Origin of the sequence: Caballeronia temeraria, from assembly GCF_001544795.2 — a bacterium.
Lineage (GTDB): Bacteria > Pseudomonadota > Gammaproteobacteria > Burkholderiales > Burkholderiaceae > Caballeronia > Caballeronia temeraria.
Map to the genome: position 1 here is coordinate 1 of NZ_FCOI02000048.1, position 43,557 is coordinate 43,557.

The 43,557-nt window shown below is 61.7% G+C and carries 40 protein-coding genes and 3 pseudogenes; 31 read left to right on the forward strand and 12 right to left on the reverse strand.

Translation table 11 applies throughout. The features are described 5' to 3' along the window. Positions 1–227 precede the first annotated feature (227 nt). Genes AWB76_RS35710 through AWB76_RS35720 form a run of 3 tightly spaced genes read right to left on the reverse strand, consistent with a single transcriptional unit; the run spans position 228 to position 3,128 of the window. Entirely contained in the window at positions 228–1,499 is a 1,272-nt protein-coding gene (locus tag AWB76_RS35710; protein ID WP_061164805.1) for a TRAP transporter large permease, read from the reverse strand. A 10-nt stretch (positions 1,500–1,509) separates the two neighbouring features. After that, positions 1,510–2,043, reverse strand: coding sequence for a TRAP transporter small permease (locus AWB76_RS35715; RefSeq protein ID WP_061164838.1), 534 nt, complete (start codon positions 2,041–2,043; stop codon positions 1,510–1,512). A 50-nt stretch (positions 2,044–2,093) separates the two neighbouring features. After that, on the reverse strand, positions 2,094–3,128 hold the full coding sequence (locus AWB76_RS35720) for a TRAP transporter substrate-binding protein (protein ID WP_082864607.1): 1,035 nt from the start codon (positions 3,126–3,128) through the stop codon (positions 2,094–2,096). 289 nt (positions 3,129–3,417) lie between these two features. On the opposite strand from AWB76_RS35720, the gene AWB76_RS35725 reads away from it, so the two are divergent. The 7 genes from AWB76_RS35725 (at position 3,418) to AWB76_RS35755 (ending at position 9,887) form a co-directional block, all read left to right on the forward strand. Further along, complete coding sequence (locus AWB76_RS35725) at positions 3,418–3,843, forward strand: MaoC family dehydratase (RefSeq protein WP_063936430.1); 426 nt, start codon at positions 3,418–3,420, stop codon at positions 3,841–3,843. A 4-nt stretch (positions 3,844–3,847) separates the two neighbouring features. Further along, entirely contained in the window at positions 3,848–4,660 is an 813-nt protein-coding gene (locus tag AWB76_RS35730; RefSeq protein WP_061164807.1) for an enoyl-CoA hydratase/isomerase family protein, read from the forward strand. Next, positions 4,657–5,820, forward strand: a complete 1,164-nt coding sequence (locus tag AWB76_RS35735; protein WP_061164808.1) for an acyl-CoA dehydrogenase family protein — start codon at positions 4,657–4,659, stop codon at positions 5,818–5,820. The genes AWB76_RS35730 and AWB76_RS35735 overlap by 4 nt, the downstream gene beginning before the upstream one ends. Before the next feature lie 24 nt (positions 5,821–5,844). Beyond that, positions 5,845–7,044 carry a CaiB/BaiF CoA transferase family protein gene (locus AWB76_RS35740; protein WP_244173620.1) on the forward strand — a complete coding sequence of 400 codons (1,200 nt, stop codon included), beginning with the start codon at positions 5,845–5,847 and terminating at the stop codon, positions 7,042–7,044. Then, the gene (locus AWB76_RS35745; RefSeq protein WP_061164809.1) at positions 7,041–7,514 is read left to right on the forward strand and encodes a MaoC family dehydratase; all 474 of its coding nucleotides are present in this window, start codon (positions 7,041–7,043) and stop codon (positions 7,512–7,514) included. Before AWB76_RS35740 ends, AWB76_RS35745 begins: the two co-directional genes overlap by 4 nt. A gap of 137 nt (positions 7,515–7,651) precedes the next feature. Next, positions 7,652–8,548, forward strand: a complete 897-nt coding sequence (locus tag AWB76_RS35750) for a helix-turn-helix domain-containing protein (protein ID WP_061164810.1) — start codon at positions 7,652–7,654, stop codon at positions 8,546–8,548. A 118-nt stretch (positions 8,549–8,666) separates the two neighbouring features. After that, positions 8,667–9,887, forward strand: a complete 1,221-nt coding sequence (locus tag AWB76_RS35755; protein ID WP_061164811.1) for a glycoside hydrolase family protein — start codon at positions 8,667–8,669, stop codon at positions 9,885–9,887. A 494-nt stretch (positions 9,888–10,381) separates the two neighbouring features. Here the strand turns inward: AWB76_RS35755 and AWB76_RS35765 are convergent. Continuing rightward, positions 10,382–10,705 (reverse strand): annotated as a pseudogene (locus AWB76_RS35765) (integrase core domain-containing protein); the annotation flags it as partial. 418 nt (positions 10,706–11,123) lie between these two features. On the opposite strand from AWB76_RS35765, the gene AWB76_RS42485 reads away from it, so the two are divergent. Next, the gene (locus tag AWB76_RS42485) at positions 11,124–11,318 is read left to right on the forward strand and encodes a hypothetical protein (protein WP_074171477.1); all 195 of its coding nucleotides are present in this window, start codon (positions 11,124–11,126) and stop codon (positions 11,316–11,318) included. A 4-nt stretch (positions 11,319–11,322) separates the two neighbouring features. Here AWB76_RS42485 and flhC read toward each other — a convergent pair whose 3' ends face one another. The 3 genes from flhC to AWB76_RS35790 all read right to left on the reverse strand — a co-directional run bounded on the left by flhC (position 11,323) and on the right by AWB76_RS35790 (position 13,968). Then, entirely contained in the window at positions 11,323–11,907 is a 585-nt protein-coding gene (gene flhC / locus AWB76_RS35780) for a flagellar transcriptional regulator FlhC (protein ID WP_061164813.1), read from the reverse strand. A gap of 2 nt (positions 11,908–11,909) precedes the next feature. Beyond that, positions 11,910–12,206 (reverse strand): flagellar transcriptional regulator FlhD, encoded by a 297-nt coding sequence (locus AWB76_RS35785; RefSeq protein WP_061164814.1) that lies wholly within the window; start codon positions 12,204–12,206, stop codon positions 11,910–11,912. Between the two features lie 592 nt (positions 12,207–12,798). Continuing rightward, positions 12,799–13,968: a zinc-dependent alcohol dehydrogenase gene (locus AWB76_RS35790; RefSeq protein ID WP_061164815.1), complete on the reverse strand. Its 1,170-nt coding sequence runs from the start codon at positions 13,966–13,968 to the stop codon at positions 12,799–12,801. A gap of 771 nt (positions 13,969–14,739) precedes the next feature. Here AWB76_RS35790 and AWB76_RS35795 point away from each other — a divergent pair. The 10 genes from AWB76_RS35795 (at position 14,740) to oxlT (ending at position 24,345) form a co-directional block, all read left to right on the forward strand. Beyond that, positions 14,740–15,888: a glutathione-independent formaldehyde dehydrogenase gene (locus tag AWB76_RS35795; protein WP_061164816.1), complete on the forward strand. Its 1,149-nt coding sequence runs from the start codon at positions 14,740–14,742 to the stop codon at positions 15,886–15,888. Between the two features lie 207 nt (positions 15,889–16,095). Further along, positions 16,096–16,848 carry an SRPBCC family protein gene (locus tag AWB76_RS35800; RefSeq protein WP_157696295.1) on the forward strand — a complete coding sequence of 251 codons (753 nt, stop codon included), beginning with the start codon at positions 16,096–16,098 and terminating at the stop codon, positions 16,846–16,848. Positions 16,849–16,859: 11 nt separating this feature from the next. Then, positions 16,860–18,032, forward strand: coding sequence for a zinc-dependent alcohol dehydrogenase (locus AWB76_RS35805; protein WP_061164818.1), 1,173 nt, complete (start codon positions 16,860–16,862; stop codon positions 18,030–18,032). A gap of 43 nt (positions 18,033–18,075) precedes the next feature. Beyond that, the gene (locus tag AWB76_RS35810; RefSeq protein ID WP_061164841.1) at positions 18,076–19,194 is read left to right on the forward strand and encodes an SMP-30/gluconolactonase/LRE family protein; all 1,119 of its coding nucleotides are present in this window, start codon (positions 18,076–18,078) and stop codon (positions 19,192–19,194) included. A gap of 57 nt (positions 19,195–19,251) precedes the next feature. Then, a complete protein-coding gene (locus tag AWB76_RS35815; protein WP_061164819.1) occupies positions 19,252–19,521 on the forward strand; it encodes a hypothetical protein in 270 nt (89 codons plus the stop codon). A gap of 72 nt (positions 19,522–19,593) precedes the next feature. Next, positions 19,594–19,731, forward strand: a complete 138-nt coding sequence (locus AWB76_RS41315; protein ID WP_157696296.1) for a hypothetical protein — start codon at positions 19,594–19,596, stop codon at positions 19,729–19,731. Positions 19,732–19,857: 126 nt separating this feature from the next. Then, positions 19,858–20,310: a RidA family protein gene (locus AWB76_RS35820; RefSeq protein WP_061164820.1), complete on the forward strand. Its 453-nt coding sequence runs from the start codon at positions 19,858–19,860 to the stop codon at positions 20,308–20,310. Between the two features lie 130 nt (positions 20,311–20,440). Continuing rightward, positions 20,441–21,199: a GntR family transcriptional regulator gene (locus AWB76_RS35825; RefSeq protein WP_096031396.1), complete on the forward strand. Its 759-nt coding sequence runs from the start codon at positions 20,441–20,443 to the stop codon at positions 21,197–21,199. 134 nt (positions 21,200–21,333) lie between these two features. Beyond that, positions 21,334–22,953 (forward strand): gamma-glutamyltransferase family protein, encoded by a 1,620-nt coding sequence (locus AWB76_RS35830; protein WP_061164822.1) that lies wholly within the window; start codon positions 21,334–21,336, stop codon positions 22,951–22,953. A gap of 99 nt (positions 22,954–23,052) precedes the next feature. After that, the gene (gene oxlT, locus AWB76_RS35835; RefSeq protein WP_208606654.1) at positions 23,053–24,345 is read left to right on the forward strand and encodes an oxalate/formate MFS antiporter; all 1,293 of its coding nucleotides are present in this window, start codon (positions 23,053–23,055) and stop codon (positions 24,343–24,345) included. A gap of 21 nt (positions 24,346–24,366) precedes the next feature. Here the strand turns inward: oxlT and AWB76_RS35840 are convergent, their stop codons facing one another. Next, complete coding sequence (locus AWB76_RS35840) at positions 24,367–25,218, reverse strand: LysR family transcriptional regulator (RefSeq protein ID WP_061164823.1); 852 nt, start codon at positions 25,216–25,218, stop codon at positions 24,367–24,369. Between the two features lie 134 nt (positions 25,219–25,352). On the opposite strand from AWB76_RS35840, the gene AWB76_RS35845 reads away from it, so the two are divergent. The 5 genes and pseudogenes from AWB76_RS35845 to AWB76_RS39810 all read left to right on the forward strand — a co-directional run. Then, a complete protein-coding gene (locus AWB76_RS35845) occupies positions 25,353–26,225 on the forward strand; it encodes a DMT family transporter (protein WP_082864604.1) in 873 nt (290 codons plus the stop codon). Positions 26,226–26,567: 342 nt separating this feature from the next. After that, positions 26,568–27,137 carry a PAS domain-containing protein gene (locus AWB76_RS35850; protein WP_061164825.1) on the forward strand — a complete coding sequence of 190 codons (570 nt, stop codon included), beginning with the start codon at positions 26,568–26,570 and terminating at the stop codon, positions 27,135–27,137. Between the two features lie 70 nt (positions 27,138–27,207). Then, the gene (locus AWB76_RS35855) at positions 27,208–27,438 is read left to right on the forward strand and encodes a PAS domain S-box protein (protein ID WP_279616473.1); all 231 of its coding nucleotides are present in this window, start codon (positions 27,208–27,210) and stop codon (positions 27,436–27,438) included. A 54-nt stretch (positions 27,439–27,492) separates the two neighbouring features. After that, a complete protein-coding gene (locus AWB76_RS35860; protein WP_061164827.1) occupies positions 27,493–28,494 on the forward strand; it encodes a hybrid sensor histidine kinase/response regulator in 1,002 nt (333 codons plus the stop codon). A 438-nt stretch (positions 28,495–28,932) separates the two neighbouring features. Next, positions 28,933–29,103 (forward strand): annotated as a pseudogene (locus tag AWB76_RS39810) (arginase family protein); the annotation flags it as partial. Positions 29,104–29,141: 38 nt separating this feature from the next. Here the strand turns inward: AWB76_RS39810 and AWB76_RS35865 are convergent. The 3 genes from AWB76_RS35865 to AWB76_RS35875 are packed head-to-tail and all read right to left on the reverse strand — an operon-like array spanning position 29,142 to position 31,349. Further along, positions 29,142–29,729, reverse strand: coding sequence for a flavin reductase family protein (locus AWB76_RS35865; protein WP_061164828.1), 588 nt, complete (start codon positions 29,727–29,729; stop codon positions 29,142–29,144). A 1-nt stretch (position 29,730) separates the two neighbouring features. Beyond that, complete coding sequence (locus AWB76_RS35870) at positions 29,731–30,435, reverse strand: GntR family transcriptional regulator (protein WP_061164829.1); 705 nt, start codon at positions 30,433–30,435, stop codon at positions 29,731–29,733. Next, entirely contained in the window at positions 30,432–31,349 is a 918-nt protein-coding gene (locus tag AWB76_RS35875) for a polysaccharide deacetylase family protein (protein WP_061164830.1), read from the reverse strand. The genes AWB76_RS35870 and AWB76_RS35875 overlap by 4 nt, the downstream gene beginning before the upstream one ends. A 270-nt stretch (positions 31,350–31,619) precedes the next feature. Here AWB76_RS35875 and AWB76_RS35880 point away from each other — a divergent pair, with 270 nt between their 5' ends. The 5 genes and pseudogenes from AWB76_RS35880 to AWB76_RS35900 all read left to right on the forward strand — a co-directional run bounded on the left by AWB76_RS35880 (position 31,620) and on the right by AWB76_RS35900 (position 37,123). After that, on the forward strand, positions 31,620–32,675 hold the full coding sequence (locus AWB76_RS35880; RefSeq protein WP_061164831.1) for an ABC transporter ATP-binding protein: 1,056 nt from the start codon (positions 31,620–31,622) through the stop codon (positions 32,673–32,675). A 37-nt stretch (positions 32,676–32,712) separates the two neighbouring features. Beyond that, complete coding sequence (locus AWB76_RS35885; protein ID WP_061164832.1) at positions 32,713–34,002, forward strand: ABC transporter substrate-binding protein; 1,290 nt, start codon at positions 32,713–32,715, stop codon at positions 34,000–34,002. Positions 34,003–34,017: 15 nt separating this feature from the next. After that, the gene (locus tag AWB76_RS35890) at positions 34,018–34,932 is read left to right on the forward strand and encodes an ABC transporter permease (protein ID WP_061164833.1); all 915 of its coding nucleotides are present in this window, start codon (positions 34,018–34,020) and stop codon (positions 34,930–34,932) included. A 1-nt stretch (position 34,933) separates the two neighbouring features. Next, positions 34,934–35,829, forward strand: a pseudogene (locus tag AWB76_RS35895) (ABC transporter permease). 979 nt (positions 35,830–36,808) lie between these two features. After that, positions 36,809–37,123, forward strand: coding sequence for a hypothetical protein (locus tag AWB76_RS35900; protein WP_061164834.1), 315 nt, complete (start codon positions 36,809–36,811; stop codon positions 37,121–37,123). Positions 37,124–37,396: 273 nt separating this feature from the next. On the opposite strand, the gene AWB76_RS42800 is transcribed toward AWB76_RS35900, so the two are convergent. Continuing rightward, entirely contained in the window at positions 37,397–39,100 is a 1,704-nt protein-coding gene (locus AWB76_RS42800) for a methyl-accepting chemotaxis protein (RefSeq protein WP_063936431.1), read from the reverse strand. 487 nt (positions 39,101–39,587) lie between these two features. Here AWB76_RS42800 and AWB76_RS35910 point away from each other — a divergent pair, with 487 nt between their 5' ends. The 3 genes from AWB76_RS35910 to AWB76_RS35925 all read left to right on the forward strand — a co-directional run bounded on the left by AWB76_RS35910 (position 39,588) and on the right by AWB76_RS35925 (position 43,182). After that, a complete protein-coding gene (locus AWB76_RS35910; protein WP_244173623.1) occupies positions 39,588–40,076 on the forward strand; it encodes a chemotaxis protein CheW in 489 nt (162 codons plus the stop codon). 29 nt (positions 40,077–40,105) lie between these two features. Continuing rightward, complete coding sequence (locus AWB76_RS35915; RefSeq protein WP_061164836.1) at positions 40,106–41,647, forward strand: methyl-accepting chemotaxis protein; 1,542 nt, start codon at positions 40,106–40,108, stop codon at positions 41,645–41,647. Between the two features lie 833 nt (positions 41,648–42,480). Further along, positions 42,481–43,182 carry a TMEM175 family protein gene (locus tag AWB76_RS35925; RefSeq protein ID WP_061164837.1) on the forward strand — a complete coding sequence of 234 codons (702 nt, stop codon included), beginning with the start codon at positions 42,481–42,483 and terminating at the stop codon, positions 43,180–43,182. The last annotated feature ends 375 nt before the right edge of the window (positions 43,183–43,557 follow it).

Consider the following 43,557-nt stretch of genomic DNA (forward strand, 5'->3'; position numbering starts at 1 on the left):
ACAATGCGAAAACCTCGCGGCGAAAGCCTTGTGATTGGAGCGAGGCCGCTTCAGCTCGAGTGTATTTCAGCGGCCTGTTAGGCGTGCTTGGATGAGATCGGCCCCGCACTTCCCCATCGCGGGATCAGAGCAGGCGACCCCGATGGCCTCGAGGCTCCCGAACTGCGGGACACCGACATGCCGTCGATGACCGGTGCTTACCCGCTTATTGCTAACAGGTCAACCCATCACTTCGCTCCGAGCAGATGCGGCAGAAACTGCGGAATATGCGGGAAAAAGATGATCAGCAGCAGATCGATCACCAGCGCCAGAATGAACGGAAGGATCGCGCGAGTGGCCTTCTCCACCGATACCCCGCCGATCGACGCCGCCGTGAAGAGACAGAAGCCGATAGGCGGCAGATTGATGCCGATAGCCGAGTTGATCAGCACGATGACGCCGAACACGATCGGGTCGATATGCATCTGCACGACGAGCGGCAGGAACACCGGAATCACCACCGCGATGCTCGAAATGGTTTCGAGCACGGTATGCGCCGCGATCAGGAACAGGTTGATCAAGATGAGCAGCACAATCGCGCTGGTGGTCACGGCGAGGAAGCTGTTCGCCACGTGCAGCGGAATCTGCGCCTCAATCAGATAACGGCCGAGCACGAACGCCAGCCCGAGCAGGAAGGACACGCGCGTGGTGTTGACCGAAGTCTTCACCAGAATGTCCTTGAAGTGCGAGAGCTTGAGCGTGCGGAACACGAAGGCGCTCACCAGCGTCACGTAGACCGCGGCCACCACGCCCGCCTCGACCGGCGTAAAGATGCCGCCGAGAATGCCTCCCAGAATGATGACCGGCGTGAGCAGTGCCCAGAACGCTTCGCGGAAAGTGGTCCAGAGCTTGCGCGCATCGAACGGCTCGACCGCGCTGTAATCGTTCCTCACGGCAGTCACATAGTTCACGATCATGAACGAAGCGACCACCAGCAGCATCGGAATGATGCCGGCGATGAACATCGTGCCGACCGAAACGTTGGCCGTGTACGCATAGACGAGCATGCTCATCGACACGGGAGAAAGCAACCCGAGCGAGCCCGCAGCGGATTGCAGCGCCACCGCGAACGCACGGTTATAGCCCTTCTTCACCATGCCGGGAATCATCACCGAACCGATCGCGGCAGTATCCGCCGTGGCCGAGCCGGAAAGATCCGCGAAGAACATGCTCGCGACGATCGTCACCTGACCGATGCCGCCGCGCATGAAGCCCACCAGCGCCTGCGAGAATTCGATGATGCGCTTCGACACGCCGCCCGAATCCATGATCGCGCCGGTCAACATGAAGAACGGAATGGCGAGCAGGCCGACGTTGTTGAGGTTCGAGAACAGTTGCTGCGGAATCACGAGCAGCGACGTGCCGTTGATCGACAGCGCGAGCGTCGCCGCGATGCCGATGCAGATGGCCACCGGCACGCCCAGCCCGAGCAGCCCCGCTCCAAAAGCGATTGCCCACATGATGTTTATCCTAGAGATGTTCCGACACGCCCTCGATCAGCGCGACGCCGGTCTGCGCCTGCGGCGCGAGATGCGAGACGACGATGCGCACCAGCGAATGAAACGCGAGCAGCGCGCCACACACCGGAATCGAGAGATACGGATAGACCATCGAGATCGGAATCGACGCGGCGGTTTCGGTGCCCATGAGTGCGAGCATATCGGTGCCGTACAGCACGAACACCGCGCCGAGCGCGAGGATCGCGCAGTCCGTGAAGTCCTTGAGCAGCGGCGCGAACGCCGCCGGCACGCGATCGGCCAGCACGCGCACTTCCGGATGCGCGCGCAGCTTCACGCCGGCCGCCGCGCCGAGGCACGTGAGCCACACGAAGAGATACGCCGAGACCTCGTCGGACCACGATAGCGAATCGTGCAGCACGAAGCGGAAAATCACTCCGAGACCCGCCACGATCACCGCCCCGAGCAGCAGGCAGCTACAGACGAACAGATTGATCTTCAGCACGATGCCGTCGACGAACATCAAGCCGCGCGCGAGCTTTTCCATCCGTGTCACCTCCGCTGCCTGGATTGTGCCGTGGCCGTCGTTCGCGTCCGTCATTTCGATGCGACCGCCGGCGCCTGCTTGGCCGAGTTGATTTCCTGATACAGCGTCGGGCCGTCCGGGATCTTGCCGATCAGTTCGTCGCGCGCGCTCTTGGTGGCCTGCGCCCACGGCGCGGTGTCGACCACTGTGACCTGAATGCCCTTCGCCTTCATCGAGGTGATCGCGGCGTCGTATTCGCGCTTGTATTCCTGGAGATCGAAGTCCGCGGCAGTCTTTGCCGAGTCCTGGAACGCCTTCTGATCGGCAGGCGAGAGCTTGTCCCACGAGTTCTTGCTCATTGCCAGCACGACCGGCAGATAGTTCACGTGCGTCACGTAGAAATGCTTGGCGACGTCGGAGAACTTGTCCTGCACGAACTGCTCGGGCGATGTATCGGCGCCATCAACGAGACCTTGCGAAAGCGCGAGGAACAATTGGTTGTAGGCGAGCGGAGTCGGATTCGCGCCGAGCGCCTTGTAGCCCGCGATATAACCCGGACTCTGCATCACGCGCACCTTGAGGTCCTTCATGTCCGCGAGCGACGTAACCGGGCGTTTGGTCGTGAACAGATTGCGTTCGCCGACCGCGAGCCACGTGAGGCCGATCATGTTCACCGGCTTCATCATGTCGAGATACTTGCGGCCGACCGGTCCTTGCAGCACGCCATTCGCTTCGTCCATGCTGGAGAAGAGATAGGGCAAGTCGAAGATTTGCCATTGCTTGATGGTGTTGTCGATCGGCGCCTGCGCGGAAATCATCAGATCCTGCGTGCCGGTGCGCAGCGCCTGCGTCATCTGCACTTCGCCGCCGAGCTGCGATTGCGGGAACAGTTGAATCTCGACGTGACCGTGCGTGCGCGCGGCGACTTCCTTCGCGAACACCTGCGCGGTGAGCTGATAGTGATTGTCGGGCGCCAGCGTGTGACCTAGCTTCATCACGACCTTGTCCTGCGCAATCGCACTGGATGACGCCGCCACGCACATCGCGGCGAGCGCCGCGCTCATCGCTACGCGCAGCATGCTCTGCGCTTTGAAAAGCCAACTCATGTTGTCTCCTTGCTCGATATGAATGCCGCCAGGCGAACGCGAGCCGGCGGGTTGACGCAAGTATTTGTGATCGCAGCGATGGTGCGTTAGGACCAGTCTTCGAATTTCTTGGACTTTTTTACGCTGCTCCTTTGCATCGCCGGGCCGGCTGCAAAAAAGTCCAAAAGATTGCGCGAACCGTCCTACCGGTTAAATGTGGCGCGTCTTTAAAGTGACTTCCACGCCGGCGATAAGACGCTCAAGCGCGCCGTTCAGCGTTAACCCCAACTCATTACGAAGACTCATCGACATGGCCAAACGCCCTCATATGGATTGCTATGCAATCGGCGACACCGCCGATTTCGCCAAGACCGTCTCCGAATACGATATCTACGGCTTCGCCGGCATCGTCGGCGATTTCTATGCCGTGCATCTCAACGAGGAATATGCGAAGGGCACGCGCTTCGAGAAGCGCATCGCACAAGGTTGTCTGTCGGTCGGTTTCCTCTCCACAGTGATGGGCCATATGGCTGCGAAAGCGCCGAGCCCCGGTGCCGTGTCGTATCGCTATGACATCACCTTCAACGCGCCTGTGTTCATCGGCGACACGGTGACCGCGCGCCTCACGCTCGAAGACAAGGACGAAGAGCGCAACGTGTGCGTATTCGCGGCCGACGTGACGCGCCAGGACGGCGTGGTCGTGGCATCGGGCAAGACCTATCTGAAAGTGCTGTAACGCCATGACGAACGACAGGCTTCCCGTTCTCGCCTCGCAGCATGGCGCCCTGCGTCTCCTGACGCTCAATCGCGCCGACAAGCTCAACGCCTTCACGCCCGAGATGCTGGCCGCGCTCGATGCAGAAATCACCGATGCCCTCGCCCACGACGCGACACGCGTAATCGCACTCACCGGCAGCGGCGCGAAAGCATTCGCCGCAGGCAACGACATCGCGCGGCTCGTGTCGCTCGACGGCGTCGCGGCGTATCGCGACATGATGGCCGGACAGCGCGTGCTTCTGCGTCTGCATGAATGCGCGAAGCCGACCATCGCGATGGTCAACGGCTACGCGCTCGGCGGCGGCTTCGAACTGGCGCTGGCGTGCGACTTCATCGTCGCGTCGAGCGATGCGAGCTTCGCGTTTCCCGAGATCACCCTGAATACCATGCCCGGCTGGGGCGGCACGCAACTGGCCGTCGCCAAGATGGGGCTCGCGTGCGCGAAACGCTTCGTGATGAGCGGCAAGCGCTTTGCCGCGCGCGAATGCGAGGCTTTCGGCTTCATCCACGAAATCGCCGCGCCGGAGAAGCTGTTCGACAGCGTGAGCGCGCTTGCGGACAGCCTCGCCTCCTACGATCCGTTCGCCGTCGAGATGGCCAAGCGCGCGCTGAATCGCGCGGGCGAACTGCCCTTGTCCGCCGGACTCGACTTCGAAGCCGCGCAATACGCCGTGAATTTTTCGAGCGATGGCGCGCGCACGGGCCTGCGGCAATTCGTGGAACGCACGCGCGCACGCAGCACCGCTCAAGCCAACACCGCACCGGTCACACCATGACGACAACCTTCAATCAACCTCATTGGCTCGGCGAACAGCACGCGATGATGCGCGAAGCGGTGCGCCGCTTCGCCGAAAAGGAAATCGCGCCGCGATCGGAAACGCTCTGGGAACAGGAAGCCTTTCCCTACGCGATCTGGCGACAGGCCGGCGAACTCGGCTTCACGGGCTTGCCGTATCCCGAGCAATCCGGCGGCGGCGGAGGCGACTGGCTGTCGTTCGTCATCGTGCTGGAAGAACTCGCCCGCGTGGATTGCGCCGTCGCCAATGCGCTGATGGCCAACTCCACCGTCGCGAGCCTGCTGAACAACTACGGCACGGCGGAACAGAAAGCGCGCTTCCTGCGCCCCATTCTCGACGGTACGCAGATCGGCTCCATCGGTCTGTCCGAGCCCGACGCCGGGTCCGATGCCGCGAACATCGCCACGCGTGCGACCTTCGACGGCGAACGCTGGATCATCGACGGCGCGAAGACGTTCATCAGCAACTCGGGCACCGAAATAGGCGGGCCGACCGTGATCGCGGCGGTGACGGGCACGCGTCCCGATGGCCGCAAGGAAATCTCGAACTTCATCGTGCCGCAGGGGACGCCGGGCTACAGCAAGGGCAGGAAGCTGCGCAAGATCGGCTGGCGTGCATCGATCACGCACGAGCTGTTCTTCGAGCGATGCGCAATTCCCCTGGATCAGTTGTTGGGCGAACGCGGCGCGGGCTTGCGCCAGACGCTCGCGCAGATCAACACCGGGCGCATCCTGATCGGCGCGCTTGCGCTCGGCATCCTGCAAGGCTCGCTGGATCGCTCGATCGGATATATGAAGGAGCGCCGCGCGTTCGGGCGCGCGATCTCCGAGTTCCAGGCGCTGCAGTTCAAGATCGCCGATATGGCGACCGACGCGCACGCCGCGCGCCTGATGCTCTACGACGCCGCCGCGCTCAAGGATGCCGGCGCGCCCTTCGATGCACAGGCATCGCAAGCGAAGCTCTTCGCCACCGAACACGCGATGAAAGCCGCGCACCAGGCGCTGCAGATTCACGGCGGCTACGGCGTGATGGCCGAGTTTCCGGTCGCGCGCGCATTCGGCGACGCGAAGGTGCTCGAGATCGTCGAAGGCACATCGGAAATACAACGCATGATCATCGCGCGCACGCTGCTCGCGTGAACGCGAGCTGAAACCGAGAGGAGAATGTTTATGCTGGAAGGCATCAAGGTGCTGAGTTTCACGCATTTTCTGCAAGGCCCCGCCGCCGTGCAAATGCTTGCCGATGTCGGCGCGGACGTCATCAAGATCGAGCCGCCCGGCGGCGCCTTCGAACGGAGCTGGACTGGCGCGGATGCGTTCATCGAAGGCGTGAGCGTGTTCTTTCTGCTCGGCAACCGCAATCAGCGCAGCATCTCGCTCGATCTGCGCGACGAAGGCGCGCGCGAAATCGTATGGCGTCTGATTCGCGAAGCCGACGTGCTGATCGAGAACTATCGCCCCGGCGTGCTCGACAAAATGGGCTTCGGCTATGCGCAGGTGCATAAAGTCAATCCGCGTCTCGTGTATTGCTCGTGCACTGGTTACGGTTCGTCCGGCCCTTATCTGAAGCGTCCCGGCCAGGATCTGCTGCTGCAGGCGATGAGCGGCATGACCATGCTTTCCGGCGACGCCGAATCGCCGCCCACGCCGGTCGGCTCCGCGATCGTCGATCAGCACGCGGCCGTGCTGGCCGCGTTCGGCGTGGTCGCCGCGTTGCAGGCGCGCGAGCGCACCGGTGCAGGTACGCGCATCGAGAGCAATCTGCTCAACGCCGCGCTCGATCTGCAGATCGAGCCGTTCACGTACTACATGAACAAGGGGCCGCTCTGGGCGCGCACGCATCCGCCGACCGGCAGCCGCTTCCATCCGGCGCCGTATGGCGTGTACCGGACCCTTGACGGCTATATCGCGATGTCGCTCACGCCGACGCAAAAGCTCGTGAATGCGCTCTCATCTCCCGCGCTCGCCGAGTTCACGCATCCGAAGGACAACGTGCTGCGGCGCGAGGAAATCAATCGCCTCGTCTACGACACGCTGAAAACGCGCACGACCGAAGACTGGATGCGCACCTTCGAAGAACACGACATCTGGTTCGCGCCCGTCAACGACTACGAGCAAGTCGAGCACGATCCGCAAGTCGCGCACAACGAGATGATCATGTCGTTCGATCACGAAGAAGCCGGGCCGGTGCGTGTGCTGGCGCACCCGGTGCGCTACGACGGCGCCGCGCCGCCCTTGCGCCGGCATCCGCCCAAACAGGGACAGCATACCCGCGAAGTGCTCGCGGAACTGGGATATAAGTCGGAAGAGATCGACGCCTTCGTCGAGAGCGGCGTCGCATTGACTGCGAGGAGAGATGCATGAGCGCACAACCGCATAACTGGCCGGCGCTGTTGCGCTTCGATGAAGTCGAAATCGGCCGTACCCAGGTGATTGTGCATACGATCACCGAAGCCGAAGTGGACGCGTTCGGGAAGTTGTCCGGCGACCTGAATCCGCTGCACATGGAGGACGCTTTCGCCGAATTCTCGCCTTTCGGACGGCGCGTCGTGCATGGCCTGTTGACGGCGGCGCTGGTGTCGGCGGCGCACACCGAACTAACGGGCCCGGGCTTCGCTTATGTCGGGCAGGAGCTACGCTTTCTGGGGCCGGTGTATATCAGCGACACGGTGACGATCAACGTTTGCGTCGTCGAAAAAAAGCCGGCGAAGCACATCCTCGTGATGGACACGACCGTCCGCAATCAGCAGGGGCGCGTCGTGTTGAGCGGGCTTTCCGCGCTGAAGGAGCTGCGCTTCGATCAGGCGCTGATGGCGCGCAGCGCGGCGGCGTAACGCCGTTCCCCGTGCGGCGCATGGTGTAAATGCCAGTCACCCGGCGAGCCCATGCGCGGCTACACTCATGCAGTCGCCCGCGCCGTGCGGGCATGCAGGCGGGCGCGACGACGCTTCGCCGCCGACGGAGGAGACAGTTGGATACCGCATGTTGCTGTCACGTTCCGGTGATCCGGATCGAGGACTACGAATACGGCGCACACGTCAAGACGCCGGACTTCCATCTTGCGCCGATCGAGGCGCTCAAATCGACGCTGGTCTATCCGCATCGGCACGATTTCTATCACATGATGTGGGTGATCGCGGGCAGCGGCTCGCACGTGATCGATTCGGTGCGTCACGACGTGCGCCCCAACACGCTCTATTTCATGGCGCCGGGACAGGTGCACGATCTCGATCTGTCAAGCGATACGCTCGGTTATTCGATCAGCTTCTCATCGGAGTTCTTCGCGTTTCGCGTGCAGAACCGCCATACCGAAACCGAGGTGCCCGTCTACAACTTCGAGCAGCTCGATCCGTGCGTCAATCTGAGCGATGCGCAGGTGCGCGAACTGGCGCGCGTGATGGACGGCATCCGGCACGAGTATCAGGAGGAACGGGTCGGCTACACCGATGCGATCTGGGCCTATCTGCACGTCTTTGTGATCAAGGTCGCGCGCATGTGCGACGCCGCCGCCATGCGCGATGCCGCCGCGTCGCGCAGCGTGCTGCTTTCGCGGCGCTTCAAGAGCCTGCTGGAAAAACATTTCCGCTCGGTCAACGAAGCATCAGATTACGCACGCCTGCTCAATGTCACCGAACGCGCGCTCAATGAAGCGACGCGTCAGGCGCTCGGCAGCACCGCACCCAAGCTGATTCGCGAGCGCGTGATGTTGGAGGCGAAACGTCTGCTGCTGCACTCCGAAGTGAATGTCGCGGAGATCGCCGCGATGCTTTCCTTCGACGATCCGGCCTACTTCAGCCGCTGCTTTCGCAAACACACCGGCCGCTCGCCGATCGACTATCGGCGCAGCCTCGACAAGCTGCATATATGAGTGTCGTCATGCAGCGCTTCGATGCGGAAATGTCCAACAGTTCATGCGTTTCATCCTAACGCGCTCGCACGCGTGCTTCTTAGAATCGTCCTGCAAATGACGAACTCAAGGAGACGCCGTGTCGAATGCAACGAACTCGCTGTCACTCAGCGTGGCCCAGGCGAAGCTGTTTCGCGAAGTCCTCGATAAAACCGCACAGAAGGTCGCGTCCGACGAGCTGACCCTCGGCGTCGAATTCCCTCAAGTGACCGGCCCCGATGGTCAATGGGTGCGACTGCCGGCCTCGCTTTCGGCGGGCTATGACGGCGATGCCTGGAGTCACGGCAACTGGTTCTGCGGCTTCTGGGTCGGCCTGCTGCTGACTTCGTATCTGCATACCGGCGAGGCCCGCTTTCTAGAATGGGCGCGCGCACGCATGCTGCTGGTCGAACAGCGCGCGAAGGACCCGAACACGCATGACATCGGCTTCATCTTCGATAGCAGCGCGGTGCCGGGACATCACATCACCGGCGATTCATGGTTCGCCGACATCGCGCTCGAAGCCGCCGACAAGCTGCGCGCGCGACTCGTGACGACGCGCGACGGCGCCTATCTTGCGTCGTGGGGACCGATCTCCGATCCGCGCGGCCGCAGCGCTTCCGCGATCGACACGATGGCCAATCTGTCGCTGCTCTACTGGGCCGCTCGCTACGCCGACGACGGCAGCTATCGCCAGGCCGCCGACGCGCATGCCGAGATGACCGCACGCGCCTTCGTACGCGCCGACGACTCGACTTATCACGCCGTCGAATACGACGTGGAGAGCGGCGCGCGCAAGCGCGGCTACACGTTCCAGGGCGCATCCGACGAATCGGCGTGGAGCCGCGGTCAGGCATGGGCGATCTACGGCTACGTCAACTCCGCGCGCGAGACCGGCAAGCGCAGGTATCTCGACCTTGCCGAGCGCCTTGCCGACTACTACCTGCACCGGCTCGACGGCCGACAGGTGCCGCCTTGGGACTTCGACGCCACCGGCCACGACGCCGAGATCAAGGACACCGCCGCTGCTGCTGTGGTTGCATCGGCGCTGCTGGAGATGGCGCGTCTGCATCCCGATGCTCAAGCTGCCGAGAAGTGGCATCGTCACGGGGTCGCAATGCTCGAGGCGCTGTGTCGCGACGAATTCACTAAGGACGGCCAGCACGGTCTGCTGCACAACTCGTGCTATTCGAAGCCGCATAACATCGGCGTGTACGGCGCGACGATGTTCGGCGACTTCTTCTTCGTCGAGGCGCTGTGCCGCGCGGTGCATCCTGGCAAGCTCCGCCCGCTCTACGATGCGCGCATTCCTCTCGGCTGACGCCTGACGCACTCGCTGCATCAAACGCAGCCGGCATCGCACGAGGCCGGCTTTTTTGCGCTCAAGCCGCTTCGATAGCCTCGGGATTCAAGACCCACTTCGTGACGTGCTTTCCTCCGCCACGCGTCTGGCCGCTGCCCACCGCACTCCCCGGCGGCAAGTCGGCGGTGCGCGCGTTTGCCTTCACTACCACGCTTGGCAATCTCGGCGGCTTTTTTCGCCTTACCTGGTCGGCCGGCCGAAGGGCACCACGCACAGCAATCACGCGGGCATGTATGCGTTGACCGGCTTCCTGCTGCTCGGCGCGCTCATCATGCGGCGCACGCTGGCGAAATTGGTCGATAGATGACCGCTTTTGGGCCGTCCGGGAACTCGGATGCGGGCTGTGACGCCGTTCAGTACGCGAGTCACTTCAGGCAAGACGTCTCATCTGCTTCGAGCAAGTCCGCCGCATTGAACCGCCCCGACTTTGTCGGAGACCGCCGAGTTTGGCGCTACGCCGCGCGAGCGGAGGGCACCAGATTCCGATTGTAGACTTCCTCTGCTTGCGCAGGCGATACGTACCCGAGCGAGCCGAGCAACCGATGGTGGTTATACCAGTGAACCCATTCGGGCGTGGCGAGCTCGACGTCTTGGAGCGTACGCCATGAACGCCGATGCACGACTTCGGCCTTATACAAGCCGTTGATCGTTTCGGCCAGTGCGTTGCCGTACGAGTCGCCGACGGTTCCGACTGATGGCTCAACGCCCACGTCCACCAAACGTTCGGTGTACCGAATGCTGAGATATTGCGACCCGTGATCGCTATGATGGATGAGTACAACACGTCGATGCCAGCCGGATCCTTGCGACAGATCAAGTGACCGATACTTGTCTGCTCGCGCTCGCTCGCGCTCATCGCGGCACGCTCGCGACGTTTGATCGCCGGCTGGTCGTCGATGCGGCCCCGACGGTGCGCGGCACCTCGAATTGATCACATAACGGCCGACGACACCCCGAGGGGCGGAAGCACTTCTTCGCTGCGAGGCCTAACCTCGACAAGCTCCCAGCCCTTCCCGCTTGACCGCCTGGAAGGATTCAGCGACGCGGTTTTCGCAATCGACCTGACACGCGCCATGGCGCAGCAGTGGCGTGAATATCTCGCGCTCATTCTCTGCTATGTCGTGATCGGGGCCTACTGGCTGCAACACCATTGTTCGGGTCGCATTTACGCTAAAGAGTGATCACTGGTTCCGCGTGATCAAGCTCCTGTTCCTGCTGGCGATCGTCGTCATTCCTTATCCAATCCCGTCTGAGGCTTCCATCTGGGCACGGAATTCGAGCCCGTCGCAGTACGTGGCGCTCACCCGTGCGCAACACGTGCTCGACATCTCGGATGTTCGCGACGAGATGCTTCGGCTTTTCAACGTGCCGAAGGCCGCTCGTGGATAAACGGTCAAGCCGCCTGTGCTTGCGGAGCGGCGTCGCGCTCGAGCGCCGCTTTCGCGGCCGCTTTGGTCTTCCCTGCTCGCGACGGCGGCTGGCAGATGCCGCACACCATCGAATGCGACGGCTCATGGGCGTGCGCGACGAACTTGCCGCGGCAACGCGTGCATCCCGCAAGACGGAGGATCCCGGCGTCCTTGAAACGGATGAATGTCCAGGCGCGCGTCAGGTCCATCTGCAACGGCTCGCCGATCATGTCGAAGTGCTCGGCATAGAGCGAGTACGCGCGAGTCAGCAGATCCACGCGGTCCAAGCCTTTGCTGTTCGCTTCCAGAAAGGCGTAGACGTTCGCGAACATCGACGTGTGAATGTTCGGCCCCCACGTCAGATACCAGTCTTCCGAGAACGGCAGCATGCCCTTGGGCGGCGATGCGCCCTTCACTTCTCGATACAGGCGAATGAGTCGTTCACGCGAGAGCGTCGAGATTTCCGATTCCAGCACTTGCATGCGAGCGCCGAGCTTGATCAGCGTGATGGCGCGCATGACCTGAGCAGCTTCGTCAGCGAGGCTCTTCAAAGGCGTAGTGGTTGTCATGATTAGGCCGCCAGAAGAGCGTCATTCGCGACGGCCGACATCGTAGCGTCGTTGCTGCGAGTGGCAAGGCCCGCCAGCATCGCATCCGTGCTCATGCGGAAGAAGCACAGCACTTGCGACGACGACGCGAGCTTCTGCGCCTGCTCCGGCGAAAGCTTCAGGAGCAGGTCTGCCATTTCTACCGAGAGACCCAGATGCGACTGTGCCGCTTCGCGGTCCGATGCCAGCACCCGTCGCGCGAGCATCAAGTACGACATGTTCAATTCGCGGATAGCATTGAGATCGGAGGTGGCGTTCATAGTGGCAGACCAGTAAGTAAATTTGACTTGCTTATCGCGCCGTCATTGAAGGCGTGAACGAATTGTCTGACTAAGAGCCGGGCGCTGCAACAAATAGTTACATCGGGTAAACGTCTTTTAGGGTTGATACGACCATTCGCAATCGTTAGCGCGAGAATAAAGTCTTCCCGCGCAAGAGCCGTTTTTCTTCGGGTATTCGCCTATCTTCGGCCGGTTCTCGCGCATTCTCACTAGTTGACGTACTGCCACGAGACAGTCAATCCTAAACCGGAAGCCGATAACGGCGCACGAAAATAAGGTAATTAATACCTATTCAGCATTTTTGACTGACGTATTAAAACGACAGCGTTACCGCCGGTTGCACGACGTCACGCTCATCGCCGTCACGCAGGGTCGGATTCCACTTCACGAAAACGGTCGCTATGGCGCAGTAGACTCAAGCCGTCGAGAGTGCGGCCGGTCGCGCCGTAGAACGAAGCGGCCTGCGCTAGCGTCATTCGCGGTGCGCCCGTCTACGACCGTGCGTCCGAATCCACGTCGCAGCGGCACGTCGCACACGGGCGGGGCCGGGTACAAGCCGGCGTCTTCGCGGCTATGGCTTCAGCACCACCTTGATGCAGCCATCTTCCTTGTCGCGGAAGGTCTTGTACATCTCGGGACCCTGATCGAGCGGCACCGTGTGCGTGATCACGAACGACGGATCAATCTGCCCGTCCTGAATGCGTCGCAGCAGGTCGTCCGTCCAGCGGTTAACGTGAGTCTGGCCCATGCGCCATGTGAGCCCCTTGTTCATGGAAGCGCCGAACGGAATCTTGTCGATGAGTCCGCCGTACACGCCCGGCACGGAGAGCGTGCCCGCCGGACGGCAGACGTAGATCATTTCGCGCAATACGTGCGGCCGGTCGGTTTCCAACATCACGGCCTGCTTGGCCCGGTCGTACAGGGAATCGAATGAGCGCGTCGCATGCGACTCCATGCCCACCGCGTCGATGCACTTCTCGGGGCCCTTGCCTTGCGTGAGATCGGCCAGGCGCTCGAGCACGCTCTCTTCTTCGAAGTTGATGACGGTGGCCCCGCCCGCACGCGCCATGGCGAGACGCTCGGGCACCCGGTCGATTGCAATCACCTGCTTCGCGCCGAGCAGAACGGCGCTGCGAATCGTCATCTGGCCGACGGGTCCCGCGCCCCAGATCGCCACGGTGTCGGTCGGCTCGATTTCGCACTGAACCGCTGCCTGCCAACCGGTCGGGAAGATGTCGCCGAGAAAGAGCACCTGCTCGTCGGTGAGGCCTTCGGGAATCTTCACATGCGTTCTGTCCGCGTAAGGTACCCGCACGTACTCGGCCTGACCGCCCGGATAGCCGCCTGTCAGATGCGTATAACCGAACAAGCCGGCAGTCGTGTGGCCGAAAACCTTGTTCGCGACGTCCTGGTTCCGGTTGCTCCGTTCACAGACCGAGAAGTTGCCGCGCCTGCACTGTTCACACTCGCCGCAGATGATCGTGAAGGGAACGACGACGCGATCCCCGATCTTCAGCGTGCTATTCGCATTGCCGACTTCCACCACCTCGCCCATGAATTCGTGCCCCATGATGTCGCCGGATTCCATGCCGGGCATGAATCCATCGAACAGATGCAGGTCCGAGCCGCAAATGGCACAAGTCGTTACCTTTATGATCGCATCGCGGGGATGTTCTATGACCGGATCCGGAACCGACTCGCACCGGATGTCCTTCTTGCCTTCCCAGATGAGCGCTCTCATCGCTTAACCTCCATTGTGATTGAACGGTTGTTTCGCGCGCGGCCCTCCTCGCTTCTCGGTCACGCGGCAACCGCACTGCGAACAGCATTCGACGTTCCGTTCAACGCGTGTTTTCTTGTCTCCATGCTGGTCCGCGATCCGGTTATCGGCGTGGGCAGTGAGCCGGAAGGCCGTCTGTCCTGCATCGTTGTCAACGTCAAAGCCATCTTCATGCGTCGCGCGATGCAAGACGCTGCCCGCAAACGCCTTCTGTACGGGCGTCTGCGCGGCCGGCCATCGCTTGTTTTCTCCCGGACAAATTCTCCGGAACATACTCACCGATGCAGACACGCCAGCGAGCTGGCCGACCGAATAGCGGCCCTTCCGGCTCCCGAACCGAGCCGCTCCTGCAAAATCTGCAGCCCGACGCAAGTTTTCCACGACTACGCGATGCCCGTCGACCTGACGCATCGATTAGACAGCCGTATCAATTGCCTTGATCCTTAGACCGCATAGCTCACATCCGCGAGCCGTCTCCGTCGACACATCGGGCACGCCGATAGCTGCCCATCTACTCGCACACCGTCACGAATAATCCGGTGCGCGTGGCACTCACTATTTAGTATCGCTATAGACCCCGCGATGCGATACCCATAGCAGACGCTGTCTGCAAACGTGCCGGCATGAACAAGAGAGGGACGTCCCGCAGATGCGTCTGCGGATTAGTCGAGCCCGTCAGCCGCTCACGCGGGATGTGCTCAGGCTCTTTGCAGTTGACTCTCGGAGAACGATATGAAAGCGGTTGTCTATCGTGGTCCTCGCCAGGTCACCGTCGAGAACGTTCCAGATCCAAAAATCGAACGTCCGACCGACGCCATCGTCAGGATCACCAGTACCAACATCTGCGGTTCCGACCTGCATATGTACGAGGGCCGAACGGACTTCGAGCAAGGCCGCATCTTCGGTCATGAAAATCTGGGCGTGGTGCAAGAGGTCGGCCCGGCCGTGGAGCGGCTCAAGCCCGGCGACTGGGTGTGTCTCCCATTCAATGTCAGTTGCGGCCACTGCGTGAACTGCGAGCGCGGACTCACGGCGTTTTGCCTGAGCGCGAACCAGCCGGGAATCGCCGGCGGCGCTTTCGGCTTCGCCGACATGGGTCCGTGGCCCGGCGGACAGGCCGAATACCTTCGGGTGCCTTGGGCCGACTTCATGGCCTTGAAACTGCCACAAGACGCCGAGCACAAGCAGACCGACTACGTGATGTGCGCCGACATCTTCCCGACCGGCTGGCACGCGACCGAGCTCGCCGGCTTGAGGCCCGGCGACGCCGTGGTGATCTACGGCTCCGGACCGGTCGGTCTGATGGCCGCGCACTCGGCAATGATCAAGGGCGCGCGCAGCGTCATGGTGGTCGATTGCCATCCGGACCGGCTCAAGCTCGCAGAGTCGATCGGCGCGATTGCGATCGATTATTCGAAGCAAGATCCAGTGGAACGGGTGATGGACTTGACGCAAGGCATGGGCGCGGACGTCGGATGCGAATGCGTCGGCTACCAGTGCCACGATCCGGCTCCGCAACGCCACGAGCACCCCAATCTGACGATGAACAACCTCGTGTCGTCGGTCAAGTTCACTGGCGGGATCGGCGTGGTCGGCGTGTTCATTCCGGAGGACCCGGGCGCGCAGGACGAGCTGGCGAAGAAAGGCCAGATCGCGTTCGATTGGGGCAAGTGCTGGTTTAAAGGCCAGCACATCGCGACGGGCCAGTGCAACGTCAAGGCCTACAACCGGCAGTTGCGCGACCTGATTCACGCGGGCCGCGCGAGGCCATCGTTCATCGTGTCGCACGAGTTGAAACTCGAGGAAGCACCCGACGCCTATCAGCACTTCGACGTGCGCGATCACGGCTGGACCAAGGTGGTCTTGCACCCCGGAGGCTAGCGAAGCGACGCGGCGATCGCAGTCGCATGAGCGCTCGAGTCCATCGATCAAGCTGAGAATGGCGATGCATCCCACGGTCCGGTTCCACGACGCATGGCCACGCGTGCGATGGGCTCGAGCGTCGCCAATATTTCTCGTCGATCCCGCTGCACGGTACGAACTGCGCAGCGGGCACTACGGCGGTCAGTAACCTTGGGAGCATTCGTTATGGCAAGCAACATTCCTGCTACCCGGCCGCGCGAATTATCGGGACGCGGCGGCCATTCTTCGGGCATTTCGTCCAGGGAAACAATGCAAGGCATGGGCTGGATCCTCGTCGCGCTCAGCGCGGCCTTGATCGTGTCCGGACTCGCCGGACGAAAGAAAGGTGCCGTGGCTCTTGCGCTCACAGCTTGCGCGGGCATGGCCGCGGCGAGTGGTGTCCCGCTCCATCGCGGACGGGCAGACAACCAGGGGCGCAGCAGGATGGCCAGCGCGACACCGGAGGTGGAGCGCGCAATCACCATCGGCAAGACTGCGGACGAGCTTCGTCGACTCTGGCTTGCGCCCGGGACGCTCCCGCAACTCATCGCAGGTTTCGCGACGTTGCACCCGATCGGCGACGGCCGCATGCGCTGGGAAATAAGGACGCCGCTCGGTCGCGCCTACAAGTGGGAATCGGAGATTGTCGACGGCCCCGGCGGAGGCGTCGGCTGGCGCTCGCTGCCTGACGCCGCCATTTCCAACGAAGGATCCGTCCGCTTCGACTCCGCCCCGCACGACCGCGGCACGGTGGCAACGCTGCACGTCCGGTTCGACCCGCCCGGCGGCGCTCTCGGTGAAGGCCTGCTCCAACTCCTCGGGGCCGCGCCGCTGAATCTGGTCGCGGACAACGCGCTGCGGCGCTTCAAGAGCCTCGTCGAAACCGGCGAGATTCCTACCACTGAGCGGCAGCCCGCTGCTCGCACAACCGCACGTTAAGGAGAGTGAGCATGCGAGCACTGTACTGGAACGGGGTGAACGACCTGCGCGTCGGGACTGTGAAAGACCCTGAGATCATCAATCCCCGCGACGCCATTCTGCGCGTCAGTCTGTCGACGACCTGCGGCTCGGATCTTCACTTCATCGACGGCTACATTCCGACGATGAAGTCCGGCGATGTCATCGGTCACGAGTTCATGGGCGTGATCGAGGAGATCGGCCCCGAGGTGAAGCGCCTCGCGAAAGGCGACCGCGTCGTGGTTCCTTCATTCATCGTTTGCGGGCAATGCTGGTATTGCCAGCATTCCCTCTACTCGTTGTGCGACAACACGCACCCGAAGCCCGAACTACAGGCACCGCTTCTGGGCGGGCATACGACGGCAGGCATCTACGGCTACACCCACGCGTTCGGCGGCTATGCGGGCGCACATGCGCAATACGTGCGCGTACCGTTTGCCGACAACGACTGCTTCAAGGTCCCTGACGGCGTGGCGGACGATACGGCGCTGTTCCTTTCAGACGCGGCGCCGACCGGCTACATGGGCGCCGACTTCTGCAACATCCAGCCGGGCGATACGGTCGCGGTCTGGGGCTGCGGCGGCGTCGGTCTGATGGCGCAGCAAAGCGCGCGGCTGATGGGCGCGGAGCGAGTCATCGCGATCGACCGCTTCCCCGAGCGCTTGCAGATGGCGCGCGAGCACGCCGGCTCGGAGACGATCGACTATACGGCGGTCGACAGCGTCCTCGAAACGCTCAGGGAGATGACCGGCGGGCGGGGCCCGGACGCATGCATCGACGCGGTAGGGATGGAAGCGCACGGCACCGGGCCGCAATATGCGTATGACCGCGTCAAGCAGGCGCTGCGTCTGGAGACGGACCGCGGCCAGGCGCTGCGCGAAGCCGTGATGGCCTGCCGCAAAGGCGGCACGCTGTCGGTGCTCGGCGTCTACGGTTTGATCGACAAGTTCCCGATGGGCGCCATCATGAACAAGGGCATGACGGTGCGCAGCGCGCAGCAGCACGGGCAAGCCTATATGGATCGGCTGCTCTCGCACGCCCAGAAAGGCGAGCTGAACCCTGCTTACCTCGCCACTCACCGCTTCTCGCTGGAGGACGGGCCGCGCGGCTACGACATGTTCAAGCACAAGACCGGCGGCTGCGTGCGTGCCGTGTTCGCGCCGTAAATTCGCCGTGCATCCCGAGTGCCGCCATGCAAAGGAAACGACCATGATCCGAATCACAGCCGCGTCCGCCATCGTGGCGATAACGCTTCTCGCCAATGCGTCCATCGCACAGCAGCACGCGGGGCCTTCATCCGATACGCCACAATTGCAGCAGGTCGCGCAATTCGAGCACCAGGTTACAGGCGTGACCGTTTCGAAGGATGGGCGCATCTTCGTCAATTTCCCGCGCTGGACGGAAGATGCGCCGATCTCGGTCGCCGAAGTGACTCGCGACGGCCAGATCAAACCTTACCCGGACGAGGGGTGGAATTCATGGCGCAACGAGATATCCGCTGAAGATCATTTCGTGTGCGTCCAGAGCGTCGTGACCGATGCACACGGCAACCTCTGGGTCGTCGATCCGGCCGCGCCAGCCACAGCATCGCTGGTGTCGCGTGGGCCCAAGCTGGTGAAAATCGACCTTAAGGCGAACAAGGTAGCGCAGGTTATCCGTTTCGACGAGACAGTCGCACCTCAGGGAAGCTATCTCAACGATGTGCGGTTTTCGCCGGATGGACGGTATGCCTATCTGACCGATGCCGGGGCCGAGGGAGCGCTCGTCGTCGTGGACCTGCAGACGGACAAATCCAGACGCGTGCTCAGCGGCCATCCGAGCACGCAGCCGGAAAAGGACGTGGTGGTCAAGATCGATGGGCGCCCGCTGCGCCGACCGGACGGCCGCGGCGTCGAATTTGCCGCCGACAGCCTCGCGCTCTCGCCCGATGGCCGCACGCTCTACTGGAAAGCGCTGACCGGTCGCACGCTCTATCGCATTGCAACGAGCGCATTGCAGGACCCGCGTCTGCCGGAGAAGGACCTCCAAGCGCGCGTGGAGCGCGTCGCCAAGACGGAGCCGACGGACGGTCTCTGGATCGACGAGCGCGGGCGGCTCTATCTGAGCGCGATCGAGCAGGATGCAGTCAAAGTCCGCGACGGCGATCGCGTCACGACCCTCGTACAGGACAAGCGGCTGCGCTGGCCCGATACGTTCTCGGAAGGACCCGACGGCACCCTCTACGTCACGAGTTCCCACATCCAGGACATGAGCTGGTTCAAGCCCGAGAACGGCCCGCGGCTCGAGACGCAGTTGTGGCGCATCGAGGGAACCGGGGCGCGGCAGTGACGCGCGGGACGGAAATGCCGACGACAGGAGGCCGTGTTGATCATCGGAGGCGTCTGATTGCTGATCGTCGGTGTATTGCTCGTTTTGATGGCGGTCGGACGCAAGAACGTCGAGCGATTGCCCATAACCGGTGCGATGCTCTACCTCGTCGTCGGCTTTGTGCTCGGCCCCGCGAGCATCGGCCTGCTGATGATCGACCTGGAAAGCCACATCCGTCTGCTGCGCACGCTGACCGAAGTGGGCCTCGCGACGGGCCCTGCGCTCCTTCTCGCCTCGACGCTCGGGCCGACCGACCCGGTGCTCGCGAACGAACTGCGCGTGAAGTAAGCAGGCGACGAGGAGCCGCTGCGGTTCGCGCTGTCATCGGAAGGCGGAATCGATGACGGCGCCGCCGTTCCGATGATCTACATCGCGCTCGCCCTGTGCGGCGTTCCGAGTATCGGCATCGGGTGGACGTTGAGGACGCCGATCGTCGTGTCCGTCACGAAGCTGCGCACACGCAACTATCACGCAAGGCCGCCGAACGAGGTGCTCTAGTCGGTCGAGCATGGAGAACAAAAGGAAGCGCCACCGACCCCGAACTCGCCCATGCCTATTTTCCAAATAACCAGGGATATTGACCGGGTTACGCTCGTGTTTTCGTCACATCACGGTGAGCCGGACATGAACGTAGCCGAACGCCTTGCACGAGCGGGAATCGAACTGCCGGCGCCCATCTCCCCGCTCGGCTCCTATCGAACGGTGTCCATTTCGGGTAGTCATGTCTATGTTTCCGGTCTTGGGCCCTTCGAAAACGGCAAGCCACTCGTCGGCATCGTCGGCGGCGACATGTCTCTCGAAACGGCCCGGCATGCGGCGCATCTGACGATGCTCATGATCCTCGCGTGCGTCGATCAGGCATGCGGCCTGGACAACATCGACCGATGCAGCCGGCTGACGGTCTACGTGCGCGCCGAACAGTCGTTCACCCAACACCCGCAAGTGGCGAACGGCGCCAGCGACCTGTTGCTGACATTGTTCGGGCAAGACAGGCTTCCGGCGCGAAGCGCGCTGGGCGTGCATACGTTGCCGATGGGCATTCCGGTTGAAATCGACAGCATTTTCGAATTGAAGTGAAAAATCGCGCGGCGGCTTCGTTGGCGAACGCGCCACGAATCCACCGAGCGATTTTTGCCGTCCGGTAATTCTGGCGACGCGCAACCCTTTGATAAGCTTCCCGTCCATGCACGCTACCAAGCTCAACGTTATGGCCGACGCAAGCCTTGTCGAAGCGCAAGACGCTGCGCTGTCGCGCGCGGATCACGTGTATTACACCCTGCGCGAGGAAATATTCGACATGCGTCTTCTGTCGGGTGACCGCCTGACCGAAGGCGCCATTGCGAAGCGCTTCGGCGTATCGCGTACGCCCGCGCGCGAAGCGCTGCAACGCCTGCAAAGCGATGGCCTGATGCAAGGCTACGTGCGCGGCGGCTGGGAAGTGGTGTCCATCGACAACAAGCGTTTCGACGACCTCTACGAGATGCGTCAGATGATCGAAGTCTTCGCCGTGCGCAAGCTCTGCAATGGCGAAGTGCCGCAAGGCGATCTTCACTTGCTGCTCGATGCGCTCGATCGCGTCTGGCTGGTCGGCCGTGCGCGCCGGGTCGTCGATGGCCGGAAGCTCGTCGAACTGGACGAATCGCTGCATCATGCGCTGGTCGCAGCCGCTGGCAACGATGAGCTCACGGCGACCATGCAACGCGTCACCGACCGTATCCGCGTGGTGCGGCGGCTCGACCTCGTGAAGGGCGACGGCATAGCGGAAACGTACGAAGAGCATGTCGCCATTCTCGATGCCATTCGTCGCGGCGACGGCGCATCCGGCGTCGAACTGGTGTCGCGTCATATCAGCGGCAGCCAGGCGAGCGTACGCGGCCTCACGATGCAACGCGTGCTCGCCGCCCGCACCGAAGCGGGGCGTTCGGCGGTCGCCCACGCACCGGCACGACCGCGCCGCACCATCTGACGGCATCGACCCGCGTCGTTCCAACACACCGTAAGCGCCGCGCTAAGGCTTAGCCAGCAAGCCCCTATAGGGTTTTCACCAACGCCTGGCACGGAACTCGCATTGACGCTTTCGTTGTATACAAGGAAACGTCGATGTCTCTGGAAGTCTTCGCAGCACTCAATCCCACACGCGGCTCGCGCGGCATGGCCGTCGCGCCACATGCGCTTGCATCGCAAAGTGCGCTCGCGGTTCTTCGCGAAGGCGGCAATGCCGTCGAAGCGATGATCGCGGCTGCCGCAACCATCGCGGTGGTTTATCCGCACATGAACAGCATCGGCGGAGACGGCTTCTGGCTGATCTCGCGTCCGGGCCATGCGCCCATCGGCATCGAGGCGTGCGGCGCGGCCGCGATGCGCGCCGACATCGGCACCTATCGCGCGCTCGGTTTCGACGCCATTCCCGCACGCGGCCCGCTCGCGGCCAATACCGTCGCAGGCACCGTCTCCGGCTGGGACTTCGCGCATCGCGTGTCGAAGAACACACTCGGCGGCCGCTTACCCCTTGCGCGTCTGCTGGAAGACGCTATCCACTACGCGAAGGCAGGCATTCCCGTCACGCGCAGTCAGTCCAACTGCATCTCGGGTAAGCGCGGCGAACTCGAAAACGCGCCGGGCTTCGCGCAAACCTTCTTGCCCGATGGCCGCGTGCCGCGCACCGGCGAGCGCTTCGTCAACGCGCGTCTCGCCGCCACGCTTCAACAACTCGCCGATGCAGGACTAGACGACTTCTATCGCGGCGATCTTGCGCGAAGCATCGCGCACGACCTGTCGTCGCTCGAAACGCTCATCACCCTCGCCGACCTCGAACGGCACACGGCTCGCGAACGTACGCCGCTCGCGCTCACGCATACGCTGGGCACCGTCTACAACATGCCGCCGCCGACGCAAGGTCTCGTGTCCCTGCTGATCCTCGGCGTGCTCGACCGCGTGCTGACCGACGACATGGACCCGCTCGGCCCCGAGTTCGTGCATGCATGCGTCGAAGCCACGAAGCTAGCCTTCAAGGTGCGCGACGAACATGTGACCGATCCGGACCACATGCGCATCGATCCCGTCACGCAACTCGATCCCGCCGCGCTCGACGCGATGGCGCAGCACGTTTCGACGTCGCGCGCCGCCCCCTGGGGCCGTGGCCGCGGTCCCGGCGATACAGTCTGGATGGGTGTCATCGATGGCGATGGCGTCGCCGTCAGTTTCATCCAGAGCATCTATCACGAGTTCGGCAGCGGCATCGTCTTGCCGCAGTCGGGCATCAACTGGCAGAACCGGGGTTGCAGCTTTTCGCTCGATCCGTCGTCGCTCAATCCGCTGATGCCGGGCCGCCGTCCGTTTCACACGCTCAATCCCGCGCTCGCCCATTTCGCCGACGGCCGCACGATGGTCTACGGCAACATGGGCGGCGACGGCCAGCCGCAATCGCAGAGCGCGGTGTTCTCACGCATCGCACGATTCGGCTGGAATCCCCAGGCCGCGATCGATGCGCCGCGCTGGCTGCTCGGCCGTACCTGGGGCCAGTCGACCGACTCGCTCAAGCTGGAAGCGCGCTTTCCCGCCGAAACCATCGACGCATTGCGCGCGCTCGGTCACGACGTCGAAGTGCTCGCCGCCTACGACGAAGCGATGGGGCACGCTGGCGCAATAGTTCGGTATCCAGACGGGTTATTCGAAGCCGGTCACGATCCGCGCAGCGACGGTTCAGCCGCCGGCTGGTAACACCTGAAACGCTATAGCTTCAAAGCCATCCGGTTCCGCGCTCGTCGGACCGGAGGGCACTATTGATCTTTTTTATCCGCAACACAACGGGGAACGCCTATGAACTCACGCATCCAGACACTGCACGACGATGCAGCCGCGCCCGCGATCGCCGCTCACAACCGCTGGCTGCAACTCGGTCTCGGCCTGCTCTGTATGATGTCGATTTCGAGCCCGCAATACGTGTGGACGCTGCTGACGAAACCGCTGTCGGCAAAGCTCGGCGTGCCGCTGCCCGAGTTGCAGATCACGTTCTCGCTGCTCATCATCCTGCAGACGTTCTTCTCGCCGTTTCAGGGCAAGCTGATCGACCGCTTCGGTCCGCGCCTGCTGATTTCACTCGGCACGGTCATGTCGGGCCTGAGTTGGGTGCTCTCGTCGATGGCCGCCAGCACATCGATGCTGTATCTCACCTACGGTCTCGTGGGCGGGCTCGGCACGGGCATCGTGTATGTCGGCGTGGTCGGCCTGATGGTGCGCTGGTTCCCCGACCGGCGCGGCTTCGCAGCGGGCGCCGTCGCCGCGGGCTACGGCATGGGCGCAATCGTGACGACGTTCCCGATCTCGGCCTCGCTGGCGGCGCGCGGTCTCGATGCGACGTTGTGGATCTACGGCATCGCGTTCGCGGTCGTGGGCTTCGTCGCATCGCAAGGTTTGCGTGTGCCGCGTGATGAAGCAGCGGCGAAGGCATCGGCGCAGGCGGCGGCGATGGCGGCATCGAACGTGCCGAATCTGCGTCCTTCGCAAATGATGAAGTCGCCTCTGTTCTGGCTCATGTTCGCCATGATGACGATGATGTCCACCTCGGGCCTCATGGTCACATCGCAGATGGCGACCTTTGCGGCGGACTTCGGCATCACGAAGGTCGTTGTGTTCGGCATGGCCGCGCTTCCGCTCGCGCTGACCATCGACCGCTTCACCAACGGACTCACGCGTCCGCTCTTCGGCTGGGTATCGGACACATTCGGGCGTGAAAACACGATGTTCTTCGCCTTCGCGCTCGAAGGCGCGGCGATGGCGCTGTGGCTCCTGACGCGCGACAACGCCGTCTTGTTTGTGCTGCTCTCGGGCGTCGTCTTCTTCGGCTGGGGCGAAATCTTCTCGCTCTTCCCGTCCACTTTGACAGATACCTTCGGCACGCGCCACGCCACCGAAAACTACGGCTGGCTGTATATCTCGCAGGGCATCGGTTCGATCTTCGGCGGTCCGCTCGCGGCGCTTTTGCATCAGCACGCGGGAAGCTGGGTGCCGGTGTTCAGCGTCGGGATCACGCTGGACATCGTGACGGCCGTGCTCGCGATGTTCGTGCTGAAGCCGATGCGCGCGAAGTTTCTGGAAAGAGCGGGCGCTTGAATGCTCGAATCGTGTGCGGCGCTAAAGCCGGAACTGCTGCCGCAGCGCCGTTGCGAGCAGGTCGATCGCCTCGGTTGCGCGTCCGGTGTCATCGCGCAACAGCACCACCTCGTGATCGGCTACATGCGGAAGACCGTCGATCACCCGCATGTCCGCGGTGACTCTTGCCCGGTCGAGGAGCGTCACCGCGAGCCCTGATTCGACGCACGCCTTGATGACTTGCGTCGATCCGCTGTCGAGCACGACTCGCCACTTGCGTTCCGCGGCTTCCAGCGCATCCGTCATCGCCAATCGATAGGGACACGGCTCGGCATACAGCGCCAACGGAACCGGACGCGACGCGTCGAGCGCGAACGTCGTACTGCCGACCCAGACGGGCGTGGTCAGCGTCAGAACGTTCGCCGATCTGCTTCGGTGCGCAGGCTGAACGAAGATCGCCACGTCTAGCTTGCCGCGCGCAATCTGATCCCGTAGCTTGAGGCTCGGCGCGGTTTTCACTTCGAGTACCACGTCGGGCCACCTCGTCGAGAAGTCAGGCAGGATGTCATGAATGACGTGAGCGGCGTATTCATCGGGGATGCCGAGCACGACGCGGCCCGCCAGTCGTTTGCCCTTGATCTCGTCGATTATCCGGTCGTGAGCCGCCAGCAGTTCACCCGTGCTCGCCAGTAGCCGTTTGCCCAGCACGGTCAACGTGACCGACTGATTGTCCCGCTCCAGCAATCTGCCGCCCGCAGCGGCTTCCAGACGCTGAATGTGAAGGCTTACCGCCGCCGGACTTCGGTTGACGTACTCGGCCGCCGCCCGGAAGCGCCCCAGCCGCGCAATCGCGTGAAAGGTCCGCAGCAGTTCGATGTCTAACACAGTGCTCATCGTGTGATCCCGAGTGGTTTAGCCAGGCTGAACGATCGAATCAGTATATTTTGATTTTCGAATCAACGGCGGCGCGCTAACGTGGAAACATGGCGAGAACATACACAAACGAACGCGTACCTGGACGGAGCCCCGTGCCGCTACCCGTGCTCGAAGCGGCAATGGTGCTCACCTGGAGTTCCGGCTCCATCGGGATGCGATTCTCGGCGGACTATGCACCGGTCTATCTGGTCACGTTATGGCGATTCGTCGCGCTTTCCATCGGCTTGTTTCCGTTCGTGGCGCGAGAGATCCGGCATACGCCCCAGCCTGTTCTGATCCGGCAAACATGCATCGGGGCGTTGGCGATGGCCGGCTATCTCGCGGGCGTCGCGGGTGGCGTTCAGCGTGGCGTGCCCGCCGGTCTCGCGGCCCTCATCGCCGACTTGTTGCCTATCGGCGTGGTGCTAATTTCCAGTTGTCTCTTTCGCCAGCGCAACCCGGCTATCGTGTGGGCCGGATTAGGACTCGGTCTTGTCGGGACGCTGATCGTCTGTCGAGATGCCCTTTCTCTCGGCGGCGCGCCCGTGTGGACCTATGGACTGCCGGTCGCGGGAATGCTATCGCTCGCGGCGGGCACCGTCTGGCAGCAACGCTCTTCGCACTGCGGCACCTTGAGTCCGCTGAGCATGCTGTGGCTGCAGAGCCTCGTATCGTGCCCGATCTTCTTCGCATTGCAAGCGTCTCAAGGCTGCATCGCACCGATCCTGTCCGCCGGATTCGCGGCGAGCATCGCGTGGAGCGTCATTTTCGCGACGCTCGGCGGATGCGGTCTGTACTGGGCGTGTCTGCGGCGGTCCTCGTCAGCTCGCGTGACGAGCGTGCTGTTCCTCAGTCCGCCCGTCACGCTGGTCTGGGCATGGGCAATGTTCCGCGAGCCGCTATCGTGGCTGATGGCCCTCGGCACGGCGATATCCGGCGCGGGAATACTTCTCGTCATCAATCGCATCGGCGGAGAAGGCGGTTAGCGCGGAATCCCAGGAAGATTGGGCCGAACGGCGAGCCCGACGCGTAGTTGTCGAAGCTGCGGTCCGATCTGCCACTCGCAAACAAACCGAACGTACGTAAAGCACGGATGATTTCGACCAGCGGAGCTCGCGGGTTTGCTTGCTTATCTCGAACTGCCAATAACTGTTAGGCGGCACTTCTCCGACTGCCGGTGTGGCAATCCAGAACCGCGTCCATTCGATGGCGGTCAATACTACCAAGCGAGATACCATGGATCTGCCTGCATGGCTGTGCAGCGAAACTAGCGCGCAACATATCGGCGACGTCGATTGGGCCCAGACGCAACTGGGTGAAATTCAAAAATGGGACCGCTGCCTGCAAGCGTCCTTAATGGCCTGTTTCGGTTGTTCATTTCCGGCCTGCGTGCTTTGGGACCAGACTCGCTATTTCTGCCCAACAAAGCGCTTTACGACCGCCTTGAGCGAAACGGGCCGGCGTGCATCGGCCAGCCGTGTCCCGATCTCCGGGGCGCCGCACGGGATTCCGTTCATTCTGCGCTGGCCGAGGTCATCACACAGTGCCGACAGGTGCGCTGCACCGATGTTCAGCTTGCGGTGGAGCACGGCGTTGAGACACGCGACGAACATGTCGCGCTATTGCTTAGCCCGGTTTGCAGCGGTGATGGCGGGGCGGGCGGAGTGCTTTGCATGCTGATTGAAACCACTGATATCACCTTGGCGCGACAGCATGCAACGCGTGAGCTCAATGCTATCGAGTTAGCGCGACGCATCGACGAGGAGCGCCTGCAGACTATTATCGATCGATTGCCAGCCGGTGTTGGCCTGACCGACGCGGCCGGTCCATGGACGCTAGCCAACGCATCAATGCGCCAATATACCGACAGCGGTTCCTTCAACGCTCCCGGAGCGTAGTCGCCTTTGGCATGAATGGGATGCCCATGGAAGTCCAATTCCGATTCATGATTGGCCGGGCGCACGTGCCCTGCGTGGCGAAACAGTGATGCCAGGCCAAGAAATGCTTTACACCGGCGTGCTTGGGCGTCGGATTTGGATGCGCGTTAGCGTAGCGCCTCTGTACGACGCTTCCGGAAGCCTTCTCGGCACCTGTTCGATAGTACAGGACATAACCGACCTCAAAGATGCCGAGCAAGCGCTGAAGGAAGAAGGTCATCGCAAGAACGAGTTCCTTGCCGTGCTCGCCCACGAGCTTTGAGACCCGTTGTCCCCCATACGAAACGGTCTAAACATACTCAGCCATGCTTGTGACGTGGAAACGCTTGCGCGCGTCCGCCAGATGCTCGACCCCCAGGTCTCGCATGTAGTGCGGCTCGTCGACGATCTACTTGAAGTATCACGCATCACGAGCGGCAAGATTGAACTACGCAGAGAAAGTCTTGATCTATCCAATATCCTAACCAATGCCATCGAAACGAGCCGCCCGGTCATTGATGGGGGACAGCACCAGCTCACCGCTAACTTTCCTTCGGAAAAGCTAACAATTTTCGGCGACCCCGTCCGACTTACACAGTCATTCGCAAATTTACTCAATAACGCTGCCAAGTACACGAATCGGGGCGACCACATAGAGCTTACTGCTACCCGTGAGGAAACGCATGCTGTCGATACGGTGCACGATAACGGCATCGGAATTTCCCCGGAAATGCTGCCAAGCATCTTCGAGATGTTCCGTCAGGTCGAGGATGTTCGTCATCGCGCACAAGGTGGATTGGGCATCGGATTGACGCTTGTCCAAAGCCTTATCCGAATGCATGGCGGCAGTGTTGCAGCATTCAGCGATGGAGCAGGTCGCGGTAGCGAATTTACGGTCCGGCTACCGCTTAGCAATGCGAACGCGGACCCGGGGACAACCGCCACGGACGACGCCCCGTCTCGGCATCCTCTCCTCGCCGGCAGGAAGATCCTCGTCGTCGACGATAACGTCGATGCGGCAGAAAGCCTTGCCATTCTCCTTGCTATGATGGGTGCTGAAACCAGGACGGCGCAAGATGGACCAGAAGCGCTGCAAGGGTTGGAAACCTTGCAAGCAGACGCGATATTGATGGATATCAGCATGCCGACAATGAATGGCTACGAACTCGCGCGGCATATTCGCGCCGCGAATACCTTCTTCCCGACGATAATTGCTATCACCGGCTGGGGGCAGGAAGATGACCTTCGCAGATCCCGAGAAGCAGAGATTGATGCCCACCTTGTAAAGCCAGTTGATATCGACCTGCTGCTTAAAGCCCTGGAACGGCGCGGGACTTAACTGGACCTAAGCCGACGAGCGCAGACGTAGGCAGCATGTTCCGCCGCGGACGCCGCCGAAAATAGCACGGGAACCGAATACTGGACGCTTGTCTGCGATCGCTTCGAGGATGGAAAGACCCGGAACAGCCGCACAGTGCTCCTCCAACCATCTCGATACTCGTCCGTTCGACACTCAACAACCCTTTTAGTCAATTTCCACACCTAATTAATTGTCTCATAAAAAAGAATCGAACATCGACAGAGGCGAGACAGGATGCCTGGGAGAAAGCGTTCAAACCATGCAAAAAAAACGCCGCCACGTACGCCAGCAAAGAGAGCAGATATTAAAGTAGTAATGCATACCGCGGGAACAAGCGTCGATTCGTACCCCGAGTTGATGAATGCTTCCGCGTCCCCAAGCCAGGTGTTCTGTTTGTAGGCTGAGATGACACCGGCCGAGGAAAGCGGGCCGGCGGCGATCGTTGCAGAAGCGCGATGTGTGGCGGGCGATGCACCCGTCTATCTTTCGCTTGATGTCGATGCTCTCGATCCCGTCTTCACGCCCGGCACCGGAGCGCCGGAATTCGGCGGATTGACGACGCGCGAGACGCTTGCGTTGCTGCGCGGATCGTCGCCCCCCCGGCTCCAGCGCATAGCCACGCCCGCTCACATCCGAAAGCGGTCTCGCGTTGTCACGTAATCGCTCGCGCCGAAGCGGCCTACCGGAAAGTAATGCTCGAGACGGACGCGCCACGTACCGATATCGATGAGGTCATCACGCGCGTGCAGCATCAGCACGCGGCCGATAAAGATGTGGCGGCTCGCCGTCTCGAGCGTCTCCCACAGCGCGCACTCGAACGCGACGGGCGCCTCGGCAATGCGCGGCGGCATCACACGCGTCGAAGCAAGCGTCCTCAAACCCACCTGGTCGAGTTCCGACACGTCCGCCGCGAAACGTTCGCCACAGCGATGCATCTGCCGCGCGATAGCTTCATCGGCGATATGCACGACGAACTCCTTCTCACGCGGGATGTTCACTGCGGTGTCCTTCAACGTGCCGTCTGCCAGCCGGTTGATGCTGATCATGACGATGGGCGGCTCTTCGCCCAGCATGTTGAACATCGAGAACGGCGCAGCGTTCACGGTGCCGTCCACGCCAAGCGTGGTGACGAGCGCAATGGGCCGCGGCACGATGAGGCTCGCCATCAGCTTGTAACGCTGGTACTCGGTAATCGCTTCGAAATCGATTTCCATGTCACTCCATTGCAGTTCGTTGCGCGGGTTCGATTCCGAGCAGATGCGCGAGCCCATTGGCGCCCGGCATGCGCGATGTCTCGATTCGAGCCTCCAGGCTATGCAGATGCGTCATCATGTGCGCAATAGCGCCCGCGGCATCGCGCGCCTCGATACTATCGAGGATAACAGTGTGCTCCTCGTGCTCGCATGGCGCATTGCCGACCGGTTCGTAAGCGCCGACGATCAGCGAGCAGCGAGAGATAAGTTCGCTGAGATAGTGTTCGAGAATCGCATTGCGCGCGAGTGCCGCTATACGCAGATGAAAGGCGCTCGCAAGCCGCGCCCACGACGGCTGATCGAAGCGATGCATCGCCTGGTGCTCTTGGTCGAGCTGTTCGCGCAACGCGGCGATATCGGCCGCGCTCGCGCGCTCGGACGCGAGTTCGACGAGCGCGCGCTCGACCGCGCGACGCGCCTCGAAGGTCGTGCGCGTCTCTTCGCGGGTCGGCTGCGCGATCACGGCGCCCTTGTTCGGACGCAGCATGACGATGCCGTCGTACGCGAGCTTTTCGAGCGCGCGCCGCACGACCGCGCGACTCACTCCGAAAACCGCGCATAGCTCGGGCTCCGGCAGTTTCGTGCCGGGCGTAAGCCTGCGATTGAGCACGCCTTCGAAGATCGACCGATAGATGCGCGCGTCCGCGCTCTCCTTCGCGCTGCTCATGCGGCCTGCGCCGACACCGGCACGGCTTCGTCGGCATGACGCGCGATTGCGCCGGGCGTCGTCAGCCAGATGTTTTCGCGCGCCGCCGCGATATGCGCGAGTGCGCGCCGCAAATGCCGCAACCGGTATGGCTGCCCGACGATATACGGATGCAGCGCAATGCCCATCACGAGCGCCTCCGGCGCGCGCGCGCGCAGCGTCTGTTCGAGCATTTCGTCGAATTGATCGATGATCATGTCCGCGAAATCGCGCATGTCCATGTGACGCGCCATGATCATCGGGAGGTCGTTCAATTCCTGCGGATAGGGAATCGACCAAAGCGGGCCGCTACGCGTGTTCATTCGCACGGGCCGGTCGTCGTGACACCAGTTAAGCGTGTAACGAAAGCCCGTCTCCGCGAGAAGGTCCGGCGTGCGATGCGATTCGGAGATCCACGGCGAGAGCCATCCCGAAGGCGCAGCGCCGGAACCTTCGAGGATGCGCGAGCGGCAATGCACCAGTAGCGCGCGTTCGCCGTCTTCGTCGAGATCGCTCTGGCGCCGCGCGTTCGTGTGGCCGTGTCCGATGAGTTCGTCGCCACGCGCGGCACACGCCTCGACGAGTTGGGGACAATGATCGTAGAGCGAGGTATTGATGAGCGTTCCCGCAGGCAGATTGAGTGCATCGAACAGTTCGATGCAGCGCCAGGCACCCACGCGATTGCCGTATTCGCGCCAGCTGTAATTGAGCACGTCTGGATTCGGCGATGGCGGGCCGAGCGCCGCGCCCAGTCCCTCGCCGAACGCGAAATGTTCCAGGTTGAAACCGAGATAGACCGCGAGGCTCGTGCCGTTCGGCCAGCGATAACCATCGCTTTCGTGGATCGGACGATAGTCGAAGCGTCCATGTGTCTTCAGCGGACCGAAGTCATTCATTGTCGATTGTGATGAACCGGTTTGGTTAAGTGATGCCCCACGGCGAACGCGATCCGCACCTCGATTGCACACGTAAGCCGCTTCAAGGTGCTGACGATCGAGACGCGGAATCGTGTGCAATATGCGCGCCACTTCGTCGGCACCGACTGTCAGCGCACCGCGCAGCCTTCCTGGACGCTGCCTCGAATGCCCGGCAGGGCACGAGTGGCATATGTCTTGCAATTGCTTGGCCGCTCTATTCGATCAGCTTTCTTAACAGGACAGGCCTTCATGGTTCAAACGGCATCGACAGTGGTTCGAGCGAGTCCGGCCGATATTGAGCTCGTGCATGTTTCGAAGCGCTATGGCGATGCGCCGGCCGTCGACGCGATCGATCTGCGCATCCCCGGCGGTGCGTATTGCTGCCTGCTCGGGCCCTCCGGCTGCGGCAAGACGTCGACCCTGCGCATGATCGCGGGCCACGAGTGGGTATCCGAAGGCGATGTGCTGATTGGCGGGCGCAACGTCACGCGCGAGCGACCGGTCGCGCGCGGCACGGCCATGGTGTTCCAGAGCTACGCGCTCTTCCCGCATCTTTCGGCGCTCGACAACGTCGCGTTCAGCCTCAAGGTGCGCGGTGTAGCGAAAGAAGCGCGCAGGAAGCGTGCGGGCGAGCTGCTCGAACTCGTCGCGATGTCGTCTTACGCGAACCGCAAGCCTGCGCAGTTGTCAGGAGGACAGCAGCAGCGCGTCGCGCTTGCGCGCGCCCTGCTCAACGAGCCGCGCTGCCTGCTGCTCGACGAGCCGCTCTCTGCGCTCGATCCGTTCCTGCGCGTTCAGATGCGCGCCGAACTCAAGCGCTGGCAGAAGGAGCTCGGCATTACCTTCGTGCACGTCACGCATTCGCAGGAAGAAGCGATGGCGCTCGCGGATCTTGTCGTCGTGATGAGTCACGGTCATATCGAGCAGAGCGGCACACCTTTCGACGTATTCAATCGGCCGCGCACGGAATTCGTCGCGCGCTTTCTGGGCGGTCACAACGTGCTCGGTTCGAACGGGCGGCTTTTCACGGTGCGCGCGGATCATCTGCGCATCGCGCCGCAGGGCGTCGCGCCCGGCACGAGCGCCGGCGACAGCGGTCTTCTGCGCATCGGCGGACTCGTATGCACGGTCCGCGAAGCCGAGTATCAGGGCACGCATCTGCGCATGACGCTCGATCCGGTCGACGGTTCAGCCGAGCTCGTCTCGATGATCAGTGACGCCGACTACGACCCGCAACGCGCCGGCCCCGGCGCGCGCGTGACGGTGTGGTGGGACGAACAGAACGCGCATCCGCTCGCCGCTTAAACCAGGGCAATCACAACTTCAATTTCGAGGAGGCTCCATGAACGACGAACAAGCCAACGCACCGGACACAGACACCACGAACGCCGGTATATCACGCCGTGTTTTCATCAAAGGTGCGGTGGCGGCGGCCGGCATCGCCGGGTTTCCCTACGTGCACGCGCAGGAGAAAATCACATTGCGCTATCTCGGCACCGCGGTGAACCAGAGCGCCGATATCGCGAAGAAGTTCAAGGAAGATACGGGAATCGAGATTCAATACATTCCCGTCACGACCGACGATGTGACCAAGCGCATCATCACACAGCCGAATTCCTTCGATATCGTCGACACCGAATACTTCTCGCTCAAGAAGCTGATTCCGGCGGGCACGCTCACGGGCATGGACGCGAAGCGCATCAAGCTCGCTGACAAAATCACGCCCGTCCTGACCAAAGGCGAGGTGGACGGCAAGAAGATAGGCGATCAGGGCACCGCGCCAAAGAAGGTCATGTTTCTCAAGGGCGCGCGCTCGACCGAGTTCAGCGCGACGCCCACCGAATGGATGACGCTCATCCCCACGACGTACAACGCGGATACGCTCGGCATCCGCCCGGACCTGATCGCGCGGCCCGTGACGACATGGGCCGACCTCCTCAACCCGCAGTTCAAGGGTAAGGCGGCGCTGCTCAACATTCCGGCCATCGGCATCATGGATGCGGCCATGGCGATCGAGGCAACGGGTCAGGTGAAGTATGGCGACAAGGGGAACATGACGAAGGCGGAGATCGACCAGACGATCAAGGTGCTGATCGAAGCGAAACGCGCCGGACAGTTCCGCGCGTTCTGGCGCGACTTCAACGAGAGCGTGAACCTAATGGCCTCGGGCGAAGTGGTGATCCAGTCGATGTGGTCGCCCGCCGTCACGAAGGTCCGCACGATGGGCGTCGCGTGCAAGTTCCAGCCGCTCAAGGAAGGCTATCGCTCGTGGGCCTCAGGCTTCGGTTTTCCGCGCTCGCTGCAGGGCAAAAAGCTGGATGCGGCGTACGAATTCGTCAACTGGTTCCAGGATGGCTGGGCGGGCGCGTATCTGATGCGCCAGGGTTACTACCCCGGTGTGACCGAAACGGCCAAGTCGCACATGCAGGCCTACGAGTGGGACTACTGGATGGAAGGCAAACCCGCGGCACAGGACATCAAGGCACCCGACGGCCAGTTGCTGGAGAAGGCTGGCACCGTGCGCGACGGCGGCTCTTACAACCAGCGCATGGGCGCGATCGCCTGCTGGAACGCGGTGATGGACGAGAACATCTACATGGTCCAGAAATGGAACGAGTTCATCGCTGCATAAGGGGCGCCGCACACGATGGCTTCGATCGAATATCTCCAGCAGGCGAAGCACGCTCCGGTGCGTCACCGTCGCGTGAGCGCGTGGCTGCAAGCGACGCCGCTTACATTGACCTTCCTGCTGTTCTTCATCGTGCCACTCTTGATCACGCTGATCGTGAGCTTCTGGGACTTCAACGAATATCAGATCATCCCTGCCTTCACGCTCAAGAACTACGCGGCGATCTTCGACGGCTGCGGTTCTTTCACGGACGTCTGCGTAACCTTCAAGACCTACTGGTCGACACTCAGGTTCTGCGCGATCGTGTGGGGCGTGACGCTCGTGCTCGGCTTCACGATCGCGTACTTTCTCGCCTTTCACATTCGAACGACCTCTATGCAGACCGTGTTGTTTCTCGTCTGCACGATTCCGTTCTGGACGTCGAACGTAATCCGCATGATCTCGTGGATTCCCCTGCTCGGGCGTAACGGACTGGTGAATCAGGCGCTAATGTCGGCGCATCTCGTGGATCGGCCGGTCGAATGGCTCCTATACTCGAACTTTTCGGTCGTCCTCGCGTTCGTACATCTCTACACGTTCTTCATGATCGTGCCGATTTTCAATGCGATGATGCGTATCGACCGTGCTCTGCTCGAAGCGGCGCGCGACGCCGGTGCAAGCGGCTGGCAGGTCATCCGCGACGTGGTGCTGCCGCTATCGAAGACGGGCATCGTGATCGGGTCGATCTTCGTCGTCACGATCGTGATGGGCGACTTCCTCACCGTCGGGGTGATGGGCGGACAGCAAATTGCCTCGGTGGGCAAGATCATTCAGGTGCAAACCGGGTACCTGCAGTTTCCCGCCGCGGCGGCCAACGCGATCATCCTGCTCGCAGTCGTGCTGATGATCGTATGGGCGCTGACGCGCGTTGTCGATATCAGAAAGGAGTTGTGACATGGCGGGTGCAATTGCGCATCGGGAACATCGCCCCGCGAGCTTCTACTGGCTCGCGCTCGTGTTCGGACTGTTCGTGCTGTTCCTGTATGGGCCGGTCATCACGATCTTCATTCTGTCGTTTCAGGGCCCCGAGGGCGGCCTCACTTTTCCGATGCGCGGCGTCTCGCTGCACTGGTTCTCCGCCTTGCGCGACGGGGTCGGTGATATCGACATCTGGGCCGCGTTCGCACGCTCCGTGAAGCTCGCACTCGCAGTGACGGTGCTAACCGTCCTGTTCTCTCTGAGCGCGGGCCTTGCGTTCAGGCGGCGTTTCGCGGCGATAGCGCGGTGTTCTATGTTTCCGTGGCGAGCCTTATCATGCCGTCGATCATCGTTTCGCTCGGCATTGGCCTCACCTTTCGCCTGCTCGATACGCTGATCAAGTATCTGGCGAACGAATGGGGTTTCCAGTCGTTCGCGGATAGCTGGACTACGTCGATGGGCCTCTTCACCTCGGCGCTCGGGGCGCATCTCACATGGACGCTGCCGTTCGGCCTGCTCGTGATGTTCGCCGTGTTCAACCGTTTCAATCCGGCGTACGAGGAAGCGGCGCGCGATCTCGGCGCTTCGCCGTGGCAGTCGTTCAGACATGTGGTGCTGCCGATCATCGGGCCTTCCGTGATCGGCGTCGGCATGTTTGGCTTCACGCTCTCGTGGGATGAAATCGCGCGAACCTCGCAGGCGATCGGCGATCAGAACACGCTGCCGCTCGAATTGCAGGGCTTGACGACATCGGTGACGACGCCCGTCATTTACGCGCTCGGCACGGTGACGACGCTGATGTCGCTTGCGGTGATGTTCGGCGGTCTGCTGATCGTGAGATCGATCGCGCGCAGGAGAAAGTTGGTTCGCTGAAGCGCCCGCCTTCGTTCGACGGTCAGCGACGGCAGGCAGGCTTTGCCGAGAACTTCACCGTATGGAATCGCGCCGGTCACTTCCGAACAGACGCGAAGTCGAGCGGGATCGCCCTACCCCACGAGCGGTGTCGTTCGCAACCCTTGTCGGCCGTTCAGCACAGGGGTCGACGGACGGCTCTCGACGAACCGCAATGTTCGTTCCGCCAACTCGCGTTGACAGGTCAGTTGTCCGTTTCGGCCTCCTGTAGCGCATCAAAGAAATGGTCACTTCCACGCTGTCGGCGACGTTGCAAAGCGCGGTTCCGAGAGTCATCGCATGGACCGATCGCTCGTCAGACCCACGCGATGTCCAGGAATCCGCCCAGAGTTCGTCGTCAAGTATCGGTTTAGCCATGTCCTTTTCATCGCCGAAGCAATGAAAAGGTTAGCAGGATTCATCGAGCGTTAACAGCCCCTCTGTTCATTTTGTTAAGGCTTCTTAGCCGCGCGTCCGCGACTAATTCCAGCGCGCCGGGCACTGTCGCGCGACCAGGCGCTTATCCACCAGGCGCAGGTAGAAATTGATTCCACGGGTGCACGCATCGTTGGCAACCGAACCTCGAGCATCTACCACATCATTGCAGTTCCCGAACCACGCCCGCCGTCGCTGCTTTCGCTGCAGAGGCACGACGCCTTCATCCTGTGGTTCTCGGGCACGCGGACCACAGTGACGATATCCTCGTCTCCGAGTACGCCCGCATCCTGCTAGCCGACGCCGAGGAGGTGCTCATGTCGGAGCCCTCGACCGACTAGATCGTCGTCTGCTCATTGACGATCTTCCGCGGCGAAGCTCACGTCCCGCGTGAACCACCATAAAAAAGCGCGAACAGTTGCCGATAAAGGAGTGCTGACAACGACTCTTTAGATGACACAGGGTGCCGCTAAATGACGAACAACAACCATGATATTGAGCAGCACGTAACTCGCGAGGCGACGGTATGAAACCGGTATCTGGTATTGAAGCGCCGCGACGTTTTCCGTACGGCGGCGGAAGCAGCGCCGTGTGGCAGCTTAATGCGGGAAGAAAGCTCACACTGTTCGTCGTTGATGCGTCGATGCCGCTATATAACTTGGTAATCGGCGATATTCGCTTCTTTGCTAACGCCGAACAGGTCATGGCCTTCGTGGAACGGCTCGAAGCTGCACCGGACGAACGCCCCTCGCGGCCAAAGTGGATTTGGGTGTTAGAGACTGGCTTTGACAAGTCGGTCGATGGTTCGCCCAATAAGGGGTGGCGCCTACGAGAAGAATAACGATCTGCGGCCCGTCATTCGATCAGGCGGGCTCGATGTCACGGCCTGCCGTGGCTTCTGCGTAGGCAGGCGGGCAGCTCACATCGGCTCAAAACGCCCCGCTCTTTAAATCCGTAAGTCGGCGGTCAAGCTCGTGCAGTTAGATGACCACGTCTCCCACCCGCGTGCGAACCAATCGTTTTCGGTTCGTAACGTCGGCAACCGGCACCGGTGACGTTCTGTCCGTCATAGAGCGCAGTGCGTTCATAATCAAAACCGGGCTTCCCGCCACGCTTAGAAGGTCGACCAGTCGCCGTCTGCCACTGCCGCAACTGCTGCTGGCTTCGGCATATCCGTCTGCTTTGGCGCACGCGTCTGTGCACCGCCTTTCTTGGCGAACGCGGGTTGCGAAGTCCGAGGAGCACGGTGACTGACAGACTGGACGACGAGCGTCTGACCGGTGCGAAACACGCCGACGGCTGCCGTCAGTTGCTTCGCTTGGTCCTCCATCGAACCTGCCGCGGCCGCGGCCTCCTCTACGAGCGCGGCGTTCTGCTGGGTCACCTCGTCCATCTGCGAGATAGCCTGATTCACTTGCTCGATGCCACGGCTTTGTTCGTTTGAAGCCGAGGCGATCTCGCCCATTATGTCGGTAACACGCTGAATCGCGGTGCCGACGCGCTGCATCGTTTCGCCTGCCCGCGCGACCAGCTCCGTTCCCGCCTGAACGCGGCCGCCAGACGTCTCGATCAACTCCCTGATCTCCTTCGCCGCAGCCGATGAACGCTGCGCAAGGCTGCGAACCTCGGTCGCTACCACCGCGAAGCCACGCCCCTGTTCGCCCGCTCGCGCGGCTTCCACGGCGGCGTTGAGCGCAAGGATGTTCGTCTGGAAGGCGATGCTTTCGATCATGCCAATGATCTCGGCGATCTTCGCCGAACTCTGTTCGATGCCTGCCATCGTCTCGACGACCTGTCCGACGATCGCGCTGCCCTCGTTCGCCACCGCGCTCGCGTTGTCGGCGAGCCCGCTGCCCTGCGTCGCATTCTCGGCATTCTGCTTGACGGTCGCGGTCAGCTCTTCCATGCTCGCTGCCGTTTGCTCCAACGAGGCAGCCTGCTGCTCCGTGCGCGACGACAAATCCGTGCTCCCGGCGGCGATCTCGCCCGATGCGGTTCGAATTACATCCACCGACTCTTTGATTCCGTTAGCGAGCGTGGACAGTTTCGCGAACGCTGCCTGTACGGCCAGCATCAACGTCGCGAGTTCATCGCGGCCGTCTGCGTGCACGCGGTGCGTGAGGTCGCCCCGCTCCAATGCCTTCATCGCCTCGAGCACGCTGCCCAGGGGCTTTGTCACCGAACGAGTGATGACCAGCATGGCCGCGATAGCGATGAGTACAGCCGCAATCGTCGCCCCAAACGAGAGCGCCACCGCGCGATCGTAGGTGGTATGGGCCTCCTTGGCGGATTCATCGACGAGCTCTAACTGGTAGGCAAGGAGAGCGTCCAGCGCGGCAAAATATTTTGCCTGAGCGTCAGCCACAGGTCCCGTAATGTGCGCGCGAGCCTCTTCAATGTTGCCCTTCGTGAGGAGAGTGATTGTCTCGTTGCGGGCAGCGGTGTTGCGACCTCGAGCTTCGACAAGCGCATTGAACATTTCCCGGCCTCGTGGTGACGTGATCATGCGATTGACTCGTTCGAGGCGCTGCGAGGTCGCATTGGAAGCTTCGAGCACACCGGCCTTCATTGTTTCGATATCCTCCGTCCGTCCGGTGATTGCGGCGCGCTGCAGGAGCAACACGGTTCGGCTCGCGGCGTCTTTTGCTTTGCTCACTTCGGCAGCCTTGATCAATCTGTCATCGGTGATCAGCGTGATTTCGCCGTTCAGGCCGCGCATGCTGACGAAGTTGATCGCCGCGATCACGAGAAGCAAGGCAACGACGATACCAAAGCCGATAGTCAGCCGGGCGCCGACCTTTAGATTGTGGAGGTTCATGAGGGATCCGAGACCGTTGTTAGATTTGATTGCGGAAGGCGCGGCACCGAACTCTGCTGCTGAGCAGCCGGTCGCCGGTTGCATCGGTTTCGCAAGGGGCGCCTGAGACACCGAAACGCACTACCTGTCACCTTCCTTTCACTCTGACGGCTCAGATTTCGAAAGCTTTACAGCAATAAGGACTATTCTGCCCGCGAATAGGTAATATTTGCAGGCTGTCACATCCACATTGCGATGACGCCCTGCCGCTTCTCTAATGGAAGTCCAGTGTTGATCAGCGGCAGAGTTAAATAACGATTCAGAAAGAAGAAGAGCTTCGAGCAGGCGGGCAACAGATTCGGCAAATTTGTCAGAGCTCGACAAAATCGGTCCAAAAGCTCTACCAAATTCTGTTCAGTTTTTTTCCATCGTGCCGTTGTCTTGCAGGTAACGGCGTCGGTCAGTAATGGCACGCGCCGAAGCAGAACCTGAGACAACACTTGCTAACATGAACAGCGAACATCGGCATGGCGCGCCCGAGGCGGGCAGCGAAGAATTCCTCATCTTCAACCTGGGGCAAGAGCAGTACGGAATTGACATCCTGAAGGTCCAGGAAATCCGCGGCTATGACTCGGTGACGCGGGTGGCGAACGCGCCCGCGTTCATTAAGGGCGTCATTAACCTGCGAGGCGTGATCGTGCCGATCGCCGATATGCGCCTGAAGTTTGAGTTGGAGCGCGCCGTCTACGACGACCAGACGGTTGTCGTGGTGCTCAACGTGGCTGGTCGCGTGGTCGGCATCGTCGTTGATGGTGTCTCGGACGTGCAGACGCTCACGCCCGCGCAGATCCGACCGGCCCCTGAGTTCAATTCGACCCTGAACACAGATTACATCACTGGCATCGGGACGATCGACGCCCATATGTTGATCCTGATGGACATCGAGAAGCTCATGACGAGCGAAGAAATGGCGCTAATGGAAAGCGCCGCCACCTAACTACACCAACGAACCCCGACGCCAACGACATGACCTTCTCCAGAAAAATCTGGCTGCCCCTGCTGCTGAGCCTCGTATGCCTCGCAGGAATCTCCGTTGCGGACGCTTTCCGTATGCGCTCGATCCGCACGGAACAGACGCAATTAGACATCAAGCACGCGACGGAAGTCGCGAACAGCATCATTCGTGAGTTCGCACAGCAGGCCAACGCTGGCGCGATCACGCAGGAGCAAGCCAAGCAAGGCGCACTCAACGCGATCCGCGATATTCGGTTTGGTGACAACGGTTACTTCAGCGTCTTCGATTCGCAGGCGAAGGTGCTTGTGCATCCGATGAAGCCCGAATTCGTTGGCAAGACGATGATGGACTTCAAGGACCCGAACGGCGTCTATCTATATCGCGACCTTATCGATGTAGGCAAGCGCCAGGGCGCCGGCTACACGTATTACTCGTTCGCGAAACCCGGCACCAATGAGATCCTGCCCAAAATGTCCTATGTGTCGATGTATCAGCCGTGGGACTGGTTAGTCGTCACCGGTGTCTACATCGACGACATCGACGCCGCGTTCTACACGTCGCTCGAATGGAGTCTCGGCGTGCTCGTGGTGATTGCGGTCGTGTTGAGCGTCGTGGTGTCGCGCCTGAATCGCGGGATTCTCCGTTCGATGGGCGGGGAGCCGGCCTACGCAGCGGAAGTGGCGAATCAAATCGCGGACAACAATCTCGCGGTCGACGTGGCCACCGCCGCGAATGACCGCTCCAGCCTCATGTATTCGATGGCCCGCATGCGCATGCAATTGCTGTCAGCGGTTGACAGTGTGAAGGCGTCTGCAAACGCGATCGCGAATGCCAGCCGTGAAATCGCTGTGGGCAACACGGACTTGTCGTCGCGCACTGAGCAGCAGGCAGCATCGCTTGAAGAGACAGCAGCAAGCATGGAAGAGCTGACCGCGGCCGTGAAGCACAACTCGGAAAACGCGCGTCAGGCAAGCGGTCTAGCCGGGAGTGCGCGCGACGTCGCACGAGAAGGCGCGACGATCGTCGGGAACGTCGTTGGCACGATGGCAGAGATCGAGCAAAGCTCGCACAAGATCGGCGAGATCATCGGCATGATCGAGGGCATTGCGTTTCAGACGAACATCCTGGCGCTCAACGCTGCGGTCGAGGCCGCACGCGCCGGCGAACAGGGGCGCGGTTTCGCAGTCGTGGCAGGCGAAGTGCGAAGTCTCGCGCAACGTTCCTCCTCGGCCGCCAAGGAAGTTCGCGAGTTGATCGAAGCGTCCAGTACGCGCGTCCATACTGGCACCGCACTCGTCGGGCAAGCCGGAGAGACGATGACCAAGATCGGCGCAGCGATCCAGAAGGTCACCGACATCATGGACGAGATCGCCTCTGCATCGAACGAACAGAGTCGCGGCATCGAGCAGGTGAATCAGGCGATCAGCCAGATGGACGAGGTCACGCAGCAGAACGCGGCGCTGGTCGAGCAGGCGGCTGCCGCTGCCGGTTCCCTTCAAGATCAGGCCGAAATGCTGCGCGCGACAATGGCCGTCTTTAAGACCGCCGCCTGATCTATCGTCGTTGGGCGCGGCACTTGACTACGCAAGGTTCTTGGTACGCTCATAGCCGTTCCAATAGCCCTGCAGTCGAAGCCACGAACCGATGTTCAATAGAAATCCGACAAAGTCGCAGCGCGCAGTGATAGGGTTGCTCGGCCCGGGCTTACCGGTCGAGCAGATTGCAAACAGCCTTGGCAAGAGCGCCTTGGTTGGCTAAACCGGATCAAACGCCGGGCCGCGAAGGAAGGATCGATCAGGCAGCTATGCGTCGACGACCTCGATGTCCAAGGCGAGCGCCCTACTGTCTTCGTTGAGAAGCATGGACCTCGTATTGCACGGCCGGTGCCAATTGAAACTTTCGCAGCTGACGTGCTGCGTACTTACCACGAGGTCCGTAGGCGGGTGCAGTCGCCAACCCGACGGCTATCCATCGCCACCGCGAGAGGCAAACCGATGCAGCCCGATACGATGCTGAAATGTGTCCGCATAGCGCTACGCCTCGCGGACTTGTCGGCGGCCGACGAGAGCCCGCGCTCACTCAGAAACACCTTCGGTCGACGGCAGATCATCGCAGGCAAGACGAAAGAGCAAGTGAGCAGTCTTACGGGCTTGTCGAGCCATCGCACCGCTGCTCGTCTTCGTCTGACACTTGAACCTATCGAGGTGTCCGAAGAGCAAGCATAGTGGCCGTCAGGCGGGCTTGGAAAAGCCGTCATACTGAGTCGCGGGAAAATTCGATGCTCCTTTCGCAACTTTCCCGAGGCAGGGTGCAATTCAGATCGTCCAACATAGATCGCGCGTGCTGTGCCGCGGGCAGCGGCTTCGGCGTGCGCGAAAGGACTCGCATGATGCTCGGTAATGGGCGTGAAGCTACCGCCGCTGAAACGCATGGTGCCGAGCGCGGACTTGACCGCCTCGAAGGATTCAGCGACGCGGTTTTCGCAATCGCGCTGACACTGCTGATCGTCGAGATCAAGGTCCCCGGATCTCCAGATGGCACACATGGCTACAGCGACCTGGTACGGGCCATGGCGGAGCAGTGGCGCGAATATCTCGCGCTCGTTCTCTGCTATGTCGTGATCGGGGCCTATTGGCTGCAACACCATTATTCGGGTCGCATTTACGCTAGGAGTGATCACTGGTTCAGCGTGATCAAGCTCCTGTTCCTGCTGGCGATCGTCGTCATTCCTTATCCTATCCGCGTCTGGTGCTTCCATCTGGGCACGGAATTCGAGCCCGTCGCGTCAGCGACTCTGGTTGCCGGTCTTGCCCTGACCGCCTGCACCTGGATGGCGACGTGGTTCTATGCAATGCGAGGCCGCCGGCTGATGGACGAACGGCTCGCGCCCTATTTCCTCCAGCAGATGACGCGCCGCTATGGCGTTGCGACGCTGGTCCAGATCGCTGCAGTTCCCGTCGTGCTTGCGGCGTGGCGCATCGGTGTGGCCATCGCACTGCTGTCCGTCGCCTTCTTTCTGCTGCCACAGCCCACGCCGCGCTATAACCCCGGTGAGGAGCCGAGCGAGGCTGAGAAATTGAACAAGTAGCTATTGCGCGGGGCTAAAAGCCGTCACATAGCGGCAGGGAGCCGCCGGTCGCGGTCGACATCCAGTTTGATCGGCCAAGCTCTCGTTTCCCCTCACTCAATGGCCGTACATGGACGCCCCCGGTTTTGCCAGGCTTTCAGTGCGCGATGACTGGAGGGTGAATTGCAACCGCACATTCGGACTTTCGCTGCGGCTGCGCCGCTGTCCCTGATGGGTTTCCCTGGTCGGTTCCCCGTCGCTTTGACGCACTCGAAGGTGCTCGGTCATTGTCGGGCTGTGCCAACCACGGTCTAACCTGGGCGGTTTCAAACCGAAGTGCAACGGGGGTTAATGTTTAGTTCTTTGAGGTTGGCTCGCTGAGGCAAGTGTTGCAGC

What these genes read in the sequence shown, in the direction of transcription:
- AWB76_RS42800 (WP_063936431.1), bottom strand. Translation starts at nt 39,100, where the DNA reads ATGAACCTCCACAATCTAAAGGTCGGCGCCCGGCTGACTATCGGCTTT.
- AWB76_RS35710 (WP_061164805.1), bottom strand. Translation starts at nt 1,499, where the DNA reads ATGTGGGCAATCGCTTTTGGAGCGGGGCTGCTCGGGCTGGGCGTGCCG.
- AWB76_RS35925 (WP_061164837.1), top strand. Translation starts at nt 42,481, where the DNA reads ATGATGCTCGGTAATGGGCGTGAAGCTACCGCCGCTGAAACGCATGGT.
- AWB76_RS35840 (WP_061164823.1), bottom strand. Translation starts at nt 25,218, where the DNA reads ATGAGCACTGTGTTAGACATCGAACTGCTGCGGACCTTTCACGCGATT.
- AWB76_RS35790 (WP_061164815.1), bottom strand. Translation starts at nt 13,968, where the DNA reads ATGAGAGCGCTCATCTGGGAAGGCAAGAAGGACATCCGGTGCGAGTCG.
- AWB76_RS35850 (WP_061164825.1), top strand. Translation starts at nt 26,568, where the DNA reads ATGGGACCGCTGCCTGCAAGCGTCCTTAATGGCCTGTTTCGGTTGTTC.
- AWB76_RS35800 (WP_157696295.1), top strand. Translation starts at nt 16,096, where the DNA reads ATGGCAAGCAACATTCCTGCTACCCGGCCGCGCGAATTATCGGGACGC.
- AWB76_RS35830 (WP_061164822.1), top strand. Translation starts at nt 21,334, where the DNA reads ATGTCTCTGGAAGTCTTCGCAGCACTCAATCCCACACGCGGCTCGCGC.
- AWB76_RS35870 (WP_061164829.1), bottom strand. Translation starts at nt 30,435, where the DNA reads ATGAGCAGCGCGAAGGAGAGCGCGGACGCGCGCATCTATCGGTCGATC.
- AWB76_RS35825 (WP_096031396.1), top strand. Translation starts at nt 20,441, where the DNA reads ATGGCCGACGCAAGCCTTGTCGAAGCGCAAGACGCTGCGCTGTCGCGC.
- AWB76_RS35865 (WP_061164828.1), bottom strand. Translation starts at nt 29,729, where the DNA reads ATGGAAATCGATTTCGAAGCGATTACCGAGTACCAGCGTTACAAGCTG.
- AWB76_RS35735 (WP_061164808.1), top strand. Translation starts at nt 4,657, where the DNA reads ATGACGACAACCTTCAATCAACCTCATTGGCTCGGCGAACAGCACGCG.
- AWB76_RS35900 (WP_061164834.1), top strand. Translation starts at nt 36,809, where the DNA reads ATGAAACCGGTATCTGGTATTGAAGCGCCGCGACGTTTTCCGTACGGC.
- AWB76_RS35725 (WP_063936430.1), top strand. Translation starts at nt 3,418, where the DNA reads ATGGCCAAACGCCCTCATATGGATTGCTATGCAATCGGCGACACCGCC.
- AWB76_RS35890 (WP_061164833.1), top strand. Translation starts at nt 34,018, where the DNA reads ATGGCTTCGATCGAATATCTCCAGCAGGCGAAGCACGCTCCGGTGCGT.
- AWB76_RS35745 (WP_061164809.1), top strand. Translation starts at nt 7,041, where the DNA reads ATGAGCGCACAACCGCATAACTGGCCGGCGCTGTTGCGCTTCGATGAA.
- AWB76_RS35885 (WP_061164832.1), top strand. Translation starts at nt 32,713, where the DNA reads ATGAACGACGAACAAGCCAACGCACCGGACACAGACACCACGAACGCC.
- AWB76_RS35915 (WP_061164836.1), top strand. Translation starts at nt 40,106, where the DNA reads ATGACCTTCTCCAGAAAAATCTGGCTGCCCCTGCTGCTGAGCCTCGTA.
- AWB76_RS35740 (WP_244173620.1), top strand. Translation starts at nt 5,845, where the DNA reads ATGTTTATGCTGGAAGGCATCAAGGTGCTGAGTTTCACGCATTTTCTG.
- AWB76_RS35820 (WP_061164820.1), top strand. Translation starts at nt 19,858, where the DNA reads ATGAACGTAGCCGAACGCCTTGCACGAGCGGGAATCGAACTGCCGGCG.
- flhC (WP_061164813.1), bottom strand. Translation starts at nt 11,907, where the DNA reads ATGACAACCACTACGCCTTTGAAGAGCCTCGCTGACGAAGCTGCTCAG.
- AWB76_RS35910 (WP_244173623.1), top strand. Translation starts at nt 39,588, where the DNA reads ATGAACAGCGAACATCGGCATGGCGCGCCCGAGGCGGGCAGCGAAGAA.
- AWB76_RS35805 (WP_061164818.1), top strand. Translation starts at nt 16,860, where the DNA reads ATGCGAGCACTGTACTGGAACGGGGTGAACGACCTGCGCGTCGGGACT.
- AWB76_RS35720 (WP_082864607.1), bottom strand. Translation starts at nt 3,128, where the DNA reads ATGAGTTGGCTTTTCAAAGCGCAGAGCATGCTGCGCGTAGCGATGAGC.
- AWB76_RS41315 (WP_157696296.1), top strand. Translation starts at nt 19,594, where the DNA reads ATGATCTACATCGCGCTCGCCCTGTGCGGCGTTCCGAGTATCGGCATC.
- AWB76_RS35810 (WP_061164841.1), top strand. Translation starts at nt 18,076, where the DNA reads ATGATCCGAATCACAGCCGCGTCCGCCATCGTGGCGATAACGCTTCTC.
- AWB76_RS35875 (WP_061164830.1), bottom strand. Translation starts at nt 31,349, where the DNA reads ATGAATGACTTCGGTCCGCTGAAGACACATGGACGCTTCGACTATCGT.
- oxlT (WP_208606654.1), top strand. Translation starts at nt 23,053, where the DNA reads ATGAACTCACGCATCCAGACACTGCACGACGATGCAGCCGCGCCCGCG.
- AWB76_RS35730 (WP_061164807.1), top strand. Translation starts at nt 3,848, where the DNA reads ATGACGAACGACAGGCTTCCCGTTCTCGCCTCGCAGCATGGCGCCCTG.
- AWB76_RS35785 (WP_061164814.1), bottom strand. Translation starts at nt 12,206, where the DNA reads ATGAACGCCACCTCCGATCTCAATGCTATCCGCGAATTGAACATGTCG.
- AWB76_RS35715 (WP_061164838.1), bottom strand. Translation starts at nt 2,043, where the DNA reads ATGGAAAAGCTCGCGCGCGGCTTGATGTTCGTCGACGGCATCGTGCTG.
- AWB76_RS35795 (WP_061164816.1), top strand. Translation starts at nt 14,740, where the DNA reads ATGAAAGCGGTTGTCTATCGTGGTCCTCGCCAGGTCACCGTCGAGAAC.
- AWB76_RS35880 (WP_061164831.1), top strand. Translation starts at nt 31,620, where the DNA reads ATGGTTCAAACGGCATCGACAGTGGTTCGAGCGAGTCCGGCCGATATT.